Annotated in this window: 44 protein-coding genes and 1 pseudogene (1 of these 45 only partly in view); 20 read left to right on the top strand and 25 right to left on the bottom strand. The window is 55.3% G+C overall.

The window, feature by feature from the left end; all coding sequences use genetic code 11:
- On the bottom strand, nucleotides 1–57 hold the start of the coding sequence (dnaG, locus tag AACY26_RS16245) for a DNA primase (protein WP_339515638.1). It extends 1,929 nt beyond the left edge of the window; the window shows 57 of its 1,986 coding nt (coding positions 1–57); its start codon is at nucleotides 55–57; its stop codon lies beyond the left edge, outside the window.
- A 330-nt stretch (nucleotides 58–387) separates the two neighbouring features.
- Nucleotides 388–603 (bottom strand): 30S ribosomal protein S21, encoded by a 216-nt coding sequence (rpsU, locus tag AACY26_RS16250; protein WP_003296736.1) that lies wholly within the window; start codon nucleotides 601–603, stop codon nucleotides 388–390.
- A gap of 209 nt (nucleotides 604–812) precedes the next feature.
- Here rpsU and tsaD point away from each other — a divergent pair, with 209 nt between their 5' ends.
- On the top strand, nucleotides 813–1,838 hold the full coding sequence (gene tsaD, locus AACY26_RS16255; RefSeq protein WP_339515639.1) for a tRNA (adenosine(37)-N6)-threonylcarbamoyltransferase complex transferase subunit TsaD: 1,026 nt from the start codon (nucleotides 813–815) through the stop codon (nucleotides 1,836–1,838).
- A 73-nt stretch (nucleotides 1,839–1,911) separates the two neighbouring features.
- On the opposite strand, the gene plsY is transcribed toward tsaD, so the two are convergent.
- On the bottom strand, nucleotides 1,912–2,481 hold the full coding sequence (plsY, locus tag AACY26_RS16260) for a glycerol-3-phosphate 1-O-acyltransferase PlsY (RefSeq protein WP_339515640.1): 570 nt from the start codon (nucleotides 2,479–2,481) through the stop codon (nucleotides 1,912–1,914).
- Nucleotides 2,482–2,746: 265 nt separating this feature from the next.
- Between plsY and folB the strand changes: the two genes are divergently transcribed.
- Together folB and folK are read left to right on the top strand one after the other, a co-directional pair.
- Nucleotides 2,747–3,103: a dihydroneopterin aldolase gene (gene folB / locus AACY26_RS16265; RefSeq protein ID WP_339515691.1), complete on the top strand. Its 357-nt coding sequence runs from the start codon at nucleotides 2,747–2,749 to the stop codon at nucleotides 3,101–3,103.
- Nucleotides 3,094–3,627 carry a 2-amino-4-hydroxy-6-hydroxymethyldihydropteridine diphosphokinase gene (gene folK, locus AACY26_RS16270; RefSeq protein WP_339515641.1) on the top strand — a complete coding sequence of 178 codons (534 nt, stop codon included), beginning with the start codon at nucleotides 3,094–3,096 and terminating at the stop codon, nucleotides 3,625–3,627. Before folB ends, folK begins: the two co-directional genes overlap by 10 nt.
- A gap of 12 nt (nucleotides 3,628–3,639) precedes the next feature.
- On the opposite strand, the gene AACY26_RS16275 is transcribed toward folK, so the two are convergent.
- The 12 genes from AACY26_RS16275 to AACY26_RS16330 form a co-directional block, all read right to left on the bottom strand.
- Nucleotides 3,640–4,878, bottom strand: a complete 1,239-nt coding sequence (locus AACY26_RS16275) for a multifunctional CCA addition/repair protein (protein ID WP_339515642.1) — start codon at nucleotides 4,876–4,878, stop codon at nucleotides 3,640–3,642.
- A 115-nt stretch (nucleotides 4,879–4,993) separates the two neighbouring features.
- Nucleotides 4,994–5,512: a hypothetical protein gene (locus tag AACY26_RS16280; RefSeq protein WP_339515643.1), complete on the bottom strand. Its 519-nt coding sequence runs from the start codon at nucleotides 5,510–5,512 to the stop codon at nucleotides 4,994–4,996.
- A gap of 60 nt (nucleotides 5,513–5,572) precedes the next feature.
- The gene (locus AACY26_RS16285) at nucleotides 5,573–7,153 is read right to left on the bottom strand and encodes a SpoVR family protein (RefSeq protein WP_339515644.1); all 1,581 of its coding nucleotides are present in this window, start codon (nucleotides 7,151–7,153) and stop codon (nucleotides 5,573–5,575) included.
- Nucleotides 7,150–8,421 carry a YeaH/YhbH family protein gene (locus tag AACY26_RS16290; RefSeq protein ID WP_339515645.1) on the bottom strand — a complete coding sequence of 424 codons (1,272 nt, stop codon included), beginning with the start codon at nucleotides 8,419–8,421 and terminating at the stop codon, nucleotides 7,150–7,152. The genes AACY26_RS16285 and AACY26_RS16290 overlap by 4 nt, the downstream gene beginning before the upstream one ends.
- A gap of 96 nt (nucleotides 8,422–8,517) precedes the next feature.
- Nucleotides 8,518–10,440, bottom strand: a complete 1,923-nt coding sequence (locus AACY26_RS16295) for a PrkA family serine protein kinase (RefSeq protein ID WP_010486113.1) — start codon at nucleotides 10,438–10,440, stop codon at nucleotides 8,518–8,520.
- Between the two features lie 414 nt (nucleotides 10,441–10,854).
- Nucleotides 10,855–11,184: a thiosulfate sulfurtransferase GlpE gene (gene glpE, locus AACY26_RS16300; protein ID WP_339515646.1), complete on the bottom strand. Its 330-nt coding sequence runs from the start codon at nucleotides 11,182–11,184 to the stop codon at nucleotides 10,855–10,857.
- A complete protein-coding gene (locus AACY26_RS16305; protein WP_339515647.1) occupies nucleotides 11,184–12,005 on the bottom strand; it encodes a symmetrical bis(5'-nucleosyl)-tetraphosphatase in 822 nt (273 codons plus the stop codon). Before AACY26_RS16305 ends, glpE begins: the two co-directional genes overlap by 1 nt.
- Nucleotides 12,005–12,385: a Co2+/Mg2+ efflux protein ApaG gene (apaG, locus tag AACY26_RS16310; protein ID WP_339515648.1), complete on the bottom strand. Its 381-nt coding sequence runs from the start codon at nucleotides 12,383–12,385 to the stop codon at nucleotides 12,005–12,007. Before apaG ends, AACY26_RS16305 begins: the two co-directional genes overlap by 1 nt.
- Before the next feature lie 104 nt (nucleotides 12,386–12,489).
- Nucleotides 12,490–13,302, bottom strand: a complete 813-nt coding sequence (gene rsmA / locus AACY26_RS16315) for a 16S rRNA (adenine(1518)-N(6)/adenine(1519)-N(6))-dimethyltransferase RsmA (RefSeq protein WP_339515649.1) — start codon at nucleotides 13,300–13,302, stop codon at nucleotides 12,490–12,492.
- Between the two features lie 133 nt (nucleotides 13,303–13,435).
- Nucleotides 13,436–14,431: a 4-hydroxythreonine-4-phosphate dehydrogenase PdxA gene (gene pdxA / locus AACY26_RS16320; protein WP_339515650.1), complete on the bottom strand. Its 996-nt coding sequence runs from the start codon at nucleotides 14,429–14,431 to the stop codon at nucleotides 13,436–13,438.
- Nucleotides 14,428–15,720: a peptidylprolyl isomerase gene (locus AACY26_RS16325; protein ID WP_339515651.1), complete on the bottom strand. Its 1,293-nt coding sequence runs from the start codon at nucleotides 15,718–15,720 to the stop codon at nucleotides 14,428–14,430. The genes pdxA and AACY26_RS16325 overlap by 4 nt, the downstream gene beginning before the upstream one ends.
- Nucleotides 15,701–18,475, bottom strand: a complete 2,775-nt coding sequence (locus AACY26_RS16330; RefSeq protein ID WP_339515652.1) for an LPS-assembly protein LptD — start codon at nucleotides 18,473–18,475, stop codon at nucleotides 15,701–15,703. Before AACY26_RS16330 ends, AACY26_RS16325 begins: the two co-directional genes overlap by 20 nt.
- Before the next feature lie 125 nt (nucleotides 18,476–18,600).
- Here AACY26_RS16330 and AACY26_RS16335 point away from each other — a divergent pair, with 125 nt between their 5' ends.
- Genes AACY26_RS16335 through AACY26_RS16345 form a run of 3 tightly spaced genes read left to right on the top strand, consistent with a single transcriptional unit; the run spans nucleotide 18,601 to nucleotide 21,054 of the window.
- Nucleotides 18,601–19,635, top strand: a complete 1,035-nt coding sequence (locus tag AACY26_RS16335) for an aminoglycoside phosphotransferase family protein (RefSeq protein WP_339515653.1) — start codon at nucleotides 18,601–18,603, stop codon at nucleotides 19,633–19,635.
- Nucleotides 19,632–20,303, top strand: a complete 672-nt coding sequence (murU, locus tag AACY26_RS16340; RefSeq protein WP_339515654.1) for an N-acetylmuramate alpha-1-phosphate uridylyltransferase MurU — start codon at nucleotides 19,632–19,634, stop codon at nucleotides 20,301–20,303. The genes AACY26_RS16335 and murU overlap by 4 nt, the downstream gene beginning before the upstream one ends.
- Nucleotide 20,304: 1 nt before the next feature.
- On the top strand, nucleotides 20,305–21,054 hold the full coding sequence (locus AACY26_RS16345; RefSeq protein WP_339515655.1) for a DnaJ domain-containing protein: 750 nt from the start codon (nucleotides 20,305–20,307) through the stop codon (nucleotides 21,052–21,054).
- Nucleotides 21,055–21,079: 25 nt separating this feature from the next.
- Here AACY26_RS16345 and AACY26_RS16350 read toward each other — a convergent pair whose 3' ends face one another.
- On the bottom strand, nucleotides 21,080–22,090 hold the full coding sequence (locus AACY26_RS16350) for an alpha/beta hydrolase family protein (protein ID WP_339515656.1): 1,011 nt from the start codon (nucleotides 22,088–22,090) through the stop codon (nucleotides 21,080–21,082).
- Nucleotides 22,091–22,226: 136 nt separating this feature from the next.
- On the opposite strand from AACY26_RS16350, the gene rpe reads away from it, so the two are divergent.
- The 6 genes and pseudogenes from rpe (at nucleotide 22,227) to trpC (ending at nucleotide 27,791) form a co-directional block, all read left to right on the top strand.
- Nucleotides 22,227–22,901, top strand: coding sequence for a ribulose-phosphate 3-epimerase (gene rpe, locus AACY26_RS16355; protein WP_339515657.1), 675 nt, complete (start codon nucleotides 22,227–22,229; stop codon nucleotides 22,899–22,901).
- Nucleotides 22,901–23,758: pseudogene (locus AACY26_RS16360) on the top strand (phosphoglycolate phosphatase). Before rpe ends, AACY26_RS16360 begins: the two are co-directional and overlap by 1 nt.
- 68 nt (nucleotides 23,759–23,826) lie before the next feature.
- A complete protein-coding gene (trpE, locus tag AACY26_RS16365) occupies nucleotides 23,827–25,302 on the top strand; it encodes an anthranilate synthase component I (protein WP_339515659.1) in 1,476 nt (491 codons plus the stop codon).
- 10 nt (nucleotides 25,303–25,312) lie between these two features.
- Entirely contained in the window at nucleotides 25,313–25,906 is a 594-nt protein-coding gene (locus AACY26_RS16370) for an aminodeoxychorismate/anthranilate synthase component II (protein WP_339515660.1), read from the top strand.
- Nucleotides 25,906–26,955: an anthranilate phosphoribosyltransferase gene (trpD, locus tag AACY26_RS16375; RefSeq protein WP_339515661.1), complete on the top strand. Its 1,050-nt coding sequence runs from the start codon at nucleotides 25,906–25,908 to the stop codon at nucleotides 26,953–26,955. Before AACY26_RS16370 ends, trpD begins: the two co-directional genes overlap by 1 nt.
- Complete coding sequence (trpC, locus tag AACY26_RS16380; RefSeq protein ID WP_339515662.1) at nucleotides 26,952–27,791, top strand: indole-3-glycerol phosphate synthase TrpC; 840 nt, start codon at nucleotides 26,952–26,954, stop codon at nucleotides 27,789–27,791. The genes trpD and trpC overlap by 4 nt, the downstream gene beginning before the upstream one ends.
- 116 nt (nucleotides 27,792–27,907) lie before the next feature.
- On the opposite strand, the gene crp is transcribed toward trpC, so the two are convergent.
- Nucleotides 27,908–28,552 carry a cAMP-activated global transcriptional regulator CRP gene (crp, locus tag AACY26_RS16385; RefSeq protein ID WP_010486147.1) on the bottom strand — a complete coding sequence of 215 codons (645 nt, stop codon included), beginning with the start codon at nucleotides 28,550–28,552 and terminating at the stop codon, nucleotides 27,908–27,910.
- A 236-nt stretch (nucleotides 28,553–28,788) separates the two neighbouring features.
- On the opposite strand from crp, the gene AACY26_RS16390 reads away from it, so the two are divergent.
- Nucleotides 28,789–29,220: an OsmC family protein gene (locus AACY26_RS16390; RefSeq protein WP_089361160.1), complete on the top strand. Its 432-nt coding sequence runs from the start codon at nucleotides 28,789–28,791 to the stop codon at nucleotides 29,218–29,220.
- Nucleotides 29,221–29,479: 259 nt separating this feature from the next.
- Nucleotides 29,480–30,274, top strand: coding sequence for an adenosylmethionine decarboxylase (gene speD / locus AACY26_RS16395; protein ID WP_010486151.1), 795 nt, complete (start codon nucleotides 29,480–29,482; stop codon nucleotides 30,272–30,274).
- A 50-nt stretch (nucleotides 30,275–30,324) separates the two neighbouring features.
- Here speD and AACY26_RS16400 read toward each other — a convergent pair whose 3' ends face one another.
- A complete protein-coding gene (locus AACY26_RS16400; RefSeq protein ID WP_339515663.1) occupies nucleotides 30,325–31,092 on the bottom strand; it encodes a carbonic anhydrase in 768 nt (255 codons plus the stop codon).
- 105 nt (nucleotides 31,093–31,197) lie between these two features.
- Nucleotides 31,198–31,845, bottom strand: a complete 648-nt coding sequence (gene coq7 / locus AACY26_RS16405) for a 2-polyprenyl-3-methyl-6-methoxy-1,4-benzoquinone monooxygenase (RefSeq protein WP_339515664.1) — start codon at nucleotides 31,843–31,845, stop codon at nucleotides 31,198–31,200.
- A gap of 288 nt (nucleotides 31,846–32,133) precedes the next feature.
- Here coq7 and AACY26_RS16410 point away from each other — a divergent pair, with 288 nt between their 5' ends.
- A complete protein-coding gene (locus tag AACY26_RS16410) occupies nucleotides 32,134–33,618 on the top strand; it encodes an AAA family ATPase (protein ID WP_339515665.1) in 1,485 nt (494 codons plus the stop codon).
- Here AACY26_RS16410 and AACY26_RS16415 read toward each other — a convergent pair.
- The 4 genes from AACY26_RS16415 to hemJ form a co-directional block, all read right to left on the bottom strand.
- Nucleotides 33,615–34,406, bottom strand: a complete 792-nt coding sequence (locus AACY26_RS16415; protein ID WP_339515666.1) for an SDR family NAD(P)-dependent oxidoreductase — start codon at nucleotides 34,404–34,406, stop codon at nucleotides 33,615–33,617. The two genes, AACY26_RS16410 and AACY26_RS16415, sit on opposite strands and share 4 nt — an antisense overlap.
- Before the next feature lie 62 nt (nucleotides 34,407–34,468).
- The gene (locus AACY26_RS16420; protein ID WP_339515667.1) at nucleotides 34,469–35,422 is read right to left on the bottom strand and encodes a DUF805 domain-containing protein; all 954 of its coding nucleotides are present in this window, start codon (nucleotides 35,420–35,422) and stop codon (nucleotides 34,469–34,471) included.
- A 170-nt stretch (nucleotides 35,423–35,592) separates the two neighbouring features.
- A complete protein-coding gene (locus tag AACY26_RS16425) occupies nucleotides 35,593–36,546 on the bottom strand; it encodes an NAD(P)H-dependent flavin oxidoreductase (RefSeq protein WP_339515668.1) in 954 nt (317 codons plus the stop codon).
- A gap of 40 nt (nucleotides 36,547–36,586) precedes the next feature.
- Nucleotides 36,587–37,015, bottom strand: a complete 429-nt coding sequence (gene hemJ, locus AACY26_RS16430; RefSeq protein ID WP_339515669.1) for a protoporphyrinogen oxidase HemJ — start codon at nucleotides 37,013–37,015, stop codon at nucleotides 36,587–36,589.
- A gap of 134 nt (nucleotides 37,016–37,149) precedes the next feature.
- Between hemJ and argC the strand changes: the two genes are divergently transcribed.
- The 4 genes from argC to erpA all read left to right on the top strand — a co-directional run bounded on the left by argC (nucleotide 37,150) and on the right by erpA (nucleotide 39,777).
- Nucleotides 37,150–38,184 (top strand): N-acetyl-gamma-glutamyl-phosphate reductase, encoded by a 1,035-nt coding sequence (gene argC, locus AACY26_RS16435; RefSeq protein ID WP_339515670.1) that lies wholly within the window; start codon nucleotides 37,150–37,152, stop codon nucleotides 38,182–38,184.
- A 47-nt stretch (nucleotides 38,185–38,231) separates the two neighbouring features.
- A complete protein-coding gene (locus AACY26_RS16440) occupies nucleotides 38,232–38,918 on the top strand; it encodes a DUF6776 family protein (protein WP_339515671.1) in 687 nt (228 codons plus the stop codon).
- 9 nt (nucleotides 38,919–38,927) lie between these two features.
- Nucleotides 38,928–39,353 (top strand): bactofilin family protein, encoded by a 426-nt coding sequence (locus AACY26_RS16445; RefSeq protein ID WP_339515672.1) that lies wholly within the window; start codon nucleotides 38,928–38,930, stop codon nucleotides 39,351–39,353.
- A 73-nt stretch (nucleotides 39,354–39,426) separates the two neighbouring features.
- Nucleotides 39,427–39,777, top strand: coding sequence for an iron-sulfur cluster insertion protein ErpA (erpA, locus tag AACY26_RS16450; RefSeq protein ID WP_010486164.1), 351 nt, complete (start codon nucleotides 39,427–39,429; stop codon nucleotides 39,775–39,777).
- 81 nt (nucleotides 39,778–39,858) lie between these two features.
- Here the strand turns inward: erpA and AACY26_RS16455 are convergent, their stop codons facing one another.
- Both AACY26_RS16455 and AACY26_RS16460 read right to left on the bottom strand, forming a co-directional pair.
- Nucleotides 39,859–40,950, bottom strand: coding sequence for an anhydro-N-acetylmuramic acid kinase (locus AACY26_RS16455; RefSeq protein WP_339515673.1), 1,092 nt, complete (start codon nucleotides 40,948–40,950; stop codon nucleotides 39,859–39,861).
- Between the two features lie 6 nt (nucleotides 40,951–40,956).
- Entirely contained in the window at nucleotides 40,957–42,378 is a 1,422-nt protein-coding gene (locus tag AACY26_RS16460) for a peptidoglycan DD-metalloendopeptidase family protein (protein ID WP_339515674.1), read from the bottom strand.
- Between the two features lie 222 nt (nucleotides 42,379–42,600).
- Here AACY26_RS16460 and tyrS point away from each other — a divergent pair, with 222 nt between their 5' ends.
- Nucleotides 42,601–43,800, top strand: a complete 1,200-nt coding sequence (gene tyrS, locus AACY26_RS16465) for a tyrosine--tRNA ligase (RefSeq protein WP_339515675.1) — start codon at nucleotides 42,601–42,603, stop codon at nucleotides 43,798–43,800.
- Nucleotides 43,801–43,926 lie beyond the last annotated feature (126 nt).

Raw genomic sequence — 43,926 nt, forward strand, 5'->3', positions numbered from 1 at the left:
GATGTCGGTGCGGTTAAGCATGTCATCAATAAAGGACTGTGGAATCAAGCCGGCCATAGGCGCTCAGTGTGATGGCCTGATGTTACGCAGGCGGACATGGGGAACGTACATATATAGTCTATTGTGAGGCGCTAAACATTACATCGGAAATTGCTGTGCCATCGCTGGGGTGCGTGGCTCTGAGGTAATGCCACTGACTGTCGCTCGGTGCGTTGATGGTGCTCGCGTGAAGTATGAGTCAGTGCTCAACGAAAAAACTCCGATCATTCGCTGGGGCGAAACGGAGTGGTGCGCTCGGTGTGAGCGATGCCAGGGTTTATCTGGCAGAAACGGCAAAGCCCGGCCTGAGCCGGGCAATGCTGACTGCAGCTATGCGGTCTGTACGTATTAGTACAGGCGCACGCTACGGCGCTGTTCGCGCTGTACTTTCTTTGCGTGACGCTTAACAGCGGCTGCTGCCTTGCGCTTACGCTCAGAGGTTGGCTTCTCGTAGAATTCGCGGCTGCGAACTTCAGCCAGTACACCGGCTTTTTCGCAGGAGCGCTTGAAGCGACGCAGAGCTACGTCGAAGGGTTCGTTCTCTTTAACTTTGACGGCTGGCATCCAGGGCGTACCTTCACTTTAATTCGGTGGTTAACGTGCTCCTGGCAGATGGCGCTGGAGTACGTAGGTTTTTAAGGGTTGCGGATGTTAACGCCTCATCGCGAAGAATGCAAAGCCTCTGATCGAAAAGCGCTGGTCGGCATACCCGTGCGGCCATTATTATGCCTGACTTCTTGTTCAAGTCTCTCTTTAAATCAAGGCTTTAGCCAATGCTGGTATTGGGTTTAGAAACCTCTTGTGATGAAACCGGGGTCGCGCTCTACGACAGTGAGCGCGGGCTGTTGGCTGATGCGCTGTTCAGTCAAATCGATCTGCATCGTGTGTATGGTGGCGTTGTGCCGGAACTGGCCTCGCGTGATCACGTAAAACGCATGCTGCCGCTGATCCGGCAGGTGTTGGAGCAGGCTCAGTGCGGCACCGCTGATATCGATGCAATTGCCTATACCGCAGGCCCTGGGCTGGTCGGTGCGCTGTTGGTTGGTGCTTCTTGCGCGCAATCCCTGGCATTTGCCTGGGAGGTTCCTGCGCTGGGTGTGCATCACATGGAAGGGCACCTGCTTGCGCCTATGCTTGAGCAAAATCCGCCAAGCTTTCCGTTCGTCGCTTTGTTGGTTTCGGGTGGCCATACCCAATTGGTTCGGGTTGATGGCATTGGCCAATATCAATTGCTTGGTGAGTCGCTGGATGACGCCGCAGGCGAGGCCTTTGATAAAACCGCCAAGTTGATGGGGCTGCGTTATCCCGGTGGCCCGGAGATCGCGCGTCTGGCCAGTCAGGGTGTTGCCGGGCGATTTGTGTTTCCGCGTCCGATGACCGATCGCCCGGGCCTGGACATGAGTTTCAGTGGCTTGAAGACCTTCACCCTTAATACATGGCAGCAATGCCTGGCTGATGGTGATGACAGCGAGCAGACACGCTGCGATATCGCTCTGGCATTTCAGCAGGCAGTGGTCGATACCTTGACCATCAAGTGCCGTCGCGCACTGAAGCTGACCGGCTTGAACAGCCTGGTGATTGCCGGGGGCGTGAGTGCCAATACTGCTTTGCGTCAGTCGCTCGAGAACATGCTTGGTGAGTTCAGTGGTCAGGTTTTCTATGCCCGTCCGGAGTTCTGTACCGATAATGGCGCGATGATCGCCTATGCGGGTTGTCAGCGCTTGTTGGCTGGACAGCACGAAGACTTGAGCATTGCCGTGCGCGCACGTTGGCCGATGCAAGAGCTTGCACCGCTTTAGTCGTTCTTGGGCCGCAGAATTACAAAAGGCGCAGGTCTACGAGCGCTGGATGAGTGCGGCTCATGTCGTGGATTCAGAATTGTCGCTCACGCCCGGCAAAAAGATCGCGTAGATTTCCGCGGTGCCGCCACACGATAAGTGCGGTCAGTACGCTTACGGGTAGCAGCAGGCTTGGTTGTAGCCAGGCCAGTAGCGGCAAGGTCAGTGGGGTCGCAATGAGGGCGGCGAGTGAGCTGGTGCGGGTGCTTGCAAATGTCAGCAGCCATAGCGCAGCCGCCAAGAGCGCAGCAGGAAGGTACAGCCCAAGGAACACGCCAGCAGCGGTTGCAACCCCCTTTCCTCCGTGAAAGCGGAAGTACAGCGGGTACATATGACCGACTACGGCCGCCAACCCAACCCACGCCTGCTGCTGAAGGTTGAGGCCAAGCATTTTGGCGATAAAGATTGGCGCCAGGCCTTTGAGCAAATCGCCGATCAGAGTCAGAATTGCCAAGCGTTTGCCGGCAGTGCGTACCATGTTGGTTGCGCCAGGATTGCCCGAACCATAGGCGCGCGGATCTGGTCTGCCGGCAAGCTGGCTGAGCAAGATGGCAAAGGATACTGAGCCGAGCAAGTAGGCAAGAATTACTAGCAGCGCAAACATGGAGTTGATCCGCCCCAAGGTGTGCCTTGATTCTAGCAGGGCTGGCGAAACCCTAGGAATACTCAGCAAACCAATTGTAAATAGGCTTGCCGCTCCTAAGCTAATGGGCATTGATGTAATGGCGCAGTCGCGTGCGGGCAGACCAACGGTTATGAACCAAGTCGCAATTGAGCATTTATATCTGCCTGGGAATCTTTATAGTGCCGGGCTTATGTTTTGATTCGGGCAATGCCGGTAGCTGGCAGTTCGAGAAATGGAGAAGAGTTTGGACAGGGTCTTTATCGAAGGTCTGGAAGTCGACACTGTGATTGGCGCCTATGACTGGGAGCGTACGATTCGCCAGTGTCTGCGCCTGGACTTGCAGTTGGGCTGGGACAACAAGCCTGCGGCAGCGGACGATGACCTGGACAAGGCACTTGATTACGCCAAGTTGTCTGAGCGGGTGCAAACCTTTGCCAGTGAAGCGTCCTTTATCTTGGTTGAAACCTTCGCAGAGCGATTGGCTGAGATGCTCATGAGTGAGTTTCAGATTCCCTGGTTGCGCCTCAAGCTGACCAAGCCTGGTGCAGTTCCAGCCGCGCTGGGCGGTGTAGGCGTGGAGATTGAGCGCGGATGTCGCTAACCCCGGTTTACCTTGGTCTTGGCAGTAATATCGACCGTGAAGCGCACCTTTGCGCGGGGCTTGATGCGCTGGCAGGGTTACTCAAGGATATGCGCTGTTCGGCGGTGTTTGAGAGCGCGCCAGTGGGGATTAAAAGCGGCCCCTTTTTCAATCTGGTGGTGGTCGGGATGACCGATATGCCGCTGCACGAGCTTGATCGGAAATTAAAGTTTATCGAGGCGGATAACGGCCGATATGCACCTGATCGCGTCGGTTTGCCGCTTGATATTGATGTGTTGCTCTATGGCGATCTGGTCGGCAATTTTGATGGTTTGATATTGCCCCGGGCTGAAATCTTGAAGAATGCATTCGTGCTTTGGCCCTTGTCGTTGCTGGCGCCTGAGGTGTTGCATCCAGGCGAGCAGCGCAGCTTCGCAGTGCTTTGGTCGAGCGCACAGATCAAGCAAGCACTGCAGCCAACAGCATTCAGCTGGAAGCAGCAGCAACTGACGCCGCTTGAACTACTTGCGGCCTGCTCCAGCTAAGCTCTGGCCTGGTCAGTGAGCTTGCGCTTGATAGGCTTTTTTGAATTGGGTGATGGCTTGCAGCCGTTCACGTTGCAAGGCTTCGCCCAGCTGTGGGCCCTTGAGCCCCTGAGCCAATAATGGCTGCACGCTAACCGCGCAAGCTGTTTGCATCACACTGCGCAGGTAGTCGGCTTGCGGATAGTCACGCAGCTCAAAGCCATCACGACCGCGTGCGTCCATCTCGCAGGCGGCAATGAACTCTGCAAAACGCTGGGGGCGGCGATATACATCGAAGCGCTGCAACAACTCCAGCAGCGTCGAAGGCTTGAGTTCAAGGGCGCGATGGCCGTGGGTGTGATATTCGCCAACCAGCAGTGCCAGCTCCTGGCAGTCCTTGGGGACTTTGCAGCGGGTATTGATTGCCTTGATCAGCTTGATGCCGCGTTGTTCATGGGCGATATGCCTTGGCCACTGATCTTGCGCGGTCAATCCCTTGCCCACGTCGTGCAGCAAGCTGGCCCAGCGCACGCTGAGTGGCTGCTCATGCACTGCACATTGGCGCAGCACGCTCAATATATGGCGGCCCGTGTCTACTTCAGGGTGATGGGCGGGAGGTTGCGGTACGCCAAACAGCGCATCGACTTCGGGGAATAAAGCCTTGAGCGCGCCACAGTCATGCAGCACCTCGATGAAAACATCAGGTCTTGGCTCCATCAGGGCGCGGGAGATTTCTTTCCAGCTTCTTTCCGGGGTCAGCGCGCTAAGCTCACCTGACTCGCTCAGTTGACGCATCAGCTGCATGGTTTCAACGGCGACGGAAAACCCCAGCGGCGCATAGCGCGCGGCAAACCTGGCGACCCGCAGTACGCGCAGCGGATCTTCGGTAAACGCGGGGGATACGTGGCGCAGTTGCTTGGCTTCAAGGTCGCGCTGGCCGCCATATGGATCATAGAGCTTGCCGTTCTCGTCCTCGGCGATGGCATTGATGGTCAGGTCGCGGCGAATCAAATCTTGCTCAAGCGTGACGTCGGGGCTGGCGAAGAAAGTAAAGCCGCCATACCCCTGGCCACTTTTGCGCTCAGTTCGCGCCAGTGCGTATTCATCTTTGGTGTGCGGGTGGAGAAAAACCGGAAAATCAGCTCCAACCGGGCGATAGCCTAGTTCGACCATCTGTTCAGCTGTGGCGCCCACCACAACCCAGTCATGTTCTGTCACTTCTCGGCCCAACAAGCGGTCACGTACCGCGCCGCCCACTTTGTAAATTTGCATGCCTGCCTCCGTTGGTGCAGAGGATAGCGGTTGTGAGCGCTGCTGGGGAGATTGGCTGAAGCAAAGCTTGTTGCGCCTTGGCACCAGCCAGGTGCTGGGGCTTTCACTGCATGGGCTAAGGCGCGGCGCTGGCGGGGATTTGCGCGGTAAGCGCTAGCGTGGCTTGCTTGATTAGCTCCGCGCTGTAATTGGCAGGGCTCAGCCCGGTTTTGCTGGTGCCTTGCCACAGCACATCGCCGGCTTGGTCGGTTAGGCGTACACGCAGAGTCCCGGTCTCATCCTGCAATCGGTGAATGGCTTGGTAGGCGCCGAGCTGGCTGGGCGGCGCCTGGTCGACCTTGAACTCAAGGGCTTGCCCTTGCACGGCTAGCCAGTAATACACATTGATTTGGGCAGGCTCAGCCTGTTGGTAGCCACGTTGCTGGAGCTGTTCACTGAGTATTGAGGCCAGCTGTGGATAAGAGGTTGGAAATGCCGTCGGGTTGCTGAGTACGGGCTCGGGTGCAATCAACTTAAAACGCTTTAGCGGCGTAAGTGCTTGTGGGTTTGCATGGGTCACCTCGGTCTGAGGTGCGGTGGAGGTTGCGCAGCTAGCCAGGGCTGCGCAGGTCAGAATAATCAGCAATAAACGCATCAGGGTTACCTCAACGAGTAAACCGTGATGCTCTGTAGCAGGGAGGTAAAGCACAACCGGTCAAATGGGTGGGATTATCAGGTCGAGTCGTGGGTAATCGCCTTCACGCGCATTGTCATTCTTGGGTGGGACATGCTGGCTGTTAATCAGTTTGTCGCCCTGCATGACCTCAAGGTGGATGTCGAAACCCCACAGGCGATGCAGGTGCTTGAGCACTTCTTCGGTAGAACTGCCCAGCGGCTTGCGGTCGTGTTGCTGGTGGCGCAGGGTCAGGGAGCGATCGCCACGCCGGTCGATACTCCATATCTGCACGTTGGGCTCGCGGTTACCCAGGTTGTACTGTGCCGCGAGGATTTCGCGAATCATCCGGTAGCCGTGTTCGTCATGGATGGCCGGGACCAGTAATTCATCTTTCTGGTCATCATCAAGCACGCTGAATAGCTTTAGATCGCGGATCACCTTGGGTGATAGATACTGCAGGATAAAGCTTTCATCCTTGAAACTGTGCATGGCGAATTTAAGGGTGCTCAGCCAGTCGCTGCCGGCAATTTCCGGGAACCAGCGTTGATCTTCCTCTGTTGGATGCTCACAGATTCGCCGGATATCGCAATACATGGCGAACCCCAAGGTATAAGGGTTGATACCGCTGTAGTAGGGGCTGTCAAATGCGGGTTGGTAGATCACGCTGGTGTGGGATTGCAAGAACTCGAGCATGAATCCCTCTGTGACAAGGCCTTCGTCATAGAGGTCATTCATCAGCGTGTAATGCCAGAAGGTCGCCCAGCCTTCGTTCATGACTTGGGTTTGGCGCTGTGGGTAAAAGTATTGGGCGATTTTGCGGACGATACGAATCACTTCGCGCTGCCAGGGCTCAAGCAGTGGCGCATGTTTTTCCAGGAAGTAGAGGATGTTTTCCTGTGGCTCGGACGGGAAGCGGTTGTCGTCCTTGTCGCTGTCTTTACTTGCCCCTTTGGGAATGGTGCGCCAGAGGTCGTTGATCTGTTTTTGCAGGTGTTCTTCGCGCTCTTTCTGGCGGCGGCGCTCTTCCTCGGCGGAAATCGGGTAGGGGCGTTTGTAGCGGTCAACGCCGTAATTCATCAGGGCGTGGCAGGAGTCGATCAGGTCTTCAACCGCATCAATGCCGTGGCGCTCCTCGCACTGCATTATGTACTGCTTGGCGAATACCAGGTAGTCGATGATCGAGCTGGCATCGGTCCAGGTGCGGAACAGGTAGTTGCCCTTGAAAAAGCTGTTATGGCCGTAACAGGCATGGGCGATAACCAGCGCCTGCATGCACATGGTGTTTTCTTCCATGAGGTAGGCGATGCACGGGTCGGAATTGATGACAATTTCGTAGGCGAGTCCCATTTGCCCGCGGCTGTAGTTTTTCTCTGTGGACAGAAACTGCTTGCCGTAAGACCAGTGGTGGTAACCCAGCGGCATGCCGACGGACGCATAGGCGTCCATCATTTGCTCAGCAGTAATGACTTCAATCTGGTTGGGGTAGGTGTCGAGCGCATAACGCTCGGCAAGCCTGCTGATTTCACGGTCATAGGTGCGGATCAGCTCAAAGGTCCACTCGGAGCCGGTTGAGATCGGCTGGCGCTTTCTTTCGGATGTGGCCTGTTCATGAGTAGTCATGCTGTAAGCCTGCGCTGAAAAAGTTCGCGGAATACCGGATAAATATCACCGGCAGTCACCAACTGCTGCTGAGCAAAGGTGTCAGCAAACGCATCACAAACCTGCTGATATTCGTACCACAACGCCTGATGCTCGCGCGGAGTGATCTCGACATAGGTGAAGTATTGTACAAAGGGCATGATCTGGTTGATCAAAATATCCCTGCATACCGGCGAGTCGTCATTCCAGTTGTCGCCATCGGAGGCCTGGGCGGCGTAGATGTTCCACTCGTTGACCGGGTAACGCTCGGCCATAACCTCTTGCATCAGTTTCAGGGCGCTGGAAACGATGGTGCCGCCCGTTTCCCGTGAATAGAAAAACTCTTCTTCATCCACCTCGCGTGCGCTGGTGTGATGGCGGATAAACACCACTTCGATTTTGTCGTAGTTACGCTTGAGAAACAGGTAGAGCAAGATGAAGAAGCGCTTGGCGATGTCCTTGGTGGCCTGGGTCATTGAGCCGGAGACGTCCATCAAGCAGAACATGACCGCTTTGGAGCTGGGATTGGGGTGTTTTACCAACAGGTTGTATTTAAGGTCGAAGGTATCGAGAAATGGCACGCGGTTGATACGTGCATGCAATTTGCTGATTTCTTCTTCAATTGCTTGAATGTCGCCGAAATTGTCCGGTTCTTCACGCTTTAAACGTTCAAGTTCCGCTTGTGCGAGTTTGAGCTTGGCTCGACTGCTGCCGGAAAGGGCAATGCGCCTGGCGTGGGCTGAGCGCAGGGTGCGCACGATATTGATGCGTGATGGATTGCCTTCGCTGCTGATGCCGGCCCGAACCGTTTTATAGGTGTCTGTGCCGGTTAGGTGGCGTTTCACCAGGTTGGGCAGTTCGAGGTCTTCGAACATGAAGTCGAGGAATTCTTCCTGGGTGATCTGGAAGACGAATTCATCCATGCCTTCGCCGGAGTTGCTCGCCTTACCGCTGCCTTGACCGCCGCCGCCCCCTTGCGGGCGTGGGATGCGATCACCGGCTGAAAACTCTTTATTGCCAGGGTGCACGGTAGTTTGCCTACCGCCTTGGCCGTGGTGCAGCACAGGCTCATCGATATCACGTCCCGGGATACTGATTTGCTCGCCGTGCTCCATATCGGTAATGGAACGGTGGCTGACGGCTTCTTCAACCGCTTTTTTGATGTGCTCGCGGTAGCGTCGTAAAAAGCGCTGACGGTTTACCGTGCTCTTGTTCTTGCCGTTTAGGCGTCGGTCGATCACGTAGCTCATGACTTCTCCTTAGAGCATGCCTGAACGAGACTAGGCTCAGGCACCTCTATGGCCAGCAGGTATTTGAATGCCTGCAGCAACCCGCGTGGGGTTCGGTTACTGTGATTTACGTACCCGTAGGTACCACTCGGACAGCAGGCGAACTTGCTTGTCGGTGTAACCACGTTCAACCATGCGCGTAACAAAGTCGTTGTGCTTCTGTTGATCCTCTTTACTGGCCTTGGCGTTGAAACTGATGACTGGCAGCAAGTCTTCGGTGTTGGAGAACATTTTCTTCTCGATCACCACACGTAGCTTCTCGTAACTGAGCCACGTTGGGTTCTTGCCGTTATTGTTGGCCCGGGCACGCAATACAAAATTGACGATTTCGTTGCGGAAATCCTTTGGATTGCTGATGCCTGCTGGCTTCTCGATTTTTTCCAGTTCTTCGTTGAGTGCTACACGATTGAGGATTTCACCGGTTTCAGGGTCGCGGTATTCCTGGTCCTGAATCCAGAAGTCGGCGTACAGCACGTAGCGGTCGAAAATGTTTTGGCCATACTCGCTGTAGGATTCGAGGTAAGCGGTTTGGATTTCCTTGCCAATAAACTCGATATAGCGTGGCGCCAGGTATTCCTTGATAAAGCGTAGATAGCGCTCGCGCACTTCAGCCGGGAATTGCTCCTGCTCAATCTGTTGTTCAAGCACGTAGAGCAAATGCACTGGGTTGGCAGCGACTTCGTTGGCGTCGAAGTTGAAGACTTTAGACAGGATCTTGAAGGCGAAGCGGGTTGAAAGGCCGTTCATGCCCTCATCGACGCCAGCACTGTCGCGATACTCCTGGATCGACTTGGCTTTAGGGTCGGTGTCCTTGAGGTTTTCACCGTCGTAGACGCGCATTTTCGAGTATATATTCGAGTTTTCTGGCTCTTTCAGCCGCGACAACACTGAAAATTGAGCCAGCATCTTCAGGGTGTCAGGCGCGCAGTGCGCGTTGGCCAGGGAGCTGTTGACCAGTAACTTGTCGTAGATCTTGATTTCATCGCTGACGCGCAAGCAATAGGGCACTTTGACGATATAGATCCGGTCGATGAACGCCTCGTTGTTCTTGTTGTTGCGGAAGCTGTGCCATTCAGATTCGTTGGAATGCGCCAACAGTATGCCGTTATAGGGAATTGCCCCAAGGCCTTCGGTGCTGTTGTAGTTGCCTTCCTGGGTGGCCGTGAGCAATGGGTGCAGCACCTTGATCGGTGCCTTGAACATCTCGACGAATTCCATCATGCCTTGGTTGGCTCGGCACAGGGCGCCTGAGTAGCTGTAGGCGTCGGCGTCGTTCTGTGGATATTCTTCCAGCTTGCGGATATCGACCTTGCCGACCAATGCGGAAATATCCTGGTTGTTTTCATCGCCAGGCTCGGTTTTGGCGACGGCGATTTGCTTGAGGATCGAGGGGTAGAGCTTAACCACACGGAACTGGCTGATATCGCCGCCAAACTCTGCGAGCCGCTTGGTTGCCCAAGGCGACATGATGCTGTTGAGGTAGCGTCGGGGAATGCCGTATTCCTCTTCAAGGATTGCACCGTCTTCGGCATCACTAAACAAGCCAAGCGGAGACTCGAAGACCGGCGAGTCCTTGATGGCATAGAAAGGGACTTTTTCCATCAAGTGCTTGAGCTTTTCAGCCAGAGAAGACTTGCCGCCGCCTACCGGGCCCAGGAGGTAGAGAATTTGTTTCTTTTCCTCAAGGCCTTGGGCGGCATGGCGGAAGTAGGAGACGATCTGGTCAATGCATTCTTCCATGCCGTGGAAGTCAGCAAACGCCGGATAGCGCCGTATGACCTTGTTCGAGAATATTCTCGATAATCGCGAGTTGCTTGATGTGTCGAGTAGCTCCGGTTCGCCAATTGCCAGCAATAAGCGCTCTGCGGCCGAGGCGTAAGCGCTACGATCCTGCTTACATAGCTCGAGATACTCCTGCAGAGACAGCTCTTCCTGGCGTGTCGATTCGAAACGTTGTTGGAAGTGACTGAAAATGCTCATGACTTCACCTCGCTCAATGTCCAGAGACGGCTCGGGATCGGTCGTGCAGGCGTGGGTGGTTGGCTGAGTCATCAGCCTTGGATATCCCCCCAGAGCACCTACTGAACCTCTGAAAATTGCTGCGCCAGACGTTACGCCGTGATCAAGCTGCTCAATGCGCCTCTTTGCCGTAGCAAACCGCGCTTTAGTCTCTTGATGCGTTGCACTGCCCTCGCTTGCTCGCTTTCATTAGGTTCCTATCATACCGATGGCCCGGATGCCGGATGGCAGGCTCTACTTGGTATTTAGATGGCCTAAGATAAATGATAGTTGGTAATCAGAGAGGTCAAGCGTCAAGTGGCCATATCCTTATGATGGAAATGCCAGAAGAGGGCGCCAAGCCTTGGCTGGTGCGGCTTGGCGTGATGTAAAAATTTATTCCTGAGCAGATTTGCTGGTTTCGCCGGGGAAGCGTGCCAGCCACAACTCGAAACCACCATCAAGGCTGTACACATCAGTAAAGCCTTGGCCGATTAAATAGGCTGCGGCGCCCTGACTGGAGTTGCCGTGGTAGCAGGAGACAATCAAGGGGTGATCAAGGTCTGCCTGGGCGATGAAGTCGACCAGTGAGTGATTATCCAGGTGCTGCGAGCCGCTGATGTGACCTGCCGCAAAGCTGTCCGGGTCACGAATATCGACCACCACGGCGCCTTGCTGGCGCAGGGCTTGGGCCTGTTCAGGGGAGATTCGCTTGAATTCACTCATTAGCTTTCCTCACTGCATTCACAGCGATGCAGTTTAGCATTATCAATATTCATCAATGTCAGTGCGCCGCCCCATACACAGCCAGTATCCAATGCGTATAAGTCGGGTTCTGGGCACTTGCCTTCAAGGGCTGCCCAGTGACCGAAGATAATCTTGGTCCCACGACTTTTACGCTGGCTATGGCTGAACCAGGGTTGATAGCCAGCCGGGGCAGTATCCAGGCCTTCCTTGCTTTTCAGGTCGAGGGTCCCGTCTGCCGTACAAAAGCGCATGCGGGTGAAGTAATTGGTAATCACCCGTAGGCGCGGGACGCCGCTTAGCTCGTTACTCCACACGCTAGGCTCATTGCCATACATGCCATCGAGAAACGGCTTGAGGCGGTTGTCGTCACGCAGTACTGCTTCGACTTCAGCAGCGCGCTTGAGCGCCTTGTCGATGCTCCATTGTGGAGCAATGCCTGCATGGACCATGGCCAGGTTGCGCTTGGCGTCAAAGTGCATGAGCTTTTGCTGGCGCAGCCAGTCGAGCAATTCAGCGCGGTCTGGTGCGTCGAGGATTTCTTGCAGTGTGTCGGACTTCTTCAGGCGCTCGGCGTTGTGTGAAACGGCAAGCAGGTGAAGGTCATGATTGCCCAGTACGCAGGTTACGCAGTCGCGCATGGCATACAGAAAACGCAATGTCGCCAGTGATTCCGGGCCGCGGTTAACCAGGTCACCGGCGAGCCACAGTTTATCTTTGGCAGGGTCGAAGGCGACTTGTTCGAGCAAGCATTTAAGGGGGTTAAGGCAGCCTTGCAGGTCGCCAACAGCGTAAGTAGGCATTAGTGCAGGGAACCTGGGACAGCTAGGCGAAAGGGCGCGATTTGGGCATCGAAGGACGTAGCGTCTTCGGCAACCATCTGGTAACTGCCCTGCATGGTGCCAACACGAGTAGTCATGACGGTGCCGCTGGTATAAGTGTGGCTCTGGCCCGGTGCTATCAGCGGTTGTTCACCAACCACGCCAGCGCCGCGGACCTCTTGCACACGGCCTTCACCGTCAGTGATCAACCAGTGTCGCGACAGCAGCTTGGCGGCAATCTGGCCATTGTTGGTAATGGTCACGGTATAGGCAAATGCGAAGCGGTTTTGCTCGGCCTGTGACTGCTCCGGCAGGTATCGAGTCGCAACGCTGACGTCTATTTGATATGGCGAATCTGACATGCTCAAACCTGCTGGGCTAGGTGATGCTGTGGCTGGTGCCTATTGCATTAAAACGTATGGCTAGGCTTGGTGCCGGTTTATAACGCGCACAAACCTTCAGGTATTTATTCTGGAGTCGGCGCAGCCTGCTCTGCCAACTTGTCGGCCAGACGTACGAACGCAGCCAGGTCTAGTTGCTCAGGGCGCAGGCTGCCATCGACTCCGGCGGCTTCGATCTCGCTGGCGGGTAGCAAGGCCTTGAGAGTATTGCGCAGGGTTTTTCGGCGCTGATTGAACGCTTCGCGAACCACTCGCTCCAGTAGCTTGTGATCTTTGGCTGGATGGGGCAACACTTCGTGCGGCACTAGGCGGACAATCGCCGAGTCGACTTTAGGCGGCGGGTTGAACGCACCTGGCCCAACATTGAATAAGTGTTCCACTCGGCAATGGTACTGCACCATGATCGATAGGCGACCCCAGTCACCGCCGCCAGGGCCAGCGGCCAGGCGCTCAACCACTTCCTTTTGCAGCATAAAGTGCATGTCGCGAATCAGCGAGGCATTGTCCAGCAGGTGGAATATCAACGGGGTCGAGATGTTGTATGGCAGGTTGCCGACAACGCGCAGGCTGCGCGGCTGTGCTTCAAGGCGCTTGAAGTCAAACTTCAGGGCATCACCCTGATTCAGGCGAAAGCGCGGCTGGCTGCCGAACTTGGCTTGCAGGATCGGAATCAGGTCTTTATCGAGCTCAATCACGTCCAGCTGCGCACCGCTGTTGAGTAGACCTTCGGTCAGCGCACCTTGTCCCGGGCCGATCTCAAGCAGGTGCTCGCCTTCTTTGGCATGAATTGCGCGAAGGATGCGGTGGATCACGCCAGCATCATGCAGAAAATTCTGGCCAAAGCGTTTGCGCGCACGGTGTTGATAGCTCTCGGACATTAGTAACTCTCAGGCTTTAAAAGCAGCTCCAAGCGTCAAGCCGAGCTTAAAGCAATATAAAAGGATATTGATTGGGTAGTTTAACAGGGAGTCGTCACGCTGGCGTCGCTCTTCATCTGTGCTCTGCGCGCAATCAGCCGCTCAATTGGCTGGCGGCCATGTCGTAGGCCGTTTGCAATGCAACGTCCATGCTGCCGCTGTCGATCTTGCCACTGCCTGCTAAATCCAGTGCGGTGCCGTGGTCGACCGAGGTGCGGATTATTGGCAGGCCCAGGGTTATATTCACCGCCGCGCCAAACCCCTTGAACTTGAGCACGGGTAAACCTTGGTCGTGATACATCGCAAGCACGGCATCGCAATGGTCAAGATGTTTGGGGGTGAACAATGTGTCAGCGGGGAGCGGGCCTACAAGCTGTATGCCTTCAGCGCGCAGGCGCTCAAGGACAGGCTCGATGACGTCGATTTCTTCTCGCCCCAGGTGACCGCCTTCACCGGCGTGTGGGTTCAGACCGCATACCAGGATGCGCGGGTTGGCAAGGCCAAATTTACTGCGCAGGTCGTTGTAGAGAATGCGGGTGACCCGGCTCAGGCGTTCGTCGGTGATCGCTGTAGCCACATCTTTAAGCGGCAGGTGGGTGGTGACCAAGGCAACTCGCAGACCGTGGGTCGCGAGCATCATGACCACCTGTTCGGTGTGCGTTAGTTCGGCCAAAAACTCGGTATGGCCGGAGAAGGCAATGCCAGACTCGTTGATCACGCCTTTATGAACCGGGGCGGTAATCATCCCGGCAAAGTGACCATCAACACAGCCTTGGCCTGCGCGGGTCAGCGTCTGCAGCACATAATCCGCGTTGGATGGATTTAGCTGGCCGGCTATTACCGGAGCGGCGAGTGGGGTATCCCAGACATACAGGCTGCCTGCCGGCGCGGGCCGATCTGGCCAAGCGTCAGGAGTGGTGTGGATCAGGCGGATTGTCAAGCCAAGCAAAGCCGCACGCTCTGCAAGCAGGGCGTGACTGGCAATAACGATGAGCGGGTGGGGTTGTGCTTGCTGGGCAAGCAGCAGGCATAGGTCGGGACCTATGCCTGCTGGCTCACCCGGCGTCAGTGCAAAACGTTGCGTTTTCACTGCTTGATTTCTACGTAAGCCTCGTCGCGGATCTGCCGCAGCCAGGCTTGCAGTTCTTCGTCGTACTTACGGTTGCGCAGAATCGTCTGAGCCTGCTGCTTGCGATATTGTTCGCTGCTGTCAGTGGCGCGGCGGCCCATGACTTCAAGGACGTGCCAGCCATAACGTGACTTGAATGGCTTGGACACTTCACCGCTTGGGGTCGAGTCCATTACTTCGCGGAACTCAGGAACCAGGGCGGTGGGGTCGATCCAGTCAAGCTTGCCGCCATTGAGCGCCGAGCCTGGGTCTTCCGAGTAGTTTTTCGCCAGTTCGGCAAAGTCTTCGCCGGCTTTGATTCGCTCGTAGAGGCGTTCAGCCAGACGATGGCTTTCGGCATCGCTACGGATGGCATTTGGCTTGATCAGGATATGGCGAACACTGACTTCATCACGCACCTGAGCGCCGCCGCCACGTTTTTCCTGCAGCTTGATGATGATAAAGCCACCAGGCGTGCGCACCGGTTCAGTTACATCGCCAGCGCTCATCTTGCTCAGCATGTTGTCGAATGGCGGCGGCAGTTGGCCTGCCTTGCGCCAGCCCATTTCGCCACCTTCCAGCGCTGTTTCGCTGGAAGAGCGTGCGATTGCCAGCTGGGCGAAGTCAGCACCTTGTTGCAATTGCTGGTAAAGGTCCTGGGCTTGGCGTTCAGCAGCTTGAACCTGTTCAGGTGCTGCACTTTCCGGGACCGGTACCAGGATGTTGGCCAAGCGGAACTCTTCGGACAACTGCATCTTGCCCAAATCTGAGTTGAGGAAGTTCTGGACTTCCTGGTCGCTAACCTGGATGCGATCGGCAACCCGGCGCTGGCGTACACGGCTGATGATCATTTCACGGCGAACCTGGTCACGTGCCTCGTCAAACGACAAGCCATCGCGATTCAGCGCGGCGCGGAACTGATCAACGCTCATGCCATTGCGCTGGGCAATAGTACCGATGGCCTGATTGAGCTCTTCGTCGGTGATGCGGATGCCTGAGCGTTCGCCAATCTGCAGCTGGATGTCTTCAATAATCAGACGTTCCAGTACCTGCTGCTGGAGCACGTGCTCCGGCGGCAAGGTCGAGCCACGCTTGGCGATGGTTTGCTGAACCTCTTTCATGCGCCCATTGAGTTGGCTCTGCATGATTACGTCGTTATCGACGATGGCCGCTACACGGTCCAGAGGTTGTACTTCAGCCTGTACCGCAGTACCTATCAACATCGCGCCCAATAACAGGGGGCGCACGTAATCAGAAAGCTTTGTCTTCACGTTCACGATAACCTTGAATGCCTTGGTCGAGGAAAGATTCAGTTTTATTACCAGTCACACCGCCCAGGCCTTTGAGTACGATCTGCAAGAAGATGCCGCGATCGGGCTCATCGTTAAACGATGGGTTCTGGCTCACTTCGTCATTGTCGATCCAGTAACGATTGATTAAACGCAGTTTCCAACAGCAGCTGTCGTACTCAAAGCCACCAAAGGCCTCCAGGGTACGGTTGCGGCTGTAATCGTACTGCCAGCGTGAAATAACGCTCCACTGCGGAACAATTGGCCAGATAACCGAGAAGTCGTGCTGGCTGATCTTGTAATAGTCTTCGATGTAGTTCGGGCTGCCTGGCGTGCCGTAGTCACCACCGCCAACGACCCAGTTACCGGTGCTTTGGTCGTAACGCACGGTGTCGTTGCGATAGCGGTAGCCAGCGTTGATAACCTTGTTCGGGTTATCTTCAGGCTGGTAGTGGAACATGGCGCTGCCAGAGCGGGTTGTATGGCTGTCCGGATCCCAGTTGAAATCCGAGCTGAAGCGCCAGTCGCGGTTGAAGCGATACAGGTACTGCAGCGCGTAAGGTGATACCGATGCCTGGGCGTCGTCACGGGTTTTGTAGTCGATGCCTGCCAACTGTACTTTGCGATCAGCAAAGTAGAAGGCCTGGCCGATGCTGAAACGCTGGCGCTCGAAGCCATTTTCCTCGATCCAACGGTTGGTCACGCCCAGCGACAGCTTGTTCTCATCGCCAATGCGATCTTTACCCGAGAAACGGTTTTCGCGGAACAACGAGTTGTAGTTGAAGGTGGTTTCACTGGTATCGAATATTGGGATATCAGTTTGATCTTCTTCCGGCACATAGAGGTAGTACAGGCGCGGTTCAAGGGTCTGGCGGTAGTTGGTGCCGAACCATTGGGTGTTGCGATCAAAGTAAAGGCCACTGTCGACACTGAGCATGCCAACGCCACGGTTTTGCGTGCTGTCATACTTCTGCTCGGCGAGCAGCGTCGACTTGCCTTGGCTGTCCAAGTCCAGATCGTAGTTGGTGTAGAGGTATTTAGCCTGCGGCTTGATATAGCCCCAGCTCCAGTCCAGCGGCAAGCTGACCGAAGGCTCGAGGTGCAGGCGGTCACCGTTGGCGCGGGCCAGGCCTCTCACGTTCTCATCGAGACGTCGTTCTGGATTGCCATCCTCGTCGATATAGTTGCCATCGCGCAGGTCGCGGTCAAAGCGAACCAGCTCGGTGCCGTAGCCAAACTGAACGCCACCCGGCTGGAATGGCAGTTTGCCGTCCAGGGTGATTTGCGGCAGACGGTTATACGGAGTGATCTCGCTGATGGTCGCCAGCTCGTAGGCATGAGCATTAAGGCGGGCGGTGTAGCTGTCGCCGCGATAAGTCAGGGTGCCGCGCTGGTTTACGAAGTCAGGGGTATCAATGCCCAGGTCGGTATTGAGGTCCTGGAAATAGTAAGGATCACTGATGTCGGTGTAATCGACTTCAGCGAGCAGGCGATTATTCAGGCCGCCCTTGTGCTGCCAGCTGTACATCCAGCGGGTGTCGCTGTAGTCGGACTGCAGCTTGCGGTCGTCGTTTTGATCATTGAGGTAGGCGGCGCCAATCTGGCCTTCGCTGCTCTTGGTCAGGTAACGGCCTTCACCTTCCATCAACAAGCCACGGTCACTCATGTACGTCGGGTACAGGGTGGCGTCGTAGTTCGGCGCAAGGTTGAAGTAGTAAGGGGTTTCCAGCTCGAAACCGTTGTCACTTGAGCTGCCGATGGTTGGCGGCAGGAAGCCGGACTGGCGACGGTCATCGATTGGGAAATAGATGTACGGCGTGTAGAACACCGGGAAGTCTTTGACCCGCAGCGTTACGTTAGTTGCAGTGCCGAAGCCGGTGGCAGGGTTCAACGTGATGTTGTTGCCTGTCAGGTGCCAGGCGTTGCTGCCAGGCTCACAGCTGGTGTAAGTGCCGTCTTTAAGACGAATAATCGCGGTTTCTTCACGTTTGGCGTAAAGCGCGTTACCGCGGATATGGCCACGGTGCATGACATATTCGGCGTTGTCGATTTTAGCTTCGCCGTTGTCCAGTTGCAGTTCAGCATGGTCGCCGACAACCAAGGCACCTTTGTCACGCAGTCGCACGTTGCCGTTCAGCTCGCCGATGTTTTCAGCCTGGCGCAGATTGGCCTCGTCGGCCTCGACCTGCATGCTTGCCTGGCGGATCACGACATCACCGGCCAGCGTGGCAATCTGCTCTTCCTGCTGGTAACGCGAGGCCTTAGCCGAGACAAACATTGGCGCTTGATTGAGCGGCGTCTCGTCATTCATGCCAGGGCGATCAGGCTCGACGTAGGCCCCTGAACAGTAGGGTGCCGTTTCGGCGAGTTGCGCTTCGGTCAACTTTTCACGGGGCACCCAGTCCAAATGACTGTAATCTGCACTGCGCGATGTCAGGCCTTTGCCTTCACTTTCAGTGACAAGCTTGGTGCCGACAGCCGCAGCTGCAACTTTGCCACCGGTACGAGCATCTGAAGTGGCAGGTGCACTGAGGCTGGATTCGTCATGAATCGGGCGCGCAGGCACTGCAGCATCGGCCGTTTTGGGTGTACAGGCCCAACCGCCGGATGCAGAAGCCGCACAGTCATACTGTTCGGCCGCCACGGCGAATTGACTGGCAACAGGTTGTAAGGCCAATAGGCCACTAGTCACCAGAAGTGGGAATTTTTTACGAATAGCGGGGTATTTTACTGCCATCTTATTTTTCCGGGCTTCCTGCGCGCTAATGACCCAGAGGCCGCACGCCTCTCGATGGGCTTTAAAAGATGCTGGATAATAAAGCATGACCCGCGCAACGGCTAGGGCCGTCGGAGACCCTTGTAATGCATAAAGAAGATATACGCCTAGAACTGCTGGATAAATGGCTCGATCAGCAACTGCCCAATGTGTTTGCAAAGCAAGGCTGGGGGGCGGTTCCGGCCGCTACATTGACCTCTGCAAGCAGTGATGCGAGCTTTCGTCGTTATTTTCGCTGGCAAGGTGAAAATCGCACGTTGATTGTGATGGATGCACCGCCACCGAATGAAGATTGTCGGCCGTTTGTGAAAACTGCGGCCTTACTCCAGCGCGCAAACCTGAATGTGCCATTGATTTTGGCTGAAGATGTCGAGCAAGGTTTCTTGTTGTTGAACGACCTGGGCACGCAAACTTATTTGGATGTCATCACGCCTGAGAATGCCGACCCATTATTTGCTGATGCCCTGCAAGCCCTGCTCGCACTTCAGCAGTTGCCTATGGACACCGTGCTGCCAAGCTACGACGAGGCGTTGCTGCGTCGAGAGCTGGAGCTGTTTCCTGAGTGGTACGTTAAACATCATTTGCAGATTGAGTTTGATGCTGAGCAGCAAGGCGCATGGGACAAGATGAGCCGTTTGTTGATCGACAGTGCCCTGGCTCAACCCAAAGTCTTGGTTCACCGCGACTTTATGCCGCGCAATCTAATGATTAGCGAGCCTAATCCGGGCGTGCTTGATTTTCAGGACGCGGTCTATGGGCCAGTCACTTATGACGTGACCTGCCTATTCAAGGATGCCTTCGTCAGTTGGCCGGAACATCAGGTGCGTCAGTGGCTTGAAGACTATTGGCAACAGGCTCAGGCAAAGGGGATTCCTGTTCAAGCCAATCTCGAAGATTTTTTACGGGCCAGTGACTTGATGGGGGTGCAGCGCCACCTGAAAGTCATCGGTATCTTTGCGCGTATTTGTCATCGTGATGGTAAGCCCAAGTACCTGGCCGATGTGCCGAGATTCTTTGCCTATATCAATGCGGTTATCCAGCGCCGCCCTGAACTGGCGGAGTTGGCGCAATTATTTAGCAGCTTGCCGCGTGCAAGTGAAGCGGTGGTGGATCAGCAATGAAGGCAATGATTTTAGCCGCAGGCAAGGGCGAACGCATGCGTCCGCTGACACTGCATACACCTAAACCGCTGGTGCGCGCCGCAGGCGTGCCGCTAATTGAATATCACATCAATGCCTTGGCCAGTGCGGGTTTCACCGAGCTGGTGATAAACCATGCCTGGCTGGGGCAGCAGATCGAGGACTACCTGGGTGACGGCAGTCGTTTTGGTGTGAGCATCCGCTATTCGGCAGAAGGTGAGCCGTTGGAGACTGGTGGCGGCATTTTTCGCGCCCTGCCGTTATTGGGAGATGAGCCGTTTCTAGTCGTTAACGGTGATGTCTTCACCGATTACAGTTTCGCAAATTTACAACAGCCACTGAGTGGCCTGGCGCATTTGGTGCTGGTCGACAATCCTGCGCACCATACCCAGGGTGACTTTAGTCTGCAGCAGGGCATGGTGCGGGACGGCGCTATAGATCAGCCCTGCTTGACCTATAGCGGTATTGCGCTGTTGTCACCTCAGCTATTTGCCGGCTGTGAGCCTGGCGCGTTTAAGCTTGCGCCGCTGCTGCGCGAGGCAATGGGGCGGGGCTTGGTCAGTGGTGAGCATTTCAGCGGACACTGGATAGACGTCGGCACCCACGAGCGTTTGGCTGATGTTGAACAGTTGTTGGCGCGGGAGCACTAAAGTGATCTGGCCGAGCACGGTGTTGGGTGCTGTTGCAGGGTTTGCCATTGCCAGCATCCCCGGCGGCTTACTGGGCGCCTTGCTGGGGCAGGTTGTTGACCGGCGTCTACGGCTGGCCAGTTGGGCGCAACTGCGCGAGCGTGTCGGCGGCCCCGAGCAGGCAAAGGATGAGGATTTACTGTTCATCATGCTTGGGCGTCTAGCCAAATGTGACGGGCGGGTGCGCCAACAGCATATTGATCAGGTACGGGTCGAAATGCAGCGCCTGAAGCTTGATGAGTCAGCTCAACGGCGCGCGATTGAGGCGTTTTCCCGGGGGAAAACCGGGCGCGACAATCTACGCAGCCCGTTGCGCCGCCAAGCGCACAACGCCAAGTCACTGTTGGGCGCCTGCTGGCGTATGGTCGGTGCAGCTGGGCCGGTGAGCCGGTCGGAGCGAGAGCTGATTTTGTTGTGGGGGACCTGGCTGGGCGTCTCGGTAAATGCTAACGAAGCGCTTCGCACGAGGGGCGGGACTCAGCCATCAATGCCCGTGCAGTCCAGCTACCAGCAAGCGTTGCGCCTGCTAGGCGTTACCGCAGACAGCACTCCGGCAGAGATCAAGCGTGCATATCGACGCTTGCTGAGTCGCCACCATCCGGACAAGCTGCAAGGCAATGGCGCCAGTGTGGAGCAGGTGCGTGCTGCAACGGATAAAACCCGGGAGCTGCATCAGGCCTACAACCTGGTTCGACAGCGCCGAGGGTTTTGAGCCAGGCGGTGATGTAGAAACCTGGCTATTGTGTGGCCGGGCTGCTTTGCAAGTGCAGGCTTAGCCAGCCTTTGATGCGTCGAAACAGTTGCTCTTGCTCAACATCTCTATTACCCGGCAATGAATTCATTGCGACCTGGATGTAGGCCGTGCGCTTTTGTCTTTTGGCCGCATTCAGGCGTTGTTTTGCGGCGTTACGTTCGACCAGTTGGTCTTTGTAGTAAAAGTCGCCGGTTGCAAGCTTAAGCTCGCTGAGCAAAGCATCTAAATCCGGGCTGGATTCTGTGGGCGCCTGCGCTGCAATCAATAGCAGGTTGCTCACCGATGGCGGTTGCTGTTCGGCGAGATAACGGGCAGCCCAATAGGCGCCGGTACCGTGGCCGGCCAGCACGACAGTAGTGGCGCCTTGTTGTTGGGCAAAGCTGATGCCCTCGGCAATGCGTGCCAGTACCCGTGTGGCGTAGTCTTTTTGCGCATCATTGCCGGTGTCGCTGTCTGCCGGGCTTGTGGCTGTTTCTTGAGCTGTCTCGGCGGGGTCGGATGTTGCCTCGGCGGGAGTTTCCTTCTGCTCTGCCGACGGCTCAGGCATTTCGGTCTCAGTCGAGGGCGTGGCATCGCCGGGCTCAAGGGTACTAGTGTGTTCTGGTGAGGGCTTCGACTCGACGTCGGGAAGTGACAGGCTCAAGCTGCTCCAGCCGGTATCCGGAAGTTTGCGGCGCAGCGGGCCAATGCCAATCGGCCAGTCGGCGCTTTCATCTTCACCCGGTACCAGAATCACCGCTCCTTTGGCTGGCGCACTGTTTCCGGGGCGCCAAAGGGCGAGAAAGGTTTCGCTGGCCTGGGTTTTGAGTTGTTGCTGTTCGTTGGCCGCAAGCTGCCTCTCCAGTGCTGCTGTTTCGGCCTGGCTACGCTCGCCAAGGGCCGGGCGTTCGACAGGCTTTTCTGGCGTCTTTGTCGGGGTGGGCGGCTCGGTTTCAGCAAGCGCCAAGGGGCCAATCAGTAGACTTAAAACAATAAAAATTACGCGCAACAACATAAATAGATGCTCCCAGCTACCTGAGTGATCCAGCCTAGCGGTTTCGACACTGAGTTGTAAGCAGCCATCTGCGCGGCAAAACCTTAGTGTGGGCTGCTACAATGCGCGCAATCCGTGTGTTTTTCTGAGGTTAGCCATGCAGCCCTTTGCCATCGCCCCGTCAATCCTTTCTGCTGATTTTGCCCGACTGGGCGAGGAAGTGGATAACGTACTCGCTGCGGGCGCCGATATTGTTCACTTTGATGTCATGGACAATCACTATGTGCCCAACCTGACTATCGGGCCTATGGTTTGCGCGGCGCTGCGTAAGTACGGGGTTACCGCGCCAATTGATGCGCACCTGATGGTCAAGCCGGTTGATCGCATTATTGGCGATTTCATTGAGGCCGGTGCCAGCTATATCACCTTCCATCCCGAGGCGTCCGAGCACATTGATCGTTCCCTGCAACTGATCCGCGACGGCGGTTGTAAAGCGGGCCTGGTGTTCAATCCGGCGACGCCGCTGAGCGTGCTCAAGCATGTCATGGATAAGGTCGACATGATCCTGTTGATGAGCGTTAACCCTGGATTTGGTGGGCAGAAGTTTATCCCCGGCACCTTGGACAAGCTGCGCGAAGCGCGGGCGCTGATTGATGCCAGTGGTCGTGAGATTCGCCTGGAAATCGATGGCGGGGTCAATGTCGGCAATATCGCCGAGATTGCTCAAGCGGGCGCGGATACCTTTGTTGCCGGGTCGGCGATCTTCAATCAGCCCGATTACCGCGCTGTAATCGATGCCATGCGTGCTGAACTGGCGCGGGTGCAAGCCTGATGCCGTTAAGTGCGGTGCTTGAAGGCAAACTACCGAAGCTGGTGATGTTCGACCTTGATGGCACCCTGATTGATTCCGCCCCGGACTTGGCGGCAGCCCTTGATAAAACCCTTGTTGCGCTAGGCCGCACGCCGGCGGGTATTGAAAATGTACGCCTGTGGATTGGTAATGGCGCGCGGGTTCTGGTGCGTCGCGCCTTGGCCGGTGGAATGGCTCATGAGCATGTCGATGAGGCGCAAACAGAGTCTGCACTTGAGTTGTTTATGCAAGCCTATGCAGACAACCATCAACTGACGCAGGTTTATCCTGGCGTGGTCGAAACCCTCGATTGGCTGCAGGCGCAAGGCGTGGTGATGGCGGTGGTGACCAATAAACCAGAGCGGTTTGTGGCGCCGTTGCTCGATGAGAAAGACCTGGGCGGCTATTTCCGCTGGATCATCGGCGGCGATACCTTGCCCCAACAAAAGCCTGACCCCGCCGCGCTGAAGCATGTTATGCACCTGGCTCAGGTGGGCGCAAACCAGGCACTGTTTGTGGGTGATTCACGTAATGACGTGCTTGCAGCCAAGGGGGCTCAAGTGGCATGTGTGGCTTTAAGTTATGGCTACAATCACGGCCGACCCATCAGCGAGGAGTGTCCAGCTTGCGTGGTGAATGATTTACGTGAGCTCAAAGCACTGATTTCCTTCGACTCCGTCGCATCGCTGGGTTGATTAGACCCGGCGGCTGCGCTAGTGTTGCCTGACTTTAATCCACGCCCAAGAGATTTTCCCGTGGTGGTTACCTGCAAACTCTGGCTTGAACGAGCCGGAATGAAAATCATCAAGGCCCTGGCCCGTTGGCGCTGGCGCCTCTGAATTGATCTTGGCCGGTTAGCCGGCGCGTTTGCACACGACCGTTTTACCCTCAAACCACGAGGCAGATCATGATCCGCGAAGAATTCCTGCGTTTAGCCGCGTCTGGCTATAACCGTATCCCTGTTGCCCACGAAACCATTGCTGACTTCGACACCCCGCTGTCGATCTACTTGAAGCTGGCCGATCAAGCCAACACCTACTTGCTCGAGTCGGTGCAGGGCGGTGAGAAATGGGGGCGTTACTCAATTATTGGCTTGCCGGCACGCACAGTGCTGCGCGCCTACGAGCATACCGTCATTGTCAGCATCGATGGCGTCGAGACCGAGCGCCACGAATGTGAAGATCCGCTGGCGTTTGTCGAGCAATTCAAAGAGCGCTACAAAGTTCCGACCTTGCCGGGCTTGCCACGTTTCAATGGTGGTCTGGTCGGTTATTTTGGCTACGACAGCGTGCGCTACGTTGAAAAGCGCCTGGCTGTTTGTCCAAATCCGGACCCGCTGGGTAATCCAGATATTCTGTTGATGGTCTCGGATGCGGTGGTGGTCTTCGACAACCTCGCGGGCAAGATGCATGCAATTGTCTTGGCCGATCCAGCCTTGGAAGATGGTTTTGAACAGGCTCAAGCGCATCTGCAAGAAATTCTGCACAAGCTGCGCCAGCCCATCGAACCACGCCTTGGTGTTGACCTGAATGCACCTGTGGGCGCGGAGCCGGCGTTCCGTTCAAGTTTCAGTCGCCAAGACTACGAACGCGCGGTTGATACCATCAAGGAATACATTTTGGCGGGCGATTGCATGCAGGTCGTGCCATCGCAGCGCATGTCGATTGATTTCAAGGCTGCGCCGATTGATCTGTACCGGGCACTGCGTTGCATCAATCCGACACCCTATATGTACTTCTTCAATTTTGGCGATTTCCACGTCGTTGGCAGTTCGCCGGAAGTGCTGGTGCGGGTTGAAGACAACCTCATCACCGTACGCCCCATCGCAGGTACGCGGCCGCGTGGAGCCAATGAAGAGGCCGACCATGCGCTGGAAGTCGATCTGCTGTCCGATGCCAAGGAAATTGCCGAGCACCTGATGCTGATTGACCTTGGGCGCAATGACGTGGGCCGTGTGGCCAACACCGGCAGTGTCAAACTGACCGAGAAAATGGTTATCGAGCGCTACTCCAATGTCATGCATATCGTGTCCAATGTTACCGGCCAGTTGAAGCCGGGGCTGACGGCGATGGACGCGCTGCGTGCCATTCTGCCTGCGGGTACCTTGTCCGGCGCACCGAAAATCCGCGCCATGGAAATCATTGACCAGCTAGAGCCGGTCAAGCGTGGGGTATACGGCGGCGCGGTGGGTTATATGGCCTGGAATGGCAATATGGACACAGCCATTGCAATTCGTACGGCAGTCATCAAGAACGGTGAGTTGCATGTGCAGGCGGGTGGCGGGATTGTTGCTGACTCTGTCCCTGAACTCGAGTGGGAAGAAACGCTGAACAAGCGCAGAGCCATGTTCCGCGCTGTTGCCCTAGCCGAACAATCTCACTGAGGAGCCTGCCATGTTACTGATGATCGATAATTACGACTCCTTTACCTACAACGTGGTGCAGTACCTCGGTGAGCTGGGTGAAGAGGTCAAAGTCATACGCAATGATGAATTGACCATTGCTCAAATCGAGGCGCTAGGGGCTGACCGGATCGTCGTGTCGCCGGGGCCTTGTACGCCGAATGAGGCGGGCGTTTCGCTTGAAGTGATCAAGCACTTCGCTGGCAAGTTACCGCTGCTTGGCGTGTGCCTGGGACACCAAAGCATCGGCCAGGCCTTCGGTGGCGATGTGGTGCGTGCGCGCCAGGTCATGCACGGCAAGACCAGCCCGGTTTATCACCAGGATAAAGGTGTCTTTGCCGGGCTCAATAACCCTCTGACCGTAACGCGCTATCACTCATTGGTGGTCAAGCGTGAGACCTTGCCCGACTGCCTTGAGTTGACCGCCTGGACCCAAACTGAAGATGGGGCGGTCGATGAAATCATGGGCCTGCGCCACAAAACCTTGAATATTGAAGGGGTGCAGTTCCATCCTGAGTCTATTCTCACTGAGCAAGGTCATGAGTTGTTTGCCAACTTCCTCAAACAGCAAGGAGGCGCGCGCTGATGGACATCAAGCAAGCCCTTAACCGGATCGTCAGTCAGCTCGACCTGAGCACCGAGGAAATGCAGGACGTCATGCGTGAAATCATGACTGGCCAGTGCACCGAGGCGCAGATCGGCGCTTTCTTGATGGGCATGCGCATGAAGAGCGAGACGATAGATGAAATCGTCGGTGCTGTTTCAGTCATGCGTGAGTTAGCCAGCCATGTGCTGTTGCCGAGCCTGGATCATGTCGTCGATGTGGTCGGGACGGGCGGTGATGGCGCGAACATCTTCAACGTTTCAACCGCAGCAAGCTTTGTTGTGGCTGCGGCGGGCGGCAAGGTTGCCAAGCACGGTAATCGCGCTGTTTCGGGTAAAAGTGGCAGTGCTGATTTGCTTGAGGCGTCTGGCATCTATCTGAATCTGACGCCGGAACAGGTGGCGCGCTGCATTGATAGTGTCGGCGTCGGCTTTATGTTCGCCCAGGTCCATCACAAGGCTATGAAGTATGCGGCTGGGCCTCGTCGAGAGCTGGGGTTGCGTACCCTGTTCAATATGCTCGGCCCGCTGACCAATCCGGCAGGGGTGAAGCATCAGGTTGTCGGCGTGTTCAGCCAGGCTTTGTGCCGACCGCTGGCTGAGGTGCTTAAGCGCCTTGGCAGCAAGCATGTTCTGGTGGTGCATTCGCGCGATGGCCTAGATGAGTTCAGCCTCGCCGCAGCGACCCATATTGCTGAGTTGAAAGACGGTCAAGTCAGCGAGTACGAAGTGCTTCCTGAAGACCTGGGCCTGAAGAGCCAGAGCCTGGTTGGGCTCACGGTCGACAGTCCCGAGGCATCGCTGGAATTGATTCGCGACGCCTTGGGCAAGCGGAAAACCGAGGCGGGCGAAAAGGCCGCGGACCTGATCGCGCTCAATGCTGGTGCGGCGCTGTATGCCGCTGATCTGGCAAGCACCCTCAAAGAAGGTGTGCAGTTGGCTCACGATGCTTTGTGTACTGGCCTTGCGCGCGAAAAAATGGAAGAGCTGGCATCATTCACTGCAGTATTCAAACAGGAGAGCGAAGGGTGAGCGTGCCAACAGTTCTGGAAAAGATTCTTGCGCGTAAAGTCGAAGAGGTTGCTGCGCGCAACCGCATTACCAGTCTCAGTGAATTGGAACGTGATGCGCGGGCTGCGGATGCGCCGCGAGGCTTTGCTCTGGCACTGCTTGAACAGGCTGCTGCGAAGAAGTCGGCAGTGATTGCCGAGATTAAAAAAGCTTCGCCAAGCAAGGGTGTGATCCGTGAGGATTTTGACCCCGCAGAGCTAGCCAAGTGTTACCAGGAGGGCGGTGCAACCTGCTTATCGGTATTGACCGATATCGACTTCTTCCAGGGCGCTGACCACTTCTTGCAGTTGGCGCGCAACGCCTGCTCGCTGCCGGTGATCCGCAAAGACTTCATGATTGACCCTTATCAGATTGTCGAGTCCCGTGCGTTGGGCGCCGATTGCGTATTGCTCATTGTCTCGGCATTGGACGATGGGCAAATGGCAGAGCTGGCAGCGACAGCTAAATCATTCAACCTTGATGTTCTGGTCGAAGTGCACGACTGTCATGAGTTGGAGCGTGCGTTACAAACGCTGGATACTCCGCTTATCGGTATCAACAACCGTAACTTGCATACCTTTGAGGTCAACCTTGAGACGACCCTGGAGTTATTGCCGCGGATTCCGCGTGAGCGCCTTGTGGTGACCGAGAGCGGCATCATCAATCGTGCGGATGTTGAGTTGATGGAAATCAACGAAGTGTATGCATTTTTGGTCGGCGAAACCTTTATGCGTGCAGAAAAGCCAGGGGTTGAGCTTGAGCGCCTGTTTTTCCCGGACCGCAAGCGTTTGATCAGCAGTAACCTTGATGTTGATTAAGGGCTGATGCCGAGCACCTAGCTGCCGCAGGCCATGGCCGTAAAGGCAAAAAAAACCGCTACTTCAGTCTGCCTGAGTAGCGGTTTTTTTATGCAGCTTTCTGCACTGTAGCGCTATCAGCGCGTGCCGAAAACAACCATGGTTTTGCCTTTGACATGGACCAGGCCCTGTTCTTCGAGGGCTTTGAGTACACGGCCAACCATTTCACGGGAGCAGCCGACGATCCGACCGATTTCCTGGCGAGTAATTTTGATCTGCATGCCATCAGGATGAGTCATCGCATCTGGCTGCTTGCACAGATCAAGCAGGGTGCGGGCCACACGCCCGGTTACATCAAGGAATGCCAGGTCGCCCACTTTGCGGGTGGTATTGCGCAAGCGTTCAGCCATTTGGCTGCCCAGCGCGTAGAGAATGTCCGGGTCCTGTTCCGTCAGTTCGCGGAACTTGGTGTAGCTCAGTTCAGCAACCTCGCACTCGGTTTTTGCGCGGACCCAGGCGCTGCGCTCTTTATCGGCGCCTTCTTTATCAAACAGGCCCAGCTCGCCGAAAAAATCGCCAGAGTTGAGGTACGCGATGATCATCTCGCGGCCGTCGTCATCTTCAATCAGGATCGTTACCGAACCCTTAACAATGAAGAACAGTGTTTCGCAGCGGTCACCCGCATAGATGATGGTGCTTTTTGCCGTGTAACGACGGCGATGACAATGTGCAAGAAGCTTGTCGAGGTTCTTTATTTTAGGTGTAAGGGTTATTGCGACCATGCCCGAGTCCCGAAATATAAAAATGTGTGCCTTGTGTATTGCAGGCGTTTTCTTATTAGTTATGTGAGCTAGTGTGCCAGTAAAGTGGCGTCAGCTTAACCAACACTATCTTACACAGACTCATTTTGCGACCCAGCTAGCAACATTGAGTTGAACTTTTACTAAAGTACGGCTATAGCCGGGTGTTTAGAGGGCTGTGATAAGCTGCTGGCCTTTTGGTCAGCGGAGGCTTGGTAATGAAAGCGCGCATTCAATGGGCTGGCGAAGCCCTGTTTATTGGTGAGTCGGGTAGCGGTCACGCCGTGGTTATGGATGGCCCCCCTGAAAGCGGCGGGCGCAATCTGGGTGTGCGGCCCATGGAAATGGTGCTGATTGGCCTTGGTGGCTGCAGCAATTTCGATGTGGTGAGCATTCTCAAGAAGTCACGCCAGGCAGTTGAAAGCTGCGAGGCGTTCCTTGAAGCCGAACGGGCGGGAGAAGAGCCCAAGGTGTTCACCAAGATTCATCTGCATTTCGTGGTCAAGGGCCGTGGTTTGAAAGAGGCGCAGGTCAAGCGCGCGGTTGAACTCTCGGCTGAGAAGTACTGTTCTGCATCAATCATGCTGGCTCGCGGGGGCGTTGAGATCACCCACGACTACGAGATTGTCGAACTCGGTCAGGCTCAATAAGCTGCGATAAAGCGTCTTCACCTGATGTTTTAGCCTGCTGCTGACATCCTTTTATCATTTGCAGCGTTCACACTCTGGCGGGCGTTGCTTTGCATCTGCATAATGGCGCCCCTTTTTAGGGGCGCTATGCGCTTCGTACACATAACCAAAATCGCCAAAGCGAAGAGGTGTTAACCGTCCTACGCAACCGAGTATTTCACGGTTGACGGGCATGCTCGACCACGCGGCCTTGCCGCTTTCTATAGAGAGTTTTAAAACGGTGAAAAGCAGACTCAAGCTCCATGGGTTCAACAACCTGACCAAGACCTTGAGCTTCAACATCTATGACATCTGCTACGCGGAAACGCCGGAAGACCAGCAGGCCTATGTTCAGTACATCGACGAAGAATACGATGCTGAGCGCCTGACGCAGATTCTCACTGATGTTGTTGACATTATCGGTGCCAATATCCTCAACATTGCCCGCCAGGATTACGAGCCGCAAGGCGCTAGCGTAACCATCCTGATTTCCGAGCAGCCGGTTGAGCCGACCGAGAGCCAGATCGAGGAATCGCCAGGCCCGCTGCCTGAGACCATCCTTGCGCATCTGGATAAAAGCCACATCACCGTACATACCTACCCGGAAATCCATCCGGTAGATGGTATTGCCACTTTCCGGGTTGATATCGACGTATCGACTTGCGGCGTGATTTCACCGCTCAAGGCGCTGAATTACCTGATTCATCAATTTGATTCGGATATCGTGACTGTCGATTACCGAGTGCGAGGCTTTACTCGCGACGTTGAAGGTAAGAAGCACTTTATCGACCATGAAATCAATTCAATCCAGAATTACCTGTCCGATGACACGCAAGACGCCTATCAAATGACGGACGTCAACGTGTATCAGGAAAACCTGTTCCATACCAAGATGTTGCTCAAGAACTACGACCTGGATGATTACCTTTTCGGTGACGCCACCCGTAGCCTGACACCAGAGCAGCGCCAGCAGGTCGAAGCGCGCTTGCGTCACGAGATGCTGGAGATCTTCTACGCGCGTAATATGCCCAAGTAGATGGTCTGCTGAGTAAAAGAGCCCGCTAATGCGGGCTTTTTTATAACTATTCAGTCCTCATCAATCTCGCGCTGATTGATCGCTGCAGCTGGACGGTGGTTGTCAGCAAAAATATGCTGGAATGCGCCGATCTGGTCTGCGGACAGCTGCAATGGCTGCTCAAACAATACCCATTGCACGCCTTCGGTGCAGGGAGGCGTGGTCAACGATCCCTTGTAGAAAAAGTGCTTGCTGGCGCTGGGCAAAATCATACTGAGATCAGGTGCCTGTGCTTGGCTGATTGCCACATGCGTGCCCTTTTTCTGCGGCAACATTTTGCTCCAGATGTGCTCAAGCTGGGCGTTGTTCTTGCCGCTCTCTATCATGGCTGCCACCACTAATAACGAGCCATCCGGCGCCTGGTTGACCCAATGCATTTCCATGGGAAAACGTTTGCCGTTGAACAGGTGTTCACTTGGGGAGTGGAAATGGAACTGCAGCAGCTTGTAAGTCTTGCCCTGAAACTGAAGGTTGCTGTCACCCGCTACGTTGGCTTGGATCGAGTGACCATTGTTGACAAGGTTTAGCGGGCTGCGTTGATAGTTAATATTGAGACTGGCTGATGCCGCATTGATATGTGTTGTGCTGGCGCGGGGTATATCGATAGGTGATTGCGCAGTGCCCTTGGCACATGTTGCGAAGCTGCCGCTGGTGTCGAGCATGGCCCAGTGATCAGGGGCATTGTTACCAGAATAGCTCCATTCGCTTGCAAGGCTGTACAGCGGTAATACGGCGAGCAGGCTGGCAATCAGTTTTAATCGAATTGGTCTAACGGGCATAAGCACATTCCTTGTGTTTTATAGGGCGAAGCGTTTGCTGCCCAGTCGAGCGTCCTACCCGACTAAGCCTTGCTGGTATCGGCCTGCTGCTGACTTGGCCTGGCGTCAGATTCGGTAAGCGCTCTTGGTCATGACTTTTGACAGCAGGGTCATGCCGAACTTTACCGGTCTTGGGAATTTGATCCCGCCTGCTTCAAGCGCGGTGTTGGCGTGATGGCTTTCGTCTTCACGCATTTGTTCGAGAATTGCCCGGGTCTTTTCGTCATGCTCGGGCACTTGCTCCAAGTGCTCATCCAAGTGTTTGACCACTTGGTCTTCAGTGGCGGCCACAAATCCCAAGCTCACTTTGTCGCTGACCAGGCCAGCGAGGGCACCAACACCGAACGACAAGCCATAAAACAGTGGATTGAACACACTTGGGCGTCCGCCAAGTTGGTGAATACGCTGCTCGCACCAGGCAAGGTGATCGACTTCCTCGTCTGCGGAATGTTCCATTGCCGCCCGAACCTCGGGCAACTTAGCGGTCAAGGCCTGGCCTTGATACAGCGCTTGAGCGCAAACCTCGCCGGTATGGTTGATGCGCATCAACCCGGCAATGTGTTTAGCCTCTTGTTGGTCAAGCTCAGTTTCCGGCTGCACAACAGCGGGTGATGGGCGCGTTGGCTGGCCGCTGAACGGCAGCAGCGTGCGCAACGCAACATCAGCCTGCAAGAGCAGGCGATCAACAGGTGAGTATTGGCGGTCACTGGCCATGGGATAACCTCCGGCGAGAACAATTGCCTACAGTTTACGCTAATCGCTGGAACAAGGCTTGACCGAGATCAGCCGGGCGCGCAGCGCGCTTGTCGCGTATGGCCGTTCGCTCATGATAGTGGCTGAATATGGATTATTAATTTCACTGAGTCTTTCAAGCGAAACCCTGAGCAGTTACAAGATTATCTTTGCCTAGGGCTTTACTATCTTGAAATGGAGCCATGCGTCTATTGCGGCGCCAATGTTTGCGCATCGCTGCTAACAGGCCGGTAATAGAGGGGAGTTGCTGTGAAAAACGATATACATGATCTCGGCCTGGTGCTCGATTCGAAAGTCAAGCTGGTGCTGATCGAGTCTTGGGATGAGTTGCGCGTGCTGCAAACGCTCACCAGTCTGGCAGTCAAGCGTAGCTTGGGCCTGTACACCTGGTCTGTTACTGACGGTTTGCAACACCTGGGCTTTGCCACTGAGATGTCCAGCCAGGAAGGATCACATGAGCCTGAAGCGGCATTGCGCTTGATCAAGGCTGATCCGCAACCCAACCTTTATGTCATGTGTGACTTGCATCCGTTCTTGCCAGATAACCCGAAACTGGTGCGCTTGCTCAAAGAAATTGCCATGAATGAGAGCCAGCACAAGCCGACGCTGGTGCTGGTTTCACATGCGTGCAAGCTACCGCCGGAAATTCAGCGCTACGCCGCGCGTTTCAGCCTGGCATTGCCGGGGGAAGATGAGTTGCTGGCCATCGTTCGTGAGGAAGCGGCGCGCTGGAGCGAAGGTAATCGTAATATTCGTGTACGCACCGACAATCGCACGCTGCAGCAGGTGGTGAAGAATCTACGCGGGATGAGCCATGCCGAGGCGCGCATTCTGGCGCGCAAGGTGATCTGTGATGATGGAGCAATCACCCAAGAAGATTTACCCGAGTTGAATAAAGCCAAGTCGCAACTGCTTGATCTGGAAACTGTACTCAGCTTTGAGTCTGAAACTGCACGCTTTGCCGATGTAGGTGGCCTGGAGAATCTCAAACGCTGGTTGGCTGACCGGCAGTCCGCTTTTGTTGAGGCCACCAGCCAAGACGTGCCCAAGGGCGTGCTGTTGGTCGGTGTTCAAGGTGGCGGTAAGAGCTTGGCGGCCAAGGCCATTGCTGGTATCTGGGGGTTACCGTTGCTGCGCCTGGATTTCGCCAGTCTGTATAACAAGTTTTTCGGCGAAACCGAGCGCAACCTGCGCGAAGCCCTGAAGTTGGCTGAGCAGATGTCGCCCTGCGTGTTGTGGGTCGATGAAATCGAGAAAGGTCTGGCCAGCGGTGACAACGACGGCGGCGTAAGCCAGCGAGTGCTGGGAACGCTTTTAACCTGGATGGCTGAGCGCAAGTCTTCGGTGTTTATGGTGGCCACCGCGAACGTCATCGAGCGTCTACCGCCTGAGCTGGTTCGCAAAGGCCGGTTTGACGAGATGTTCTTTGTCGATTTGCCCAATGCCGCTACCCGCGAGGATATTTTCAGTATTCATCTCAAGCGCCGTGAGCTTGATCCTCAGCAGTTTGATTTGAAATTGCTGGCCAATGCCACTGAGGGTTTCTCAGGTGCAGAGATCGAGCAGGCGGTGGTCAGTTCGCTGTATGCAGCCCAGGCACGGCAGCAGCCAGTGGATATCGCGATACTGCTGCAAGAGATTCAGACGACCTCGCCGTTATCGGTGGTGATGGCAGAGCATCTTGAGACGTTGCGCACTTGGGCGAAAGATCGAACGGTACCTGCCAGCGACTAGTGTTGAGCGAGAAATTGGCGATTGATTCGCGCGCTGATTTTTCGCACTAACCAGCGCGGGGCCAGCTTGGGCGAGAATGCCAGCAGACGGTTACGCCAGCCGGGAATAATTATTGCGCGGTTCTTATCCAGTGCGCGGACGGTCGCCAGCGCCACCTCTTCAGCGCTCATCATCAGCTTGCTGCTCGCCAGGCGCCTGTCATCCAGCGCTGCTTTGCGAAAAAATGCACTTCGCGTTGGCCCAGGGCAGAGCACTGATACGCCCACACCATGCTCCTTGAGCTCTTCGCGCAATGCCTCGGACAAATGCAGCACATAAGCTTTGCTGGCGTAGTAATTGGCCATCCATGCCCCAGGTTGAAAAGCGGCTACGGAGGCGACGTTGAGAATCTGGCCGTTACCCTGGCCTGCCATGACATTGCCAACTGAGTGACACAGCCGCGCCAAAGCCAGCATGTTGACCTCTATCAGTTGTTGTTCCTGTTGCCAGTCCTGAGCGACGAATGCGCCGGAAGTGCCGAGCCCAGCGTTGTTGACCAGCAGATCAATGGAGTAGGTGCCTTCCTCCAGTTCCATCAGCAACCCGGTTAATTGGGTTGGCTTGCTCAGGTCGCAAGCACGGATTAACACCTCGACCGAAAAGCGCTGGGCAAGCTCTGCGGCAATAGCTTCCAGCGCTTCACGTTGACGAGCCACCAGCAGCAGGTGGCGTCCGCGCCGGGCCAGTGCTTCAGCCAGGGCCAAGCCAATACCGCTTGTGGCGCCGGTTACTAAAGCATATCGAGACATGAGGTATTACTCCGTGATGGGGCCAGCGTTGGCCCCATGCTTACAAGGCAACAGGCCTTGGCTTACGGCTCAAGACCTGAGAAGGCAGTAGGCATTGCGATACCGACGATAACAGCAAGCCCAATGAAGGCAATCCACAGGCCAGCAAGAACCTTAACCGCTGTCGTGTTGGGGGGTGGCATTGGGCCGTAACGGTTGGGGCCATTAGTGCCGGGCATTACCAGCATCACCAAACTGAAGATGCTGCCCACCACAGGCACGATAGTAATGAGAAGTAGCCATCCAGACCAGCCGAGGTCATGCAGGCGCTGAACGTTGATCATCACACCGACTATGACCACCGCAACACTGAGCATGACCATCAAGATAACGCCAACAGCCGTTGATAGGGCAAAACCTGCTGCTGCGATACCAAACACCGGCGCGCAAACCAACATCAATATCAGTGTCCACGCCAAGAAGCGCAGGCGGCCAATACGACCATCGGTGGTAAATGGCTTGAGTTCGCCAAACTCGGGCAAGCGCTCGCCCACCGGCGCTTGCGGTGGGGCGTACGGCGTATGTCCAGCAGGTGCCGGCGCTGCTGCAGTTGCTGCAGGTGCAATTTTGGCTGCTTCTTCTTGCAAGGCCTGGCGTGCCAGAAACTTCTCGATAACGATGCCACAGGCTGAGCATTCGATGGCTTTATCCTGTCGATGCCCGCACTTTGGGCACTGCATGGTTTCAGCCGACTCTGGCGCTTGTTTATGGTCTTCGGTATCAACCAGTGACAGGCTCGCAGCCAGGTCCGGCTCTTTCATGGCTTTGGCGCCGGCATTGTGCAACGCTGCCAGGTACCTGTCCGCTTCGTCCTCCTGCAGGTCACGCTTGAGCGCGATCGGGCTGCCGCTGAAGAGAGTATTGATTCGAGCGTTATCACTTTTAAAAAGCTTGGCTAGATTGTCCTTGGCTGTCTCAAGTGCCACCCCGGGCATTAGTTCACCACTGAAAACAATCTTGAAACGAGCTTGAGTCATGCGAGCTTTCCTTGTCGGCGCTAGTGTGTCGTTAATGCGGCAATTACGCCGTTGGATTAAGCCTAGAATATAAAGGCCGAATTTCCTCGGGCGCATGCCGGGCGGCAGTAAAGTGCCGATTAAAGCATTAGTGGCGATATGCCTTTAAGCGACAGTGATTATTGATTCACTCAGCGCTGTTGTAAATGCAGGACTCGCTCTTGAGCGGCTTTGTACTCGTGATCCAGTCGTGAAATCAGGGATTTGACGTCTGGAATTTCATTGATTTCGCCCACGCCTTGGCCAGCCGACCATACGGTTTTCCAGGCTTTGGCTTCATCATTGATTGGCTTGAGTTTCTCACCGTAATTAACCTCACCTTTTTGCTGCAGCTGGGCCAGGTCATAGCCCGCACGCTGCAAACTCTGGCGCATAAAGCTTGCCGGGATACCTGACACCGCCGGGGTGTGGATGATGTCGGCAGCCTTGGCTTCGGTAATCATCTGTTTGTAATCCGCTTCGGCGTCACTCTCCTGGGTGGCAATAAAACGGGTGCCCATGTAGGCAAGGTCTGCCCCAAGAATTTGCGCTGCCAGAATTTCATGGCCGTGATTCAGGCAGCCGGAAAGCAGCAAGGTTTTATCGAAGAACTGACGCAACTCGGCAATCAATGCAAACGGACTCCAGGTCCCGGCATGGCCACCGGCACCCGCGGCGACAGCAATCAGCCCGTCAACCCCTGCTTCTGCAGCTTTTTCGCCGTGGCGGCGAGTGGTGACATCATGGAAAACCAGCCCGCCATAACTGTGCACCGCATCCACCACCTCTTTAACTGCGCCCAGGCTGGTGATCACTATAGGTACGCGTTTCTCGACACAGATTGCCAGGTCGGCTTGCAGGCGAGGGTTGGTGCCATGAACGATCAGGTTCACCGCATAGGGCGCTGCGTTGTCATTGAGCCCTGCTTCAATTTCATCAAGCCATGCGCGAAAGCCACTGCTCTCGCGCTGGTTGAGCGCTGGAAAGCTGCCGACTATCCCGTTGTTACAGCAGGCGGTCACCAAACTTGGGTTGGACACCAGGAACATTGGTGCGGCAACAACGGGCAGGCGTAAACCTTGTTCGAGCAATTTGGGTAATGACATCACAGCACCTTATTTGAGTTGTATATGGGTTGGGATGAGATCAGAACGGGCGAACGATCACCAAAATCACAATGCCAATCAAAGCCAGCACCGGCGCCTCGTTGAACCAGCGGAAATACACATGGCTGCGGGTATTCTCACCTAAAGCGAAGCGTTTTAGTTGTGCTCCGCACATGTGTTGATAACCAATCAGAAGTATCACCAATACTAGTTTGGCGTGCATCCAGCCTTGGCTGAAGTAATAGCTTGGGTTGAGGCTGATTAATGCCGCACCAAAAACCAGGGTGGCGAGCATGGCGGGGGTCATGATGCCGCGATACAGTTTGCGCTCCATGATGCAGAAGCGTTCGCGGCTGAGACTGTCTTCACTCATGGCGTGATAGACAAACAGGCGCGGTAAATAAAACAGCCCGGCAAACCAGCAGACCATGGAGATGATGTGTAACGCTTTGAGCCACAAGTAGAGCATTTAGACCAACCTGAACAAATTAATACCCCGATAGTAGTGCTCCGATACGCATCCGTCATCACTGCTAGTTGGCCGCATCGTCTCAGGGCTTTATTATCAAAGGCTTTCCAGTGGCTTTCTGTAGGGGGCAAGTAATGATTAAGGTCGGAATCGTCGGCGGCACAGGTTATACCGGTGTCGAACTGCTGCGTTTATTGGCGCAGCATCCGCAAGCTCAAGTGGCGGTCATTACTTCGCGCTCTGAAGCAGGGCTACGCGTTGACGAGATGTATCCAAATCTGCGCGGCCACTATCCGGACCTAGCGTTCAGCGTTCCTGATGTGGCTACCCTTGGCGCCTGTGATGTGGTGTTTTTTGCCACGCCGCACGGTGTTGCCCATGCCTTGGCCGGCGAGTTGCTTGATGCAGGCACCAAGGTTATCGACTTGTCTGCTGACTTTCGCCTCGAAAACGCTGAGGAATGGGCCCAGTGGTACGGCCAGCCGCACGGTGCCCCCGGGTTGTTGGCTGAAGCGGTTTATGGCTTGCCAGAGGTCAATCGTGAAGCCATCAAGGGAGCGCGCTTGATTGCGGTACCCGGCTGCTATCCCACTGCGACCCAGTTGGGCTTTTTGCCGCTGCTTGAGGCCGGCTTGGCCGATCCGAGCCGCTTGATTGCGGATTGCAAGTCGGGCGTTAGCGGTGCTGGGCGTGGGGCCAGTGTCGGTTCACTGTTCAGTGAAGCTGGCGAAAACATGAAGGCTTATGCAGTAAAAGGTCATCGTCATTTGCCTGAGATTAGTCAGGGCCTGCGCCGGGCTGCTGGCCAGCCTGTCGGCTTGACCTTTGTCCCGCATCTAACGCCGATGATCCGCGGTATTCATTCAACCCTTTATGCAACAGTGGCTGATACTTCCGTTGATCTGCAGGCGCTGTTTGAAAAACGCTATGCCAATGAGCCCTTTGTCGATGTGATGCCGGCAGGCAGCCACCCGGAAACCCGCAGCGTGCGTGGCGCCAATGTATGTCGTATCGCCGTACATCGCCCGCAAGGCGGCGAGCTGGTCGTGGTGCTGTCGGTTATCGATAACCTTGTCAAAGGTGCGTCGGGCCAGGCCGTTCAAAACATGAATATCCTGTTTGGCCTGGATGAGCGCGCTGGTTTGTCGCACGCCGCTTTGCTGCCCTGATGGCGGGGTGGGAGGTACGTCCGAGCGGTCCTGATCGCTCAGGGCGGATGCGTTTTTTGGTCTTGGTGCTACTGCTTGCTTTGCCTGCGGCATTTTATGGCGGAGTGCACTGGGAGCGTCAGCAGACAGACACCCTCGCGGGGCAAATCAAACCGATGGCCAAGCGACTGGCTGAGCAAGAAGCTCAGTTGGATGACTTGCGCGCCCAGGTCGCGATCGCGACTAGCGGGGCGAGCGTCGCCGAAAAGGCCAATGAGCAAAACCGCCTGACGATTAAGTTGCTTGAAGAGCAAATCTTCAAAGAACAACAGGATCTTTCTTTCTATAAAGGCGTACTTGCGCCTGCTAGCCGACGTAAGGGCTTGCGAATTCGAACCTTTGAGCTGCAGGCAACAGAAAATCCGCAGCGCTTTCGCTACAAAGTGTTGCTCAGTCGGGTAGGTAAAGACGACAACCCGCTCAATGGCCAGCTGCACATCACGGTCGAGGGTAGCCAGGGTTCAAAGGATAAAGTGGTGCTTGAGCTTGCGAGCCTGACTCGAAGTGAGTTTGTAACCTTCAAGGGCAAGCTGATTCCTTACACCTTCAAGCATTTCAAATCGATCCCTGATGCAGGCAGGTTTGCCGAGCTTGAATTGCCTGCCGGTTTTGAACCGAGTCAGATACGAGTGCGTGCCGAAATTAAAGGCGAAAAACCGCTGGAGCGCACCTTCAAATGGTTAGACAAAGAGTAAGTAATCCCTATGTGGAATAAAGAAAAATCCAAACCTGACCTGCAGCGTTTTAGCGGCAAGACCAGCCTGATTGCTGCCGGTGCTGCCTTGAGCGGTGACTTGAAGTTTTTGGGCGCTGTCCAGGTCGATGGGCAAGTCAGTGGTAATCTGATCACCAGCGAAGGCATGGTTCGCATCAGTGTTGAGGGCAAGGTTGAAGGCGAGATCCGCGCACCCCATATAGTGATTGATGGTGAAGTCGTAGGTAACGTCTACGCCAGCAAGAACCTGGAACTGGGCGCGCGTGCACGTGTGCAGGGAAATCTGTATTACGGCCTGATGGAGATGGCAATGGGCGCGCAAATCGAAGGTAGCCTGTGTCATCTAAAAGATGAGGCGCGGCCGCTGGAGCTCCCAGAAACTTTGGTTGATACCGAGGCTGATGTTGTACAATAGTTGACCTCTTTTGTAGGGTAAGCGGATAATAGCCGCAACGCAGTATGGCGCTTAGCGCCGGGAGATAGTCAGCATGAGCGTCGAAACCTTCACCCCCACGGCTTTGCAATTTACTCAAGGTGCTGCAAGCAAGGTGAAGAGCCTGGTTGATGAGGAAGGTAATCCTCGTTTGAAACTGCGTGTGTTTGTCACAGGCGGTGGTTGCTCTGGCTTTCAGTACGGCTTCACCTTTGATGAAGAACTCGCGGACGATGACACTATCGTCGAGCGCGAAGGGGTCAGCCTTGTGGTCGATCCAATGAGCTTCCAGTATTTGGCTGGTGCTGAAGTCGATTATCAAGAAGGGCTTGAGGGGTCGCGGTTCGTGATCAAGAACCCTAACGCAACCACTACTTGCGGCTGTGGCTCGTCCTTTTCTATTTAAAGGCCAGCCCTAGCCCCTGTTGCTGGGTAAAAGCTACAGCCCATGAAAAGGCCGCGAATATCGCGGCCTTTTTTGTTGTGCCTACGCAGGGTAGATGGCGCCTAAGATGCGTAATCCGCTAGCGCCCGTCACGCTCGGACGGTTTGCACAAATTTTCTCCAGGCAGCAGTGTGCCAGCCAGGCGAAGGCCATGGCTTCAACCCAGTCGGCAGGCACGCCATAAGCTGCAGTGCTTGATACCTGGCAACTCGGCATCAGCTGTGCCAAGCGCTGCATTAGGGCTTTGTTGTGCGCGCCGCCACCGCAAACAAGTAATTCTTGAGTATTGGTCTGGGCCGCTTGCAGCGAGTCGACGATGCTTTGCGCTGTCAGTTCGAGCAGGGTGGCTTGCACGTCTTCAGGCTTATAGCTGGGCAGCGTTTCAATCTGGCGTTCAAGCCAAGCGAGGTTGAACAGTTCGCGCCCGGTACTTTTCGGGCCCGAGGTCTGGAAGAAGGCATCCGCATAGAGTGCGTTGAACAGATCTGGTTGAACTTGGCCACTGGCCGCCCATGCACCGTCGCGGTCATAGCTCTGCTGTTGCTGGCGCTGGATCCATGCATCAAGCAGCACATTGCCTGGCCCACAGTCGAAACCATGGACGTGGCTGTCTGCTTCAATCAGGCTGAGGTTGCTGAAACCGCCAATATTAAGCACCGCTCTGGCGCCTTGGCCTTCGCCGAATAGCGCCTCATGGAATGCTGGAACCAGCGGTGCACCCTGACCACCAGCGGCTACGTCACGGCGCCGGAAATCTGCAACCACGGTAATTCCGGTAAGCTCGGCGAGGAGGGCGGGGTTATCGATCTGGATGGTGAACCCGCGTGCCGGCTCATGCCGAACCGTCTGGCCGTGGCTGCCAATCGCGCGGATTGATTCGGCTTTTAATCCCGAGTCGGCCAGTACCTGAGCGACACCTTGGGCTGCCAGTTTGACCCAGCGCTGCTCGGCAAGTGCTGCTCGTGCCAACTCATCTGCGCCTGATGAGCACAGTGCCAAAAGCTCTGCGCGTAGGTCATCAGGCATCGAAATATAGTGGCTTGCGACGAGACGGGTATTGCGCTGTTGTTCGATCAGGGCGATGTCCAGACCATCGAGACTGGTACCAGACATCACACCTATATAGTAAGGCATCGCAACTTAGCGCTTGTTTTGCGCGAGCATGGTGTTGCGCTCTTGATCCATCTGCGCCATCAATGGTTTGGCCACTGCCATGAACCGAGCCTTTTCGCTTTTGGCGATTGGATCTGCCATCGGCAGCTTTTGGCTCAGCGGATCAACATGGACACCATTGACCTGGAACTCATAGTGCAAGTGCGGGCCGGTGGACAGGCCGGTGGTGCCGATGTAACCGATAATCTGGCCTTGCTTGACCGTGCCGCCAGTGCGGATGCCCTTGGCAAAGCCCTGCATGTGGCCATACAGCGTCCGGTAGCGGTTGCCATGCTGGATGATGACGGCATTGCCGTAACCGCCACGGCGCCCGGCAAGGACAATTTTTCCATCACCGGTTGCTTTGATCGGGGTGCCGCGAGGGGCTGCGTAGTCAACACCCTTGTGCGCGCGGATCTTGTTCAGGATCGGGTGGCGACGGCCGTTGGAGAAGCGTGAGCTGATGCGTGCGAAATCCACAGGGGTGCGAATGAACGCTTTGCGCATGCTCTTGCCATCGGCTCCGTAATAGGTGGTATTGCCGCGTTTATCGGTGTAGCGCACTGCCGTGTAGGTTTTACCGCGATTGGTAAAGCGTGCGGACAGGATGTTGCCGCTACCGACGCGCTTGCCATCGACCATTTTGTCTTCGTAAATCACTTCAAACTCATCGCCATTGCGAATATCCATGGCGAAGTCGATGTCGTAACCGAAAATATTAGCCAATTGCATGGTCAAGCTATGCGGCAAGCCGGCGCGCTGGCCTGCTTGTGACAAAGAGCTGCGAATTACGCCGTGTGCGTATGAGTCGAGAATTTCGGGCTTAACCAGATCGCGTTTGAATGAATAGCCGTCAGCAGTCTTGGTGATGCTGACGGTCTCCATACTGCTCAGCTTGCTGCTTAGGCTTTCAAATTCGCCTGCATCGTTGACCTTGAAGTCCAAAACCTGACCCGCTTTGATGCGCGTGAGTTTCTTCGCTTCTTTGCTGCTGCTAAGCACTTCGTGCAGTGTACTGGCCGGGATATCGGCCCGCTCGAACAAGGTCGACAACGTATCGCCTTTCTCAACAGTCAGTTGACGTTCGTTAGGGTTCTTGGGTGGTTCGGCAAGTTCAGGCGCTAATTCGGGGGTCGCTAAAGCTGTATTTTCGGATTGTGTTGGTGTGGCGATCTTGGCGAAGGGCGTCGGCACCGGATCTTCTGGGTTAATCAGGCTAGCTGCATCGCTACCTGGTTCAAACTGCTCAGCAGGGTTGTCTAAATCCAGGCCGATGTAGGTTTTTTTCGCTTCTACTTCACGTGTGGGAAATACTAAAAGAGCAAGACTAAGGATGGCGGCGACCCCGCTGGCCGCGAGAATGTGGGTTTTGGGGTACAGGGGGGGCTTTTTGCTAGTTATATTTGTCATAGGTGGCTTTTGGCTACGAAAAGATGAAAAGAAAAATAAATAAAGAAGGTTGTACATGATGAATATGTACTAACTGTATAAAATATAACCAAATTGCCCTTGAGGCAACCCTCGTTGTGGCTCTCAAGGTGTAAGTTTGTTTGTCGCTTGGCAAAACTTGTCATTTGTCAGCGATCTTGTATCGTTGTTCACCTTTATTTTTAGTGGTTATGAGTCCCTGCCATGAAGTCGGTTGAAGAGCAGCTAGCGCTTATTAAGCGTGGCGCAGAAGAAGTCCTGGTTGAATCCGAGTTGGTCGAAAAGCTCAAGCGGGGCGTGCCGCTGCGTATCAAGGCGGGCTTTGATCCAACCGCGCCTGATCTGCATCTCGGGCATACCGTGCTTATTAATAAGCTTCGCCAGTTCCAGGAATTGGGGCATCAGGTGATTTTCCTGATTGGCGATTTCACCGGGATGATCGGTGATCCGAGCGGCAAGAGTGCAACGCGCCCGCCGCTGACGCGTGAGCAGGTCTTGGATAATGCCGAAACCTACAAGGCTCAAGTGTTTAAGATTCTTGATCCAGCCAAAACCGAGGTTGCATTCAATTCGACTTGGATGGAGCAGTTGACCCCGGCCGACTTCATTAAGCTGGCTTCGCAATACACAGTGGCGCGCATGCTTGAGCGCGATGACTTCGATAAGCGCTATACCACCAACCAGCCGATTGCGATCCATGAGTTCCTGTATCCGCTGGTACAAGGCTATGACTCGGTTGCATTAAAGGCAGATGTGGAGCTGGGTGGTACCGATCAGAAATTCAATTTGCTGATGGGGCGTGAACTGCAGCGTTCCTATGGCCAGTCTTCCCAATGCATTGTCACCATGCCTTTGCTTGAGGGCTTGGATGGCGTTAAGAAGATGTCCAAGTCACTGGGCAACTATATTGGTATTCAGGAATCGCCAGGTGCTATCTACAACAAGCTGGTGTCGATGCCTGATTCGTTGATGTGGCGCTACTTCGAGCTCTTGAGCTTCCGTTCTATGGATGAGATCAATCAGTTCAAGCTTGATGTCGAAGGTGGTGCTAATCCTCGTGATATCAAGATCAAACTGGCAGAAGAGATTGTTGCGCGCTTCCATGGTGAAGAGGCTGCTGCCAATGCGCATCGTTCTGCGGGTAACCGTATGAAAGAAGGCGAGCTGCCGGAAGATCTGCCTGAAGTCGAACTGTCCGCAGCGGAAGATATGCCTATCTCCGCCCTGCTTAATAAAGCAGGGCTGGTCAAGAACGCAGCTGCTGCTCGTGACCTGCTGGGGAATGGCGGGGTGCGCGTCGACGGAGAAGTGGTTGAGCGTACCTATATAGTTAAACTGGGCACGACTCAGGTTTACCAGGCGGGCAAGAAGGCATTTGCACGAATTACCCTGAAAGCTGAATAAAACCCTTGACGGCAAATCTGAGGTGCCTATAATGCGCACCTCTTCCGGCGTAGACCTCTCGGAAAACCTCTTGTAAAACAAGAAGTTAGCTTAAAAAGAGGGGTTGCAAAACAGTGAAAGCTGTGT

The sequence above is a fragment of the Pseudomonas sp. RL_15y_Pfl2_60 genome (genome assembly GCF_963970595.1).
Classification (GTDB): Bacteria; Pseudomonadota; Gammaproteobacteria; order Pseudomonadales; family Pseudomonadaceae; genus Aquipseudomonas.

Coding starts and splice junctions, on each gene's coding strand:
- AACY26_RS16335 (WP_339515653.1), top strand. CDS start 18,601: ATGCATAAAGAAGATATACGCCTAGAACTGCTGGATAAATGGCTCGAT.
- AACY26_RS16390 (WP_089361160.1), top strand. CDS start 28,789: ATGAAAGCGCGCATTCAATGGGCTGGCGAAGCCCTGTTTATTGGTGAG.
- AACY26_RS16285 (WP_339515644.1), bottom strand. CDS start 7,153: ATGACTACTCATGAACAGGCCACATCCGAAAGAAAGCGCCAGCCGATC.
- AACY26_RS16290 (WP_339515645.1), bottom strand. CDS start 8,421: ATGAGCTACGTGATCGACCGACGCCTAAACGGCAAGAACAAGAGCACG.
- murU (WP_339515654.1), top strand. CDS start 19,632: ATGAAGGCAATGATTTTAGCCGCAGGCAAGGGCGAACGCATGCGTCCG.
- tyrS (WP_339515675.1), top strand. CDS start 42,601: ATGAAGTCGGTTGAAGAGCAGCTAGCGCTTATTAAGCGTGGCGCAGAA.
- rsmA (WP_339515649.1), bottom strand. CDS start 13,302: ATGTCCGAGAGCTATCAACACCGTGCGCGCAAACGCTTTGGCCAGAAT.
- AACY26_RS16295 (WP_010486113.1), bottom strand. CDS start 10,440: ATGAGCATTTTCAGTCACTTCCAACAACGTTTCGAATCGACACGCCAG.
- AACY26_RS16425 (WP_339515668.1), bottom strand. CDS start 36,546: ATGTCATTACCCAAATTGCTCGAACAAGGTTTACGCCTGCCCGTTGTT.
- AACY26_RS16280 (WP_339515643.1), bottom strand. CDS start 5,512: ATGCGTTTATTGCTGATTATTCTGACCTGCGCAGCCCTGGCTAGCTGC.
- glpE (WP_339515646.1), bottom strand. CDS start 11,184: ATGAGTGAATTCAAGCGAATCTCCCCTGAACAGGCCCAAGCCCTGCGC.
- AACY26_RS16305 (WP_339515647.1), bottom strand. CDS start 12,005: ATGCCTACTTACGCTGTTGGCGACCTGCAAGGCTGCCTTAACCCCCTT.
- AACY26_RS16420 (WP_339515667.1), bottom strand. CDS start 35,422: ATGACTCAAGCTCGTTTCAAGATTGTTTTCAGTGGTGAACTAATGCCC.
- hemJ (WP_339515669.1), bottom strand. CDS start 37,015: ATGCTCTACTTGTGGCTCAAAGCGTTACACATCATCTCCATGGTCTGC.
- rpe (WP_339515657.1), top strand. CDS start 22,227: ATGCAGCCCTTTGCCATCGCCCCGTCAATCCTTTCTGCTGATTTTGCC.
- tsaD (WP_339515639.1), top strand. CDS start 813: ATGCTGGTATTGGGTTTAGAAACCTCTTGTGATGAAACCGGGGTCGCG.
- plsY (WP_339515640.1), bottom strand. CDS start 2,481: ATGTTTGCGCTGCTAGTAATTCTTGCCTACTTGCTCGGCTCAGTATCC.
- apaG (WP_339515648.1), bottom strand. CDS start 12,385: ATGTCAGATTCGCCATATCAAATAGACGTCAGCGTTGCGACTCGATAC.
- AACY26_RS16445 (WP_339515672.1), top strand. CDS start 38,928: ATGTGGAATAAAGAAAAATCCAAACCTGACCTGCAGCGTTTTAGCGGC.
- folK (WP_339515641.1), top strand. CDS start 3,094: ATGTCGCTAACCCCGGTTTACCTTGGTCTTGGCAGTAATATCGACCGT.
- AACY26_RS16350 (WP_339515656.1), bottom strand. CDS start 22,090: ATGTTGTTGCGCGTAATTTTTATTGTTTTAAGTCTACTGATTGGCCCC.
- crp (WP_010486147.1), bottom strand. CDS start 28,552: ATGGTCGCAATAACCCTTACACCTAAAATAAAGAACCTCGACAAGCTT.
- AACY26_RS16330 (WP_339515652.1), bottom strand. CDS start 18,475: ATGGCAGTAAAATACCCCGCTATTCGTAAAAAATTCCCACTTCTGGTG.
- AACY26_RS16440 (WP_339515671.1), top strand. CDS start 38,232: ATGCGTTTTTTGGTCTTGGTGCTACTGCTTGCTTTGCCTGCGGCATTT.
- AACY26_RS16415 (WP_339515666.1), bottom strand. CDS start 34,406: ATGTCTCGATATGCTTTAGTAACCGGCGCCACAAGCGGTATTGGCTTG.
- coq7 (WP_339515664.1), bottom strand. CDS start 31,845: ATGGCCAGTGACCGCCAATACTCACCTGTTGATCGCCTGCTCTTGCAG.
- AACY26_RS16400 (WP_339515663.1), bottom strand. CDS start 31,092: ATGCCCGTTAGACCAATTCGATTAAAACTGATTGCCAGCCTGCTCGCC.
- erpA (WP_010486164.1), top strand. CDS start 39,427: ATGAGCGTCGAAACCTTCACCCCCACGGCTTTGCAATTTACTCAAGGT.
- trpD (WP_339515661.1), top strand. CDS start 25,906: ATGGACATCAAGCAAGCCCTTAACCGGATCGTCAGTCAGCTCGACCTG.
- rpsU (WP_003296736.1), bottom strand. CDS start 603: ATGCCAGCCGTCAAAGTTAAAGAGAACGAACCCTTCGACGTAGCTCTG.
- AACY26_RS16460 (WP_339515674.1), bottom strand. CDS start 42,378: ATGACAAATATAACTAGCAAAAAGCCCCCCCTGTACCCCAAAACCCAC.
- AACY26_RS16275 (WP_339515642.1), bottom strand. CDS start 4,878: ATGCAAATTTACAAAGTGGGCGGCGCGGTACGTGACCGCTTGTTGGGC.
- AACY26_RS16455 (WP_339515673.1), bottom strand. CDS start 40,950: ATGCCTTACTATATAGGTGTGATGTCTGGTACCAGTCTCGATGGTCTG.
- argC (WP_339515670.1), top strand. CDS start 37,150: ATGATTAAGGTCGGAATCGTCGGCGGCACAGGTTATACCGGTGTCGAA.
- AACY26_RS16370 (WP_339515660.1), top strand. CDS start 25,313: ATGTTACTGATGATCGATAATTACGACTCCTTTACCTACAACGTGGTG.
- trpE (WP_339515659.1), top strand. CDS start 23,827: ATGATCCGCGAAGAATTCCTGCGTTTAGCCGCGTCTGGCTATAACCGT.